Raw genomic sequence first — 40,722 nt, 5'->3', positions numbered from 1 at the left:
CACTACTACAACCATGATCGAATCAAGCAAAAACTAAAGGGATTGAGCCCGGTGCAATACCGAACTCAATCCCTCGTGCTAACCTAACTAAACTGTCCAACTACTGGGGGTCAGTTCAGAGGGTGGCTTTTTTAATTATTCAGCTTCGTGAACTCTTTAAATTAAGAGCGTACGTCTTTACCATTCAAGCTTAAGCGATTTATCGAGCGGGTTTGGCATAAGCTAATCAAGCGATTACGTTCTGCCATCACTTTATCTGTATAGCCACCATCATCTTCAATATTGGCCGCGCCAACATAGAACTTCAGACCATTACGCAAAGAACCTGCGGTGGCAATGAGGTACTTCAAGATATAAGCGCCAACACGAATATTGACCTCTGGCTTGACCGCTTCTTGCGTGCCACCAAACAAGGCATATTTCTCACGGTGCACTGAAGTCATTACCTGCATCAATCCTTCTGCGCCTGCATGACTCTTGATATTAGGATTGAAGTTGGACTCTACAGAGATCACCGCCAATAACAATACGGGATCAATGTTCACTTCCTTGGCAATCAAGATCGTATTAGAAACATATTCTTCAATCTTCGCGCGATCGAGGCTGTATTTCTTTTCAAAGAAATCTGCAACTGCACGCTGATTCTGAATCGAACCCATCAAATTGCTATCCAAGGCTTGAGGGTCGATCTTGGATGTTGGAATGCGATCAGCCAAATGAGAGATCGACTTCACTTGAATCTTCGCGACTGAGGGCGCTAACAAAGCAATGGTTTGTTGTTTGGCGCTTGGAAAGCCAGAGCCGCCAGGGATTGATTTTGGGTAAATGACACTCGCAATATTTGTTTCAGAGGCAACGGAAGCAGAGCTCTCATTAGCACTCTTATAATGATCGAGCATGCTAAAGCCATTGCTCCACACGATATGGCGCGCCTCATCTGGCACCAAGATACGGGCGAGATCGAAGGCACCCGCATTCGTCCCATTACCTGATAGCCAAAGACCTACTACCATGAAGACGCTCAGAGCCAATAGGCCGTTAACGACTCGATAGACTGGAGCCATCGCCTGGGCTAGCAGCGCCTTAGCACTCAAAAAGGCTGGTTGCCTATCGAGCATCTCAATCAAATTTTTGGATAAATATTTAATCATTCACCTTGTCGCGAGCAGCTCAAAACTTTATAAAGAATTTTGCTGCAACGCAATATTTAAAAAACATGGGTCATCCTAAAAAGGTTCTTATATCAAGTCAAGAATAAGTAAAGCTATTTCAATAACTTTTAGGTCTTGAATTACGGGAGTTCCCGTATATGCACCAAATAAATCATATTAAGTCTATTTAAATCAATGACTTATGGAAGTTAAGAAGCACTAATTTCATTTTATAAAAAATTACCTAAATCTAGACTTTTTTACTATTCGGAATGAAAAATTGCCTGCAAAAACCATACATCTAGTATTTCAGTCGCTCAAAATTTCTACCGGTAGTATCAGGCTGACTAATGCTGCAGGACATTATTTTTCAAGACTTTGAGTTCTTGAGCTCCCAACCTGAGTCCAGTAAGGATCAATTTCTGACTATCTCAAAAGCTAACTCAAGTCAGAATGTATTTAAATAGGATCGCCCAGCCCCTACACTTACAGATGATGAAATTCTCCCGCAAGCTCCTCGCGCCCCTAGTTTTGCTGTTTTTATTGCTGAGTCCTTTGAGGGCTTTTGCCCTTTTCGATGAATGCAAGAACCTCTTTCCAGCTCAACAGGTTCCAATTACCACCCAAATAGGACGAGATCTTTGCTTTGATAGCTTTGCAGTTTTCTACTCACCTCAGGATAAAAAGCCGATTTATACGGTAGAAAAACTTCATCGCGACCAACTGCTAGCCCCACACCCCCGCAGAAGCAACCAGTTTTATGAAGAGGCCAGGCTTCCTTTTGCAGAGCGGGCTTTGCTCTCAGACTACCGCGGCAGTGGTTACGATCGTGGTCACAATGCCCCCGCTGGAGATATGAGCAATGAAAGAGCAATGGCTCAGTCATTCTCATTGGCAAACATGATGCCGCAAGCCAGACAGAACAATCAAGGCATTTGGGCCAAAAATGTTGAGGAGCCAACTAGACTTTATGCCAAAAGAGCTACTGGAGATATTTATGTCTTTACCGGCTCCACTGGAAATCAAGGCAGCATAGGCAGAAGCCATGTCACCATTCCGAGTCATTTATTTAAGTTAGTTTATGACCCTGATAAAAATGAGGCTTGGGCTTACTGGATCGAGAACAGTAATGAAGCCCAAATGTCCCCGCCTATTTCTTATACTGAATTGGTGACCAAAATAGGAATTGATTTTCAATTACCCATCAAAGTAGGTGCTTCCCAGACCAAGCAAGTAATCGCGCCAACCGTCAAATCCCCAACTGCCAAGCCTCATCAGGATTTGATGGGAGGATGGTATCCAATCTTTTTCGATGAATATTCAGCTTATAAGGTCAACGCCCTGATTGCCCGTATTCAAGATGGGAAAGTAGCCAGCGTTCAGATTCAATATGATCGCAATGCTGAGTTAGCGAATAGCATTGCCAGACAAATCGACTTAAAAACATCATTAAGAACTCAGCTCACGCAAAGCAGTCCGCCAGACTCACCCAACGTGAGCTACGAACGTCATCGGGTAACTGCGATCGTTCACTCAAAGTAGTTTTGATTTGGCTTGCAAGCCATGTACGCGCTGAATAGGTGCTAGCAGTCCACGTAATCCGTTGTGATCCAATGTATGCATTAGCTCTAGCAACTCACCTAATTCCCCCTTAGGAAATCCCTCGCGCGCAAACCAAGCCAAATAGTTTCCTGGCAAGTCTGCTAGTGCACGCCCTGCATGCTTACCAAAGGGCATCTTCATGAGTACGAGTTTTTCTAGTGCTTGTGCATCCATTGAAAAGAAATCTTACAAGGGAAAGTAAATTCCCCCACAAATATCATCATTTATTTAAAGATAGGCTTTTCTTATTTGAGAATCATTCTCATTTGATGTTATATTGAGAACCATTCTCATTTACTTTTATCAACCCTCTCTCAGAAAACTATGAAACTGACCATTCAAAAACTGATTGCCTTTAGCCTCGTCCTCGCCGCTACTTTGCACCTCTCATTAGCCCATGCTGGTGAAGGAGCCTTTGGTTGGATCTATACCCTAGATCTTCAGCCTAAAGGTAAGTGGGAATTTGAGCAGCGCCTACAACTCAACCAAACGCAAGCCGCAGGCACTTACGATGCATGGACTGCTAGAACAGAACTTGAGTACGGCCTGACCAACGACTTACAAGTTGCTGGCTATATCAATTCGTACTACACGAATGCCAATCAAAACTACACCAATCCAGAAGCGTGCGGCGATGCGCCTACTTGTACCGGAGGTTATGGAGTCCCTTCTTCACATGACCCATCGACTGCATATAGAAAGAGTGGTATCGAAGGTGGCTCTTTAGAAGCTATTTACCGTATTACAAATCCAGTGACTTCGCCCGTTGGTGTTGGTCTTTATTTAGAACCCACCTGGGGAAGAAATAAAGATGAGATCGAAGCGAGGTTATTACTGCAATCGAACTTCATTGACGACCGCTTAATTTTGGCTAGTAACGTCGTTGTTGCCAACGAGCGTTTGAAGTTTATTGAAAATGGCAACGTTCCTGAGTCAATGTTAGATATCTTGGTTGGCGCTAGCTATCGATTTGCCCCAAAGTGGTCAGCTGGCGTTGAAGCACGCTTTCACAATGACTACTCAGAACTCAATTTACGTAATCAAGTGCAGCGCGCAACCTTTGTTGGCCCGAATTTGCACTACGCCGCAAAAGACTGGTGGGTTACAGGTGCATGGCGCTATCAATTGGCAGGCGGAACCTGCATGGGTGGCGGCGAGGCGGAATGCTCCAATGCCCGCGTGTGGGATAGCCACTCAGTCAATGAATACATTCTCAAAGTTGGCTTTCCACTGAACTAATAAAAAAATAAGATCATGAATTGGAAACTAAATCCATATGCTGTAGCTGGGCTATCCATACTAGTTGCACCAATCTTTGCGCAAGCAAAGATTTACGTCTCTAGCGAACAAGCCCAGCAAATACTTTTCTCCAATAAGGTACTCAGTAAATCACCCATCATCATTACTGATGATTTACAAGAAAAGATGCAAGCGGCTTCTAGCATCCGCCATCCCTTTCAAGGTGATCGCATATGGAGGTCATCCGATGGCGGATGGTTTGTGATTGATGAGGTCGTAGGTAAGCATGAAATGATTACCTACGCCGTCGCCTTAAATACAAAGGGGAGTGTTTTGGGCATTGAAGTCCTAGAGTATGTGGAATCTTATGGCTACGAAGTAGCTGAGGCACAGTGGCGCAAACAATTTGTTGGTAAAACTATCAACGACCCCATCAAACTGAATCAAGATATTCAAAATATTGGGGGCGCAACCCTTTCCTGCAAGCATCTCACCGATGGTGTGAAACGGATCACCGTACTCTATGACTTGACCCTCAAGAACATGCCAGTCAAATCTCAATAAGCACTCAATGATGTCATGAAGACTCGCTGCAAACCGCTTTTAGGAACCTTTGTCGAAATTACTATTGATCAAGATACCGATCAGGCTGCTGTAGATCATGCCTTTGCCGCCATCGAAAAGATTCAGGGCTTAATGGGCTTTCATCAGACCGATAGCGAACTCAATTACCTCAATCGTTATGCCCATCTCCGGGCGGTAGATATTCATCCCTGGACCTCACAAGTACTAAGCATTGCAAAACAGGTGCATCGTCACTCACGTGGTCTATTTAACTGCGGTATTGGGCATCGCTTGGTTGCTGCTGGTCTTTTACCCCGTCATATTGACATCACTAATCACAATCTTGGTGGCATTGAAGACATCTGTTTTTTGACGCCTGAGCTCATCACCTCCTCTCGTCCCGTATGTTTAGATCTTGGTGGTATTGCCAAAGGCTTTGCGGTTGATATGGCAGTCAAGATTCTGATCTCCGAAGGGATTCGCTCTGGCATCGTCAATGCAGGAGGTGACTTGAGAGTATTTGGAGATGCCCCTAAACCCGTTCAGATTCGCAATCCAAAAAATCTTTCAGAGCTGCTTCAAATCGGCTCTCTGCAAAACGCTGCGCTAGCTACTAGCAGTCTGTATTTTGCAAAAAGAGATGGGCATGAAAGTCATCTCATCAATCCCCTAGCAACAGAAGAATCTGATATTTATATTCATTCTTCAGACTCCTATTCCATCCTCGCAAAAGAATGCGTTTATGCCGATGCCCTCACTAAAGTGCTCGCTTTATCAAAACAAGCCAATCATCCTTGCTTTGCTAAATTCTCGGCACAAGCTATTCGGATTGCCATATGAGTCGTTTAGGAAAAATGCCAGAATGGCAGAAATGGTTTGTGATACTTGGGATCTTCAGTTGCTCTTTAAGCGGTGGCATTTACTTAATAGGTCACGAATTTCAGATTCAGCGATCCATTTTGGGATCACACAATATTTTAGTGATTCATGGGGTAGCGGCTATGCTGACAATCCTTGCGCTAGGGTCTGTTCTTCCTTTCCACCTCAAGGCCGGACTGAAGTCTAAAAGAAAATGGTGGAGCGGCTTAGGCCAACTGAGCTTCTTAAGCGCATTAATGATTACTGGCTTACTTCTGTATTACGGCCCGGAAGCCATTCGGGAAACGGTAGTCAGTACTCATTGGGGGCTTGGTCTTCTGTTTTTTGCCGTTTTCTTAATACACATTCCCATGGGCCTGAACAAGCAAGCGAGGAGTTAGCAACCCAAACACCTTACTTCTGGATTGATTCGCCCTATAAAATCCATAGCAATGGATAACTCATTGCTCATCAGCCCAGCCCTCGGAATTATTGTGGGAGTTCTCATGGGGCTGACTGGCGCGGGTGGCGGCATTCTCTCTGTCCCACTATTAGTATTTTCCCTTCATCTGAATATGGTGGATGCCAGCCCCATATCCCTCTCGGCAATTGCCCTTGCTGCCAGCGTAGGCGCTGTACTGGGGCTAAAAAATAATCTTCTACGCTATAAAGCCGCCATCTTCATGGCTATCTTTGGAGTGATATTGGCTCCTGCTGGATTTTGGTTAGCAAGCCGCATCCCAAATGGTCCGCTACTACTTATTTTTAGCAGCGCGCTCTTTTACTCCGCGTATAGCCAATATAGACAAGCTCGCAATACTGCTTTAGGTATCCCAGAACCTCCAAGGCAGCCACCCCCTTGTTTGCTGAATCCATTAGTTGGAAAGTTTTCTTGGAATGTTCCCTGCGCTAAGGCACTTGCTCTTACCGGCGGCTTGGCAGGTCTCTTATCGGGACTGCTTGGAGTGGGCGGTGGCTTCATCATCATTCCAGCCTTAAAACGCTATACCAATTTATCAGCTCAATCGATCATCGTTACTTCATTGGGCGTACAAGCTCTAATTTCTGGTGGTAGCGTCATCTTTTCTGCGGCAACGGGTAGCTTTAATTTCATTGTGGCTGCACCCTTTTCTATCGGCGCGCTCGGCGGCCTACTTATTGGTCTAGCAATCAGCAAAAAGCTCAGTGGGCCGAAGTTGCAGCAAGTCTTTGCAGTCATGGTTTTCGGTGTCGCAGTCAGCCTTACGCTGAAAGGTCTGCATTTCCTATGATTTGTATTGATGTGTGAGGTCGTGCAGTAATAAACCGTGAAGGCTTCTCGTTCGCTTCAGACTTCTAATCATCTTTGAGTTTTCCAGTAGGGCCAAAACAAATTGACCATCAAGCCCAAGATGACAATACCTGCTGCCAAAATTTTCCATAAGGGCAAAGGCTCACTCAAGAAAAATGCTGCAGAGCCCATACCAAAAATGGGCACTAATAAGGGTGCAGGTGCCACTGCTGCTGCAGGATGTTTGGAGAGTAGCCAGGCCCAAGCGCCATAGCCAAAGAGCGTGTTTCCCCAAGACTGCCACAGGACACCAAGCCAGGCACCTGTTGGCGTTGAAGTGAGTGAGACATACATCGAGTCCCAACCCCCTTCAAAAATCCAGGAGATCAGCAGCAATGGTGGAATTGCAAAAGCACTAGCCCACACTACATAAGAAAGCATGTTGATAGCACCGGCACGACGACTAGCAGTATTGGCTACACCCCAAGAAAAACCTGCAAATACCACTAAGGCTAAACCCAGAAAGGTGGTAGTGGCATCTGTATGGACCGCAATAATTCCTAAACCGGTCATAGCAATGACTACTGCAACCGCCTGATAGAGTTTTAACTGTTCTTTAGCAAACAGCATCGCAAAACCAATCGTGAAAAATACCTGTGTCTGGACGACCAAAGAAGCCAGGCCAGGTGAAATATTGCCATCAATCGCAAAATATAAAATCCCGAACTGCCCGACCCCTACTGCAAGACCATAAATACAGAGATTGATCCATGAGACCTTTGGTCTAGGCAAGAAGAATACTGCTGGCAAAAAGGCAAATACAAAACGCAAGGCGGCAAACAAAAATGGTGGAAAACTCTCTAAAGAAATTTTGATCACTACAAAGTTGGTTCCCCATACGGCCACAATGGCTAATGCCAGTAACAAATGGCTAACAGGCAATTGGTAATTAAGAGATGGCTTCAATGAATTACTCACGCGTCAGCAATTCTGCTACACGCTCTGCAATCATCATGGTTGGTGCAGCCGTATTACCCGAAGTAATGGTCGGCATGGCAGAAGCATCAACTACCCTCAAATGATGAATTCCCCTGACCCGCAATTGCGAGTCTAGAACGGCCATCGGATCATTAGGCCGCCCCATCTTGCAGGTACCCACTGGATGAAAAATCGTCGTACCAATATCTCCTGCTGCTTTCACTAACTCTTCGTCACTGTGATATTGAATACCTGGCTTATATTCTTCTGGCGTAAAAGGTTTGAGTGCAGGGCTTTCCACAATCTTCCGAGTTAAACGCAATGACTCTACTGCCACCTTACGATCTTCTTCAGTAGATAAGTAGTTCGGTTGAATTGCTGGAGGCACTTCAGGATCAACAGAGGTGATATGTACGCTACCTCGTGAAGTGGGACGCAAGTTACACACACTGGCAGTAAACGCATTGAAGGAATGCAAGTCTTCACCAAAACGTTCGAGCGACAAAGGTTGGACGTGATATTCCACGTTGGCACTCTTTTGAGCCGAAGAGCTATAGGCAAATGCCCCCAGCTGTGAAGGCGCCATCGACATCGGCCCCGAGCGCTTCAAGAGATACTCCAGTCCAATCATGATCTTGCCAAATAATGAATTTGCTTGGGTGTTGAGAGTTTTGATGTCATTTACTTTATAAATCATCCGCAATTGCAAATGATCCTGCAGGTTTTCACCAACCCCCGGTAAGTCTGCAATCACCGGGATACCCAACTGATTTAAATGCGCTGCAGCGCCAATACCGGAACGTTCTAAGATTTGCACGCTACCAATAGAGCCAGCACTCAGAATCACTTCGCCGCCTGGATTGATCAATGATTCATTGACCATACCGTTTCTGCGGTACTCAACCCCGTAACAACGTTTAGTTAATGGATCAATCTTGAGTTTGCTCACCATGGCTTCGGTGAACACCGTCAGATTACTGCGCTTGACAGCATCTTTTAAGAAAGCTTTTGATGTATTGAGCCTCCAACCCTTACGCTGGCTCACATCAAAGTAGCCTACACCAAAGTTATCGCCACGATTAAAGTCATCTGATGCTGGAATGCCAACTTCTATTGCCGCATCTTTAAATCGGTCCATGATGGGCCAACGCAAGCGTTGCTTCGATACGGTCCACTCGCCACCTTTACCATGCCATTGATTAGTATCACCGTGATAATCCTCAAATGCTTTATAGCGCTTGAGTGCATTCTCCCAAGACCAAGCTTCATCACCTGTGGCTTGCACCCAAGACTCATAGTCACCCGCTTGACCGCGCATGTAGATCATGCCGTTAATCGATGAACATCCACCAAGTACACGACCGCGGGGATATAACAAGGAGCGGCCATTAAGGCCTTTTTCGGCAACCGTCTTAAAACGCCAATCTGTTTTTGGATTATCAATGCAGTAAAGATAGCCCACCGGAATATGAATCCAAATGTAGTGATCGTTCTTACCAGCCTCTATTAATAAAACCTTCTTTTGCGGGTTCTCAGTCAAACGCTTAGCCAACATACAGCCGGCACTACCCGCCCCAATAATGATGTAGTCATAAGTGTTTGCTTGAGTCATAGTCTGCACATCAGATAAATAGGGCCTATTTCTTTTGAATGTATTCTGTTTTATGGTTCTACCACTCTATTATTTACCACACTCCAAAATTGAGCATCTGAGTAAAGTCAGTACAGTCTAAAATGGCAGAATGCACATTAATGAGAAAAATCGAACTCCCAAGCTTGCTGAGGAAGATGAAGGCCCTAGTAAGTCGGAGTTAAAGCGCCAAATGACTGAACGCCAGAAATTGGCCGAGGTATTGGCTGCTTTGAGTAGCGATGCCCTCAAAACTATCCCCTTGGATGAAGCCATCAAAACAGCGATTGCAGAAACTAACAAGATTAAGAGTTTTGAAGCGATTCGTCGCCATAAGCAGTATCTAGGCAAGCTCATGCGCTTTCTGGATGAAGAAGAACTTGAAGCGATTCAAAAACGTTTAGATGCCATTCAGGGTGTCAGTAAAGCAGAGACTGCAAAGCTTCATTTCTTAGAGGGCTATCGTGATCGGCTTATCGCCCATGATGAAACTTTTACCAAAATGATTGAGCAATATCCCGATATGGATATTCAGAATATGCGCACTCTCATTCGCAATGCGCGAAGAGAGAAAGAGCAAAATAAGCCGCCTAAGGCTTATCGAGAAATCTTTCGTGTCTTAAAAGAAATGGGGCTTTAGAATTTAATTCTCCGCGCAGGCACCTCTACCCATCGGTAGAGATAATTCGCAGCTTGCCAACTTGCTACTAAAGAGAAGCACATCAGAACTATCGCCATGACTCCATCATGTTGCCGGCTCATACCCCAACCGATGTAGAGCGTATTAGCCAACAAGATAAAAGCGAAGTGTATTAAGAAAGCGCAATACGATCTTCTGCTACTCCATAAAATGGCATTCACAAATTTATGTGGACGCAAATATTTTTGATCTCGCCATTGGTCAATGTAGGTCCAATCCCCCCAGAGGATCAAAACTAAAGCTACTACATAAGCCATAATATTTCGTAGCCAAAACTCTTGAAAACTGGCAACTATGATTGCCATACCAATAGCCCCCATCACTACTCTAGCAAAGCGATTGATTAATCGATCGGGATAATTTTTACAAAGCTGAGCCAAAACACCTAAACCATAAGAGCCAATAAAGTAGATGAAATAATTTTCGTAGCCAGCATTTCTATTGAAGTACAGCAGCGATAGAACACACAGTACAGCCAAAAACCACACTACTGAACGAAAGGTAGGAAACATTCCCAATATAATTGCCAGAATTGCGTAAAGCTGCCAATCAATTGCCACATACCAAACGCCAGCAGAAATAGAATCAAGCCCTAAGATACCCTGCAGAAAAAATAGATGCGCTAAAAACTGACTCAGCGTTTCTGATTCACCTACGAATTCATCTTGTACCCAAAAACGCGCTATCCATGCACAAGTAATGGTGATGATCAGCGCAACAACGTAGGGTGCGAACAAGCGTAGATAGCGATTAAAAATAACCCTCAAAACAGTTTGGAGATTTTTTAAGTTACTGGTGCGCGTCAGGGATTGGGCAGCCAAGTATCCGCCCATGACCAAAAAGATCTGTACTGCATAGCGTCCGTATTCAAACAACCAAGTCATTAGTCCTGGCAACACTGTACGTACATCCTCTGCGATCTGTCCGTAGCTCGACAAATGATGAAGGATGATTAAGAGGGCCGCAAAGACCTTGAGAAAATCAATTAATAAAAAATGGTTTTTGGTTTGCAATGAGGTCATCTACTCTGGAAGGCGACATATCAAGTATTCGCTTAAGTAGCTTTAAGTCAAATCTTTTGGTGTACTTGTGAAAATCTTATTTTAGTTGGGATAAGTACTGCGCGATAGCTCTAAGATCATCATCATTCATACCATACAAGGATGCGGCCATGATGGTATCGCGCCCAGTAGCTTGATTATTGCGGAATTGGCGCATGGTATGCAATAAGTAATCTTCACGCTGTCCCGCTAGCCTAGGCATTTGTTCGCGACCCACATAGTCTGGCAAGTGACATGTTCCGCAAAGAGCCTGTTTTGAAAGCAGCTGTCCTCTTTCATAGAGCGCGTCGTCACGCTGGCCTGGAGCAGGTTTTAGTGTTTGAGCAGAATAAAACTTCGCAAGAGTAATAATTTGAGGGTCACTCAAACCATCTAATTGACCCTTCATCACAGGAATATCCCGAATCCCCTCGCGAATCATGATGAGATTATTTTCTAGAAATACCTTAGGCTGCCCTGCTAGAGAAGGAGTGCCTGCCATGGTGGAATTTCCATCGGCACCGTGACAAGCTCCGCAAACTACCAGTTTGGCACTCATATTCTGGGCATAAGAAAGCGGCGCAACTATCGAGAGATAAACCCCCGAGAGAAACGCCGCTATTTTTACCAATCTCATTAAAGCCAATACTTTATAGGCCGATACTTATTTCTTGTAAGTAATTCTGTAGATTGCACCCAATTGTTCATCAGTCAAGAGCATAGAACCATCAGGCATCTGTAGGAAGAATGTAGGACGACCCCAGAAAGACTGATCAGCAGAATTCATAAAGCCGGTAATGAAAGGTGTGATCTTGGCATTCTTGCCGTTTGCATCTGCCTTGACAGTCACGACGTCATACCCTGATTTGACATTACGATTCCAAGAGCCCTTGCGTGCGATAAATGCCACATTTTTATATTCAGCTGGGAACATATTGCCGGTGTAGAAGGTAATACCCATCGCTGCAGCGTGAGCACCTAATAGTGCGACTGGCTTGGTTACGCCCTCACAAGCATTTGGCTTAATGACTTTATCGTCTGGCATATTGCCTTCATGGCAATAAGGGAAGCCAAAGTTTTCACCTTTACTGGTCAGGATATTCAAAGTGTCGTTCGGCTTGTCGTCTCCCATCCAATCACGCCCATGGTTTGTAAACCAGAGTTGTTTGGTAACGGGGTGCCAATCAAAGCCTTGCGTATTTCTGACACCAGTAGCTAAGACTTCCATACCAGAGCCATCAGGGTTATAGCGACGAATCTGCGCATACTCAGGTGTTGGCAGTTCGCAAATATTACAAGGTGCACCGAAAGGTACATACAATTTACCATCTGGACCAAAGGCTAAATACTTCCAGTTGTGGTGCTGCTCTGGTGGCAAATTGAACTTAGAGGTCATATCCACTGGTGCCACAGTAGGATTTTTGCTAATACCGTCGTAGCGCAAAACTTTATCAATCGCCATGACATAGAGTGAGCCATTTTTATACGCAACGCCAGAAGGTTGTACTAACTTATCAACCACAATTCGGCTACTACGTTCTTTACCGTTATTACTCACTTCATAAATGCGACCAATGCCACGGGTACCGATATAAATCTTACCGTTGTCACCCATTGCCATTTCTCGTGCACCCGGAATACCGCTTGCATAGACTTCAATCTTGAAACCAGGAGGTAATTTCAAAGTATTGAGAGGAATTTCATTTGCTGGGGTAGCAGTCATCTTGCCAGCCAAAGGAGCTAACTTGGAAGTTGACATATCTGCGCCCATACCTTGTTTCCATGCTGGTGCAGGAGCCGGCTTGGGAGCCTCGGCTACAGGAGTATTGCTAGTTGAGCAACCCTGCAAACCGATGACTGAGCTTGCCAATAAAGCTACGGCTAATGGGATGAGCTTATTCATCGCCGGCTTCTTAATAACTTGCATTTAAATCTCCCATTTTTTAGTAAGTATTTTGACTTCAGCGCCTATTTAAGCACTCTTTTACCCAAGGAGCTACACCCATTTCCTAGGGTAATGCCCTATATTGCCAGAGTTTAGAAGGTAATTCGTGCACCTACGCTAATCGCCTGAGGCATGCCAGCCTGGTAGGAAGAGGCCTGAGAGGCAATATTAAAGGTGACATATTGCCGGTTAAGCAAGTTCACTACTGAGGCAAATACTGAGGCCTGGGGGGTGACTTGGTAATTAGCCTTGAGACCCACAATTGCATAAGCCGGGACGGGTAAAGTACCTGTTGCCATCCAGGAGTTGCCAACATAACGCACGGTGGTTGTCAGGCTTGCCTGCGGTACAGGATAGTAAGTAATGGCTGCATTTGCCATATTCATCGGCACACCGCCCACCTGTGAATTAATCGCGTCAGTCGTGGCAGTCCACGTTAATACAGTTCGGGTGTAGGAGTAGCCACCATCTACAGCCCAATTCGGATTGAGATCGTGATGGTATTGCAACTCAAGACCGCGACTCAATAGATTTTGTTGATTGGTGTAGTAGCTGACATTGGTATAGCCTGAGCTTGTACTGGTAGCAGAGCATCCCGAAAGTCCAGCGGCACTACACAGACTGTTTGCATAAGCCCAATTTGCAGTAGTAATTTTGTAGCTGGCAATCGCATTCTGAATGTAATTATTAAAAGCAGTAAGCTGCGCATAACCACTTTTCCAGCGGTAATCTGTCCCCACTTCATAACCCGTCATTGTCTCGGGTATTAAATTCGGATTAGCCAGAGAATATCCACTGACAGAGTTTCCATAACTACGCAAAGTATTGTTCATGCTCGGCGCATGAAAAGCCTGATAGGCAGCACTACGCAAGTCCCAATTTTGGGTTGCTTTGTATAGCAGACCTAGAGTTGGGCTCAACTGCGTTTTGCTCTGATTTGGAATGCCTTGATAGGTAGGACTTGAACCATTGGCGCCAGCGTTATATGAAGTAGGTGTTTGACTATTCCATGCATCAACCCGCACACCCAAGGTGGTTTCTAGTGGAATTGCGCTAGCCCGAGATTTAACTTGACCAAGAAGTCCATAAAAGTTTTGCTGTCCCTGCGCGTAGCTAACCGAGCTTACCGCGCCAGTCGTACCAAGATTATTTGTTAAGTTCGATCCAGAAATATTTCTAGCATCAATACCAACAATATATTGATCAATGCCAGCAGCCTTCAAATCATGCGTGTATTGGGCTGATGCACCAAGAGTGGAATAGGGATCGGTGTAATTGGCATTGATATAAGGCTTATATGGTGAAGCGGTCAAATTATTGGCAGTTTGTTTATAGAAATTTGTATTTTGATAATAAACATTAACCTGCACTTTTTTATCTACATCTAGATTTGTAGTGGAACCGCCCGCCACATCAGCCGTCTGAATTAAATTGGGTGCGATGGCGTAGTTGTTACTTAAGTCCGCCATCGTGCTGTAACCCATTCTTAAGAATGCATTGGTATCAGCAGTGGGTTTGAAGTAATTTTGTAGGCGGACATTCGAATTCTTAACGGCATCCGTTCCCATGCCATTTTTAATATTACTCGGCGATCCTGGAGAAATCGTAGCGTAGTTCTGAAAGCCTTCGCTAGAAAAGTAATCTGCAGAAAAGCGCATCTGCATTACATCTGACATGACCAGATCTTTTGAGGCGGCCACGTTACCTGTTGCAAATGATCCTATGCTGGCAGAAACTTCTTGAGAACTATTTTTAGGTGTTTTGGTGTTGATATTGATCACACCACCCATGCCGTAGTTGCCATACAAACTAGAAACACCACCGCGCACAAACTCCACCGACTCAATCGAAGACATCGGCACCAAGTTCCACTGTACTGTTCCGTAGAAGGCGTCATTTGCTGGTAAGCCATCGATTAATACTAGGGTGCGGCCATAACCCAAACCACGGACGTTAATGCTTTGACCAGTGGGATCTTTTTGGTAGTAAGGCACATCATTTAAAAATACGCCTGGCACATTCTTGAGTACTTGATCAATAGTTTGATCAGGAGAAGATTCCAATACTTCTTTCGTTAGAATCGTCGTATTGAGTGACATTTCATCTAGGGGTGTTCCTGAACGAGTGGCATTCACCACCATGTCGTTGAGCTTTTGATCGTAATTTGGGGGTGGTGCAATTTGCGCCCAAGATTGACCAGATTGCAAAACTAATAAGAGAGCTAGAACATTCGCGCTAGATTGCAGTTGCTTACACATAACCATTATTAAGGGCTTACTACTGGCATTTTTCTTTTGATTTATTTTTTCTTTGGCTTACTCTTGCCCATCAAAGAAGCCAGCATCGGGTTTGCCTCTGCTAGCTCTTTTTTGGTTTTTGCTACTGCATCGGCAGCTCCAGGCTTGGGAGTTTTGGCAGCATTCTTCATACGCTGAGCAGTAGTCAAGGCTAAGCTCTTGTACAGGTCTGTTTTTTTCATTGCCATGACTTTGCTCTTTATATGGAATGATTCAGTGTTTATTGCTTCGTTAATGATTTGGCCGCAAAACCTAAGAACAATAATGTCCAGCCTTGTAGTAGCAATTCAATAGCGATTAATAGGCCAGGTAACCATAAGCTTGATGATGGGAAGCTATTCATGATGAGTACGCCCATCAAGATAGAAATGGCTGCAGATAAGGCAAGCCAGAACCACTCAGCAAAATGACGATGCTGAAACGCAGAAACTAAACGCAATAAACCAGTAATAAAAAAGATTGCGGCTAACCACAAGGTAATCGCTTCAAGGGCAGGAATTGGGAATGCCCATACATAAATTGCTGCGCCAATATACAAAATAGTAAAAATCAGCTGCACGCCAACACTTTTCCAGCCAGCAGATTTAAATGCATGAGCACCCTGAAGAATGCCGCCTGCAAATAAGAAGATACCCAGCACATTGACTGAAACCAGAGAGAAGAGGGTTTGACCGGCAATGCCAATCATGCCGAGAATGAGGAACAAAATGCCTAGACCAATGAGTACCCCCGGAACTTTTGCTGCTGCACCTAATGCATTGGCACGGAGTACTTTCATTTGTTCTACTGATAAGTCGGTCATGAGGAACCTTTTAGTGATCACTGCAAAATAAGAAATATATCTTTAGCATCTTCAAAACTTAAAGATGGTTGTCTACCGAATCAATGAACTCTCGCACCGCTTGATTAAATCGAGCAGGCTGCTCAATGTTCGATAAATGGGCTGCGTCTTCAATAATAACTATCTGCGATCCATCAATCAGGCGATTAAGCACAATACCTTGATCTACGGTACAAGCAGGGTCATGGCGACCAGATAGAACCAGGGTTGGCGCCTTGATCTTGAGCAACATCGTGCTTTGTGCCATATCGCGCACAGCACTACCGCAGCCGATATAACCTTCCACATTAGTAGCCAAAATCATCTGGCGTACTTTTTCAATATCGTGTGGAGCGCGCTCTACAAATGACGCTGTGAACCAGCGACCAATCGTGCCATCTACCAAGCTAGCAAGACCTTGTGAGCGGGCGGTTTGAAAACGGTCTTCCCACAAACTGCGGGGTGGCATTTCACTGGCGGTATTACAAAGTGAAAGTGAAAGAATGCGCTCTGGATAACGCGCGCCTAATTGCTGTCCAATCATCCCGCCAATCGATAGGCCCATGAAATGCACCTTCTCAATTTTCAGTGCATCCAATAAACCAATAGCATCATCAGCTAATTGCGCAATGCTGTATGGGCCAGGCGTAACTCCAGACTTGCCATGCCCTCTTTTGTCGTAACGCAGCACACGGTAACGGCCAGCAAAAGCAGGTACGTTCCAATTCCACATACTGCCGTTGGCCATCAAACTATTAGCCACTAACAGTACTCGGCCATCTTGGGGACCATCAAATCGATAGGCAATATCAACGCCATTAACGTTAACGGTTTTGGTATCTTGCAATTGGGTCATCTGTCTCCGCCTTTTTTGGATCTACCGGCCTCTATTTATCTATTTATGAGACCGTGTTAGATTATCCAATGAAATACCCTAGAAGGTATTTAGACGCCACTATAAAAACGACGCAATAAAAGTCATAGGAGACACGATGTTGACATCACTAATTCAGGGCAAGCGCACCCACATGCTCGGCAAGCTCACTCTGATGCTGAGCCTTTCCGTATCAGCAGCCATAGCCAATGCCCAAAGCTACCCCAATCGCACTGTCAAGATGATCGTGCCTTTGACTACCGGCTCTGGGGCTGACATTGCTGGACGACTGGTTGCTAAAAGCCTGACGGAAAGTTGGAAGCAACCCGTCATTATTGAAAACCGCCCTGGCGCCGGCGGATTGATCGGGACAGGAGTTGTTGTCAATGCCGATCCAGATGGTTACTCCCTACTCGTTCAATCAGCATCCTATGCAGCCAACCCAGCTATCTATAAAAAATTACCTTATGACCCACTCAAGAGTTTGATTGATGTGGCCATTCTTGGGCAAACCCCTTACGTCATGATCACTGCTGCAGATGGTCCTTATCAAACGATTCGAGATTTAGTGATCGCTGCAAAATCCAAACCTGGTGAGATTACCTTTGCCTCTGCAGGTGTTGGCAGCTCCACTCACTTGGCCGCTGAGTATTTCAATCAAATGATGGGCATTAAATTAATCCATGTTCCCTACAAAGGATCGCCAGAAGCGATCTCTGACACGATGTCAGGCCGCACTGCTTTTTATATGGCACCGCTTGATACGGCGATTGGGCAACTCAAAGGCGGCAAGTTACGCGCATTAGGAGTCACTAGCAAAACTCGTAATGCGGCAGTTCCTGAAATTGCCAGCATTACAGAACAGGGTTATCCGAATTTTGAAATTGGTCTTTGGTTTGGTGTTTGGGCACCTGCGGGCACTCCAGCTGTAGTAGTTAAAAAGATTAATACCGACATCAATCAATCGATGCAAGATCCTGAAGTGAAAACTGCTTATGAAACCAAAGGCATTAAAGCAACACCGATGAGCCCAACTGAATTTGGCAAATTTGTTCGTGAAGAAATGGCGAAGTATCAAAAGATTGCCAAAGATGCGAATATCGAACCGCAATAAAGTAACGCAGTAAAAAAGCGGTAAAGCAATTGACCAATCATCCTTCAGCGCCTCTGTGCCAAGCCCCCGACCCAGAAATACGATCGCCGAAGATTACGTTTCCGGCTGGAGCGGTTGATTGTCATGCCCACATCTGTGGCCCCGCAACTCAATTTCCCTATGCGCAAGAGCGCATCTATACGCCGCCAGATGCCACTCTAGAGAGCTACCAATCTTTACTTCAGATGCTTGGTATAGATCGAGCAGTGCTAGTGCAACCGAGCGTGTATGGCTCTGATAATCGCGCGATGTTAGCAGCGCTCAAGGCGCAACCCGAAAAGTTTCGTGGTGTGGCCGTTGTTTCAAACAACGTAAATGAAATTGGCGATCAAGAGTTAGAACAACTGCATGCAGCTGGTGTTCGGGGAGTTCGTTGCAATATTGTTGATGTGGCTGATAAGTCCACTGGTTTACCAATACAAAACCTAAAAGCTTTAGCAGAACGCATCAAGCCCTTTGGCTGGCATCTTGAGTTGCTCATGCATGTGAATGAATATCCAGACTTAGCTCAGGTTTTTGAAAACTTTCCGGTAGATTTAGTATTTGGTCACTTTGGATATAGCCACACAAAACATGGAATTCAGGATCCAGGATTTCAGGGCTTATTAGAGTTACTTAAAAACCAACAGGCTTGGGTCAAAATGACAGGCCCTTATCGCATTTGTGATGGCAATCTTCCTTATGCCGATATGCGCCCTTTTAATGATGCAGTGATGGACGCAAATCCTAAGCGACTGGTCTGGGGTAGCGATTGGCCCCATGTAATGGTGAAGAGGCAAATGCCTCACAATGCTGATCTGTGTGACCTATTTGGCGATTTGGTTACAGACCCAAACTTAAGAAAATCGATCCTGGTCGATAACCCCTGTATCCTGTATGACTTTCCGGCAATCAATTTGTAAATAAGCCAGCAAAACAGAGCAAATACAGTAGAAAGAAGTATTAAATGGATACCACTCTTACCGTCATCTTAGGCATTGTTGCGATGTTGTTACCCCTAGTGGTAGGTCGCCTAGTGTGGAAGCGCTTTGATCAATGGTTTGGTCGCAATGATGAAGCCTACATGGATAGCCTGGAATATTTCCTCAAGAAAATTGGCTTCACCGTACTTGTTGCCTTCATCCTCTTATGGCTTGGCATTAGCCTGGTCTTTAATGGCAATGGCGCTCCATTAGCCTGAGCAATATGAACGATCAACTGAAAGCCATTCTCTCCAAAGCAAAGTTGAACTTTGCGATCTTAGCTAGCATTTTGACCATTGCCGTTTTGGGAAAATTTACTAATCCAGAATTAACCAATTCTATTTTTGTGACTGCAGACCAATTAGTTTCAGAGCTCTACTTGGTATTTATTGCAATTACTTTGGGTGCATTTACACCCAATTTTAAACTGGTAGTATTTGGGTCAATTGGCGCCTTCATAGCAGCTGTGATCCTCATCCAGCTCAAGGCATTTAACTACCTCACCACTGAATACCTTTTTGCAGTTTTGATCGTCTCACTTGGATTTGCATCAATTGCAAATCTATATAGGCACTATCGAGAGCATGGCTTATAAAATACTTGCCCTTAAATCAACTGCTCATAAAAAATAATGTACTCAAAATATCAATCAATAGCCTATCGCAAAGACATCGATGGGCTTAGAGCATTAGCAGTATTATCAACCATTGCGTACCATGCATTTCCCAACTTTGCGAGCGGTGGCTTTATCGGTGTTGATATTTTTTTTGTAATTTCAGGCTTCTTAATTACCAAAATTATCATAGAGAATTTGGCGTCAAACAGCTTTAGCTTTGCCGAATTTTATTCTCGCCGCATAAGGCGAATATTTCCAGCCTTATTTTTAATATTGGTCACGTGTTATGCATTTGGCTGGTATGCGCTCTATGCTTCAGAGTACAAAAAACTAGGGCTGCATATTGCTGCTGGCGCAGGTTTTGTTCAAAACTTTGTTCTTTTAAATGAAATAGCTTATTTTGAAAAAAACGTAGATACAAAACCATTAATTCATTTATGGTCGCTATCTATCGAAGAGCAATTTTATTTGCTTTGGCCAGCAATTATATGGATTCTATATAAAACACGAATTAATTTATTTGGCGCAGTTTTGTGTCTCGTGCTCATTTCATTTTCTATAAACATTTATAGCATTCAGTCAGATCCAATCAACGCCTTCTATTCACCTCTCAGTCGTTTTTGGGAGTTATTGGTTGGAGCACTTTGTGCATGTTTTTCATTTAGGAATAGCCAGGATATAAGGCAATTAAGTCAGACTAACTTAAATTTATTTTCTTATATCGGCATGCTGCTGATTACCATCGCCATTTTTTTAATAAGCGCTAAAAATTCATTTCCGGGTTGGTGGGCATTATTGCCGACTATAGGGACAGCACTACTAATATCGGCGACCAGCGAGGCAAGTGTAAATAAAGTATTCCTCTCTAATAATGTAATGGTTTGGCTGGGCGTCATTAGCTACCCTTTGTATTTATGGCATTGGATTTTACTAAGCTTTGGACAAATTATCACGACAGGAAAATTGTCTGATCTTTACAAAATTACTCTAATAGCTACCGCCATTGGCCTGGCTTTTCTTACTAATAGATATTGGGAGTGTCTATTCCGTCATAAAGGCAAAAAAGTCGTTATTTTTTTGATTACAACTATGACGTTAATTGGCTATCAAGGATGGAGTGCTTATATTCGAGATGGCTTAGATTTTAGACATAGAAATATTTTAGATATTAATGGAGGAGTGCTGTCACATAACGATATTGAATGCGAAAAAAAATTATATAGCTACGAAACATTTTTTTGTAAATTATCTTATGTGGGGCAACAAAGTATAGAGACAGTATTAATTGGAGATAGCGTTGCTCACAATTCTTTTCCAGGGCTTGAGCGCTACTATTTAAGCAATAAAAAAAGTTTTGTCATGATGGGGTGGCCAGGTCAACTTCCGTTTCTTCAATTACCTTATCATGAAAATTATTCTATAGAGTCCTCGGAAAAAATGAATAGACTTATTGTTGGCTTATCTCATGATGAAAACATTAGAGAGGTAATTTTGGGAATGCATGATATTGATTTAAATAATCTACAAAAATTCCAATTAGAAAAGACTATTGAATATCTTATTTCAAACGGAAAGAAAGTAATACTCATTGGCCCGCCACCACCGTTATCATTTAATCCAATTGAGTGCATCGGCATGCCACCATTTAGACCGATTCATAACAAAGAGTGCATTCAAAATGTTAACGATATTCGGCCAGAATACTTGAATTCAAGGATAAAATTAAAAAAAATTGCTGAAAATTCCAACATCAAATTTTTCGATACATATCAACAGATATGTATCAATAATGCGTGTTCAGTAAAAATGGAGAACGGTCTGGTATATAGAACTAAAAGCTATTTAACTATATCCGGCTCTCAGAAAGTATTTCAAAAATTTAACCAATAGATATTTGTCTTTAGTTGCAAATATCAGAATGCGTTTAGCTCCGCTTATGAGTCCTAGGTGAATTCATTGGTGCTACATAAATCCACTAAGCCTTTGATGCTGACTTGAGTCACCTTTAATTTTGTTGAGGTTACCGTGTTTAGATTGTCTTTTTAACACTTAGATAATTTCCTGAACTATATAGCTATTAGTTATATAGAATAGATTTTTAAGTATTTGGAGCTATATTGATAATCAATGACAATCAATATCTATGTACAAATATGACCACATTGACCAAACTCTGGTAGCTCAAAGGGTTTCACAATTTAGAGACCAAGTAACTAGGCGTCTTAATGGCAGTCTTGCCGAAGAAGAATTCCGACCACTGAGACTGCAGAATGGCCTATACCACCAGCGTCATGCTTATATGCTGCGGGTTGCGATTCCGTACGGATTATTTAATTCCAAGCAACTACGAACCATGGCAATGGTTGCGGAAAAGTATGACCGTGGTTATGGACACTTCACTACCCGTCAAAATATTCAGTACAACTGGGTGACTTTAGAAGATGCACCGGATATTTTGGCTGAGCTGGCAAAAGTTGAAATGCATGCGATTCAAACATCTGGTAACTGCATTCGGAATATTACAAGTGATGCTTTTGCCGGTGTTGCGGGTGATGAATATGTCGATCCCCGCCCCGTATGTGAATTACTACGTCAATGGTCCACTTTACATCCTGAGTTTGCGTATTTGCCGCGTAAGTTCAAGTTTGCAATAAATGGCGCTAAAGAAGATCGTACGATTCTTCTTTGCCATGATGTTGGCATTGAACTTAAGAAAAATACAAATGGCGAACTGATTTCTGACATCTATGCTGGTGGCGGCATGGGCCGTACACCCGTTTTGGGCTCGCTCATAAAGACAGGGTTGCCATGGCAGTTATTGCCAAGTTACCTCACAGCCATATTGCGCGTCTATAATCGCTTCGGTCGAAGAGACAATCTTTACAAAGCTCGTATCAAGATCTTAGTTAAAGCCTTGAGTCCCGAAGAGTTTGCTCGCCAGGTTGAAGGTGAATGGCTACATATCAAAAATGGTGATGATAACTTTACTCAGGTCGAGTGGGATCGTGTTGCCAAACACTTTCTCAAACCCACATATAAGAGCTTACCAAAACTTTCTGATGAACAGATACTCAATACTATAAACGATGAAGAAAAAGTAATTTTTGGAAGATGGTTAGCGCGAAATGTTAAATCGCATCAAATTCCTGGTTATGCCAGTGTAATTTTGTCACTCAAACCACATGGTTCAGTGGCGCCTGGGGATGCTACTACCGCACAGATGTTAGCTATTGCGAATTTAGCCGATCAATATAGCTTTGGTGAATTGCGTGCAACGCATGAGCAAAACTTGGTCTTGGCTGATGTGGAGCAATCTAAGCTCTATGAGCTCTGGCAGGAAGCCAAGAAACAAAAAGTAGCATTACCAAATATTGGATTACTCACGGATATCATCGCCTGCCCTGGTGGTGACTTCTGTTCTTTGGCAAATGCCAAATCACTCCTAATTGCTAAAGCCATTCAGGAGCGCTTTGATGATTTAGATTACTTATTTGATCTAGGTGATATCAGCCTAAACATCTCTGGATGCATTAACTCTTGCGGTCATCATCACGTAGGCAATATTGGTGTTTTGGGTGTCGATAAGGATGGTGAAGAATGGTATCAAATCACCCTAGGTGGCGAGCAAGGAAACGAGGCTACTATTGGCAAAGTCATTGGACCTTCTTTTTACGCTGATGAAATCCCAGACGTCATGACTAATATTATCGAAACCTATGTTGAGCAACGTAATGACAGTGAATCTTTTATTGAAACCTATCATCGTCTTGGTGTAGCACCCTTCAAAGAAGCTGCATACAAAAATGTCAAGAAAAAAGAAAAGGTTGAAGCCTTAGGGGGTGCATTATGAGTAACGACCTACAGACCATTCCAGCGCATGAGCAGATTCTGCATTTCCCAAAAGGTGGCAAACCAAGCCTTGCAAATAATGAGTGGCTCATCTGGAGTGGCAGTCAGGATGAGGACGGCTTACCTGATCTAGAGCACGGCAAAAAAAATGTCTTAGCGCCATTTAGTTGGTGGATAACCCATCAAACCGAATCTGATATTCAAGCTAAGGCCAAAAATGCTCGAATTGGAGTTTGGTTTGCTGCTGATGAAGATATCCTAAAACATGCTGATCTCATTGAGCAAGGTAAAACACTGTGGCCAGTAATTGCGGCTCACTTTCCTATCTTCAGAGATGGTAGAAGTTTTAGCACTGCCGCACTTCTGCGCAGTCACTTCCAGTGGACTGGCGAGATTCGTGCGATAGGTGACGTGTTGATTGATCAACTCCTGCAGGGCGCTCGTGTTGGGTTTGATAGTTTTTCATTGCGTCCTGACCAAAAGACGGATGTAGCTTTAAAGCAGTTTGATTTGTTCTCGGTGACCACTCAGAATAGCTGGCGTAATAAGCGTTCTTTACTAGAAGCTTGACTTGAGTATGAAGCAAAAACCCACACCCCCCGGTAAAGTGTATTTAGTTGGCGCTGGACCTGGCGCTGCTGATCTTATTACCGTACGCGGCGCAAAGCTGCTTAAGAAAGCAGAAATTGTATTTCATGATGCTTTGGTAGAGCCTGCAATGCTCGACCTTTGCCCTCAGGCTCTTAAAGTGCCCGTAGGCAAACGTTGTGGCAAGTTGTCATCTGCTCAATATTTCATTAATAAGCGTTTAGTTGACGCCACCAAGCAATACAAAATGGTTGTTCGTCTTAAAGGTGGTGACCCCATGCTATTTGGTCGTGCAGATGAAGAAATTCGATCCTTAAAACAAGTTGGAATTGAGGTTGAAGTAGTGCCTGGTATTACTGCGGCTCTAGCTGGTGCAGCAAGCCTTCAACAGTCTTTAACATTGCGCGGTGTTTCACGTAGCGTCGCTTTTATCACTTTAGCACAGGCAAATGAGGGTAATGACAGAAGATCTCGCAATCAACCTATCTTAAATCCCACGGCAGATACCCTTGTCTATTACATGGGACGCAAAGATGCCGCTAAGATTGCACAGCAATTAATTAAGCAAAGTCTGAATGGTGGCGACACTCCCGTGCATGTCTTAGAGGCAGTAAGTACACCCCGCGAACGTCTTTGGAGTAGCACTCTAGGCGAACTAGCCGAGGGTAAAGCGAATGATTGGTTTGATAGTAGCTCACCATCATTGATTATGGTGGGCGAAGCTTTAAGAGCTAAAGAGTTACAGTCTAAGTTTAAAGACTCAAGGCACCTTAGCACTAAAATCGATAATGGCCTGCAACACAGCCAAATCCTCACCAACAGCATGCGTTGCGCTTAAGATTATCTTGGGAAATTTCTCCCGACAAGCTTCTAGCAGTTTTGGAAAATCATTACGCAAATGGCTGCCTTGACCAAAAAAGATTGGAACCACTGTAATTTGAGTCACTCCCTGAATGGTCAATGAAGTAACTGCATCACACAAAGAAGGCTTCATGATCTCCAAGAAAGCCACCTCAACCAAAGTTCTTGCATGCTGATCACGCCATAAAGTGGCTAGACGATCGAAGGGCTCACGCCAACGAGGATCTCTTGCACCATGACCAAAAAGAATGATTGCCTTCATAAATACCTTTAAACTCGAATACAAACTGTGGTGATTGATTTATTTCTATAAGCTTAACCCTAATTTCACCTAAGTGTAACTACAGGACCCATTCATGGAAATTCTTCAATCACTATCTAGCCAAACTTGGTTTATTACCTTAATGGCTTTCATGCTCATTGGCGGAGTGCTTTCAGCCGTCCACCATGCAGAAGTGGTAGCTCATAAAACTGGTGAGCCCTATGGCGCTTTAGTACTTGCTATTAGCGTCACTATCATTGAGGTGTCTTTGATTATCTCAATGATGCTTTCCGGCCATGAGGGATCAGAATTTATTGCCAGAGATGCTGTTTTTGCGACAGTCATGATTGTGATCAACGGTGTGATTGGCTTATGTATTTTCATAGGTGGCTTACACCATCATGAAATGTCCTTTCGAAACGAAGGAACCAACTCGGCATTAGCTGTGTTAACAGCATTAGCAACCTTTATTCTAGTAATGCCAATGGTTACTGTGAGTACGCCTGGTCCTGACTTCACGAAGAGTCAGCTTGCTTTTGCTGGCGTTGCCTCATTTGCACTTTATGCAGCTTTTCTGTTCTTCCAAACAATTAGTCATCGAGATTACTATTTACCCAAAACCGAAGAGGGGAAAAGGGATATCAATTTTCATGCGCCAAAGCCCAGCAATCTAAAGACAGCAGCGAGTGTAATCCTATTGATTCTGTCACTTATGGTGGTGGTAGGCTTAGCTGAATTATTAAGCCCAGCTATTGAGGCTGGAGTAAAAGCTGCTGGTGCGCCAAAAACGATTGTAGGCGTTGCTATTGCTATGCTCGTTCTCATGCCTGAGTGCTATGCAGCAGTAAGGGCGGCAAAAGCCAATCGCCTACAAAGTAGCTTGAACTTAGCATTAGGATCAGCCTTAGCAAGTATTGGGTTATCGATACCAGCGATAGCAGCAATTGCAATCTTCTTTGATTTATCCCTCAGCCTAGGAATTAGCAGTCTGAATATGACGTTGATGTATTTGAGCCTCTTTATTGGGGCATTAACACTAGCGATTGGAAGAACCACCGTGTTGCAAGGGTTGGTTCATTTAATCATTTTCTTTGAATATTTATTTTTAAGTCTTGTTCCATAAGCTCAAAAACCTTCACTGCACATTACTACTTACTTTTTAGACCTTCAAAATAATTTAATGCGTTAGCGATACCTTCGTCAAAATTTATGGCGTAATTAAATCCTAATGATGCTTGAAAAGTCCTATCACCGCCTCTTGCAAAAACTCCGGACGGCATATCAGATATACCTGTGACAATGGGTGAATATCCAATAATTTTTGCAGCTTTCTGAGCAAATTGAATAAAGCTTGTATAGATTCCTGTAGATAAGTTAACCGCGCTTCCATCTGAGATTTGATCCATAGTTGCAACTGCACCTCGCACACAGTCATCAATATGAATAAAATCTCTCATCTGGCGTCCATCTCCCCATACTCGCAAATTATCCGCACCCTTCTCGGTCAAAGCGCGCTTACATATACTGGGAAAAGGATAAGAGTCATCTTGGTCCTCACCGTATCCAGAAAATGGTCGATAACATACTGATGCAATTCCATGCTTCTCATATGCAAGTCTCGCCAGATACTCACAAGTCAATTTAGCCCAGCCATAAGACATGTCAGGCATGCCAATATCAGCGTCAAAAGAAATCATATCCTCTTTAAGAAGAACATAATCTCCATCACGTTGATACTTAATAGGATATGCCGCACTGGAACTAAAGCATAAAGTTTTCTTTGGCTTGGTGAGCTTGGCCCATTGCCAATATTCAGCATCAATCGATAAATCATCCGCAACGGCAATCGGATTATTTTCAATCATTGCTCTGCCACCCACCATAGCGGCTAAATGGACTACATAATCAAAATCAGTATCTTTGCACCGTTTGAAAAAAGTACGGCAATCCTCTTTTATGAAATTGAAGTTGTCATACTCCCTAGGGTCAAATAATGGCCATCCATCTTTAGGATCAATACCGCCTGTATCTGGTGCAATGCAATCTACTGCATATACTTGATCGCCAGCATCTAAAAAATGTCTGACAAAGTGACGTCCAACAAAACCTGCTCCGCCAGTAATTAGTATCTTATTCATTTTTCAAAATGTCTTTGGTATAAATCAAACGCCCAAATACTTTTTCCAGGTAAGAAAGCAAGAATGCTTTTTGGATCAGAACTCAACTGCTCAACTAGACTTAAATTATTCTCGTAGCCAAGATATTCCTGTTTCATATCCCGTACTAAATCATGGATATTTCGATCTTGATAAACGGAGGCTTTCCCAAAAACAACATTAAACCCTTTAGCCTGAATATAAAAAGCCGCCCAAATATCATCCATACGACCAATATGCGGAAACAAAAAATAATCTTTTAGCACTCCACCAGAAATAAAGGTATTTTGAGAGTTAAAAGGCGCAATCTTATTTGCCGCCAACGGAAAATATTTATCGTCAAAAGAACACTCTGGAGCATGCTCCATTCTGCAAATTGCATCAATGTCAGGATCGCCATTCCAAAAGTCCGCCTGAACATCGCAATGCACGATACGCCTAGATTTTGAAGAATAATCTCGTTTACTTAATAACTGGAGAGGAAAGCCGCGATGCCATAATTGCGGATAATTGGTGGACCCGATTGGGTCAAATGCTGGCAATGCAGTCTCGTAATAATTAACCTCTATATCTTTCCCAACCATAATATTTTTTCCCCAGTCCGCAAGCGGGATATTGTCATCATCAATAACCGCCACTACATCTGCATGCATATCGTGGGCGATAACAAGACCAAAGTTTCGCCTCTGAATGCAATTCCAGCCTATCGCATCAGATAGTTGCTTATCGTATTTTTCTTGCATTTCAGGGCTCCAATAAGTACCCCGCTTTAATTTATAGTCTTTAGGAGTTTTTAAATCACCAATAACGACAAGCTCCCAGTCTGGCATGGCATCAAATTTTTCAATCGCAATGGTTGGGGCATTAATAGTTGTCGTGACAATTACTTTTTTCATTTTCTACCTTCGATTAAAAATCAATCTATTTTAAGAATTTTATTCTTTGACATAAATCGTACTTTAAGTCCAATTTTAAAATATTCAAAATTACGAAGAAAAGTATTCTGAGATTCACCTTCAGTGCGCGCCCTCCAAAAACCTGGGATTTCTATTGCCTCAATACCTATTCTCAATGGCTTAATAATCGTTTCAAATAAAAAAGGGTGTCGTAATTCCTGCCAATTTACGGATTTTAAAATGGGAGTTGGAAAAATCCTATACGCGTAAGTCATATCAGTTAACTTGGTCCAGTAAAGTAATGAGAACATTTTCTGGAAAATCCAGTTTGCTAGCAACTTAATATTGGAATAGTCTTGAAATCCACCCCCCTTAATCCAACGAGTAACAGTAACAATCTTTTGAGGAAATTCTCTAGATTTTGCTATTAATAGCGGCACAAGATTCGGGTCTGTCTCTAAATCACTTGCCATCATAATGGCATGACTACTTTCCACTAATTCAAATGCCTCGCGCATCGCCCCTCCAATAAAAGGCATTTTTTGACGATGAAGAATGATTAGACTTCCGTGACGGGCAATTAGAGCATCAATGGTACTTAAAGCCTCCTGAGTAGTTTTTTCAGCTACTACAATGATAAAATTTCTCACATCTTCTTTGGAATGCCTAAGAATTTGATCAACCGTTTCAACCAAGGAGTAGGTTTCATTCATTACAGGCAAAATTACCGATACACTTTTAAAGCTGATGGTAGTCATTTGAAACGCCTAATTATTGTAATTGTTTGAAGAATAGATTATCTCATAAAGAAAAAACATTATTTTGCACATGAGCTGAAATCCTAATTTATATTAATTTACGAATAAGAATCATATGGACATCAACCTTAAATTATTAATTTTTATACCCACATATAATGAAATTAATAATGTAGAAAATATTCTGAATGAAATACTGGCAATGAATCTAAATGCTGATATTTTATTTTTAGATGACAATTCTCCTGATGGCACCGGCTCACTGCTCGATTCGCTAGCAGATAAACAGCCTTGTTTATCCGTCATTCACAGAACCGGCAAATTAGGCATTGGCAGCGCTCATAGAGACGGCATTCTTTGGGCGTACAAAAATGGTTACCGCCAAATTATTACACTCGATTGTGATGCTACTCATCCCCCTAAATACATACCGGACTTTATTGAACGCGCCAAAAGTTGTGACATTGTCGTGGGGTCAAGACATATTAATAAATTAAGTCTTCACGACTGGAGTCTTAAGAGAAAGTTTTTGACAAAGCTCGGGCATTGGCTTACCTTTTATTGCCTTGGTATTCCCTATGATGCAACTGGAGCGTACAGAATTTATAACCTTCATAAACTACCAAGCTCATTTCTAAACAAAGTTCGATCCCAGGGGTACTCATTTTTCTTTGAAACCCTTTTTGTACTTCATTTAAACCACTACAAAGTTGGTGAGGTAGCAATTCATTTACCATCACGCATTAACGATAAATCAAAAATGCAGTACCAGGATATCTATGATAGCTTGCGGTTACTTGTTGTTCTATTTTTTGAAAAGTTATTTCATCAAAAAAAATTTATTATTGAAAGTGAAAAATGAAACGCTGGGAAATTTCCAAGTCCATCAATACTTTTTTTTTAGAAAAATCTATATTTTCTAGAATTTTATTCTTCTGCCTTTTTTTTATTGCTCTTTATGGCGCAGTAATTGTCTTTAATTTAGATACACTTCACTCTGTTCTTGATAATCACTGGCAGACAGCAGATATTGAAGGTTTAAAAAAAGATCCCATAAGCGCATTACTTCACCTTCATTCGCAACCTCCACTTTTTAATTTTTTCTTTTGGTTCTTCTCAACAATTCCAGGGGGTGCATACGACAACTTTGTTATCTTTAATTGTTTATGCCAGTCTCTCATTGCGCTCATTGTTTTTGAAATTTCCAGTCAAATTTTAAAAACAAGAGTAGGTGGTCTAGTCATCGCAGCCCTTTATCTTTTCTCACCACCAGTATTACTTAACTCTGCATATGCATTTTATCCAGCCCTTACCTCCATGGGCTTTGCAATTCTCTTATATGGTTTTTATGTAATTAATAAGCAACCCAGATATGCATCCATATTGATTGGATTTTCAGTTTGCTACCTTTATATGATCCGTAGCAGTTTTAGCTTGCTAGCAGCAATTATTCTTCTTTGCGTCTATATCTATCTGAGTAGAAAAGTTCTTGCAAAAACATTTATTGTATCGACAGTCGCCTGCATTTTATTGATACTGCTATCCCTGCCAATCAAAAACTATATTCTTTATGGATTTTTTGGGTCAAGCAGCTGGACACCGCTAAATTTCATTATGACTTTTAGCGTAAAAACTCCGCTCGGTCCATTTGCTACGCCAGAGGAAATCAGAAAAGCGTATCCTAATTTGGAGTGCAAAAAGTCATATGGGTTGCTCGATACTGAAAATAAAAAAGTAAATGGTGAGCCAAACTATAACTCTTGCTACTACATTGCATACCTTAATGAGCTTTCACCTGGCATTATAAAAAACTTTAATCTACTTATTTATTTGCGTAATATCAAACATAATGTTGGGGCTTACTTCGACACACCCGACGGATATTATTTTCTAAAAAATAGGGACAAAATTGAGTCTTATACTTTTGCCTATAACTTAAGCTTTTTAACACTCTTCTTTAAGTTTCATCAAATTCGAGTTGCTTGTATCTTATTAATTTTCTATTTAATTTATAAAGTCAAAAAAGAGCGGGAGCAATTTCCCGCCATTATGCTAACTGTTTTGGCATTGCATTTTTTTGCACACATATTAACCGATGGTGGAGAAAGTAGACGTCACGTATTTGATATTGAGTTTACTTTCTACCTCATATTTGCGATGGTAATTGCAAGCTGGCGTCAAAAAAGGGCTACGCGCATTTCAGATCAATCCAAATCTTATCCGAATGCAATTGAGCAAAGATTATGAAGATTTTTTCAGAGCGAAAACCCATTATCCAGTCAAATATTTTGCTAGCCGGTCCAGTGAGAAACGTTGCTAGCATCATTGAAGATGAAGCATTACTACTAAGGCGTAGTCTCTCTGACTTTAATGAGGTCTTCACCCTGATTGTAGAAAGTGATTCAACTGATGATACGATTTCAGTTCTTGAGAAAATAAAAAGCTCGGAGCAAAATTTTGACTTCGTCAGTTTTGGCAATTTGAGTAAGACTTATCGCAAGCGCACAGAGCGTATTGCTAAAGCTAGGAATGAAGTGATTAATCAGGTCAAAAATAATCCGCGTTACAAGCATATAGATTTTATTGCAATGGCTGACATGGATGGAATGAACCCTTTACTGTCTGCCAATAAAATCAAGCAATGCTGGACTGTAACTGAAGATTGGGATGTTGTAACAGCCAATCAAGTCGAGGCTTATTATGATGTTTGGACACTAAGACATCCCGACTGGAGTCCTGGTGATTGTTGGGCACAAAAAGATCGACTTCAAGATCTTATTGGCGAGCCAGCGGCTATTAACCTTGCGATTACAGCCAAGCAAAGTCCACTTCACCCTTCTTTAGGAATGATTCAAGTAGATTCAGCATTTGGAGGTTTTGGCATCTATAAGCGCTCTGCTTTTTTAGCAGGGCAATATGCTGGACTTGATAAAAATGGCAATGAGGTTTCCGACCATGTGCCATTTCACCATCAATTACGAGAAAAAAACTATCGTATTTATATTAATTGTGCATTACTTAATTGCTCCAAATATCCTGAATCACAAGAACCTGCACCACCCCCACCCCTTAAATCCAGCTTAAGGCTGATCCAAAAATTAGGTCGCTCTATATTAGGAAAAAGGCGCTTTAATAACTACCTTGAAAAACTACTCTCAAACTAATGCACTATTAATATGATTAATATTCAATTAATAAAAAAACATTTTCAGCCCTGTATCTACTTACCTCTTGGGCTATTTTTTTTATTATTGTTTCGTAGTGTTTACTTTTATTCTGCTTCTGACTCAGTTCTTATAGGCGCGATCCCTGACGACGCCTTTTATTATCTGCAACTAGCTAAGAATAGAGCGTCGTTGGGTTTTTGGAGTTTTGATGGGCTTGCTGCTGCTACAGGATTTCATCTCTTATTCGGATACTTCCTTTACGCAATTTACAAAATTCTTGGAATCGTTGATTGGCGTTATTTGTTTTTTTTGATCTCGATTCTAGCTAGCGTAACGATCAGCTCTTCAGCTTATTTATGCTGCTCTATGAGCCATCGACTATTTGGCCCCAAATTAGCTTTTGTTGCTATAGCGCCATTTTTCTGTTTTGACGTCATATACCAATCTACTAACCTTATGGAATCGTGGCTAGTGATCTTTTTTAGCTCACTGACAATTTTTACAATATTCAATACCGTTAAACCCATTTCCCGTAAAGAATATGCCAGTCTTTTTTTAATAGGTCTCTTAGGATCTTTATCACGTTCTGATTTTGGGATGCTTCCTGGTGCCACATTTATCGCCCTAACATTAGGATTGCTCGCAATCAAAGAGCGAATTTGGTGGCTTAGATCTCTTGCAATCTCATGTGGTGCTGTCATCGGCATCTTCTTAATTACTGTCCATAATTTCTGGATTTCAGGTAATTTTTTTCAAGCTAGCGCCAAAGTAAAGCTGTACTGGTCCTCGATTGTTGATCACCGCATCCGAGCTCCAATCGATCTTATTGCCCAAATGGTGATGCCAATTGGTGGGGGCTCATTTAGAGTAGTAGCCCCATTGATTATTCTGGCTTTGTTTTTATTTTTAATTCACAAACATATTCGTTTAAAGCAATGGGCTGGGACCGAGTCTTTTTATATCTCCCTATCAACAATGTTGACGATTTGTGGCTATATTGCCGTGTATCGCCACAATAGCCTTGGTTTGCAAAATTGGTATATAGGAAACTTTGTAGCGCCTTACTCACTTTTGCTTACCACTCTATTTTTTTGGGCATTTAAAAATTCAAAATCTATTGTCTTCTACATTTGTTTTATTTTCTATTTTGGCATTGGCATGACTCACCTACTAAGGGCGCCCTGGCCAAATCAAGTCCTACCCCTAAATCTGAGTCGCGTAATCAATACTATGAATCTTGAAGGGCCTTATGCTGCATGGAATGCTGGAATTTTGGGTTTTTTCATTTCTAAGCAGGTAGTTAATATCGATGGATTAACGAATGATGAAGTCCTGCCATTTATCAAAGATAATCAGTTAACTGAATATTGGGCGCAGCGTAATATTCATTATATTTTGGACGATGAAGAAATGATCAAAAGCCCTTTTCAAAAAATCAAGGGTGGCTATAACAATTTGGCTGTTGATCAGTGCCTAACGATAGTTGAGCCTCAAAACCCCCAAGGCCTAGAGTTAGGGACCATTAGAATTTATCGCGTTAATCATGCTTGCCTAAGTCTGACTAAGTAAGCCGTAAGCACTAACTAAGGCAAAAGCCTATAAAATCTCGCCATAAGTGCTGATTGATATATTACTGAGTAGTTCAATGCCCTTTCTCAGCACAAAATGATCTTTAGCCTACTACCTCTAATTGAGGCAATGGAAAGACGAGCTTCATCCCTGAAAATTGAGGATTGTTTACAAAAAAAGATCGAAAGTGCCATGGCAACACTAGCAAATAGTGCGGCTTTTTATCCAACAATTCTTTTTCAGAAATAATATTGATCCAAGTTCCTGGGGTGTAGCATCCGTACTTTTCTTCATTAACCTCACCCACGCACATCAAATCTTTTTCATTCAGTCCACAATACTGCAACAACACATTACCTTTTGTTGATGCCCCAAGAGCCGCAACTGTTTTACCTGCTTTCTTTGCATTTTCCAAAAACTGCAATAAGGCTTGCTTAGCCAAGACTGTGCGCTTAGCAAAAGCGATAAATGGATCAAGTGAATCGTAACCCTGCTCACGCTCTTTATCTAAAATAGCTTGAATAGGCGGTAACACTTGATTAGCATTTGCGGTGCTATTTTTGCGAACAGTAATTGAAAAGCTGCCGCCATTAATATCATTAAACTCTACATCGATAATCTGAAATCCGACCTTTTGAGCCATAAACTGAATTTGCTTTAGGCAATAAAACTCTAAATGCTCATGACAAACCGTATCAAATGAGTTTGTATCAATCATAGTCGGCAGGTAACTTTGCTCAAAAACCCAAATTCCATCATCTTCTAAAACCTCATGAATATTTCTCATGAAATCGACTGGATCTTCTAAGTCATAAAACATGGAAAAAGAGGTAATCACCTTGGCCTTTTTACCAGGAAAACGTTCTTTAATAAGTTTGGCTGAGAAAAAATTGGTAATCAGCTGTACATGCTTTGGGTAGTAAGCGGCAAATTTGATTCCGGTCGGATCTACCCCCACCAAATTGAGCTCGTTTTGGGGATAAGCTGCAAGCGTCGTACCATCGTTACTGCCAATATCTATCACCAAATCACCAGAATCTAGATTAGTCATGGATAAAATGCGGTCAACTTTAGATCGCAAATGAGCCACCATACTTTTATTTAAGCCAGAGCGATAGCCATAATTTAGACCATACATTTCACTCAGATCATAAGAGTGTGCCAATTGCACTAGCCCGCAAACATGATCACCGCCGATGCATTTAACTAAGGTTAAAGGGCCCGTTGTAGCAGCCTTAGGATCGATCACCTTGGGAAAAACGCCAGTCAGCATTTGATCGCCTAATTCTAAAATTGTTTCGAGGTGAGTATTGCCACAGATGCGACACGCTAAAACTGGCTTAACGGTATTAACCATATTTATATCCTATATTGACTATTCTCAAGCCTGGTTGGGCCTGGGCCTAGCGATCCACTTTCAAGGCAGATGCTAAATGTTGAGTTTGTAATAGCGCCAAATCACTTTGCACCATCTCTTGTACCATCTGCTCAAAACCCACTTGCGCACTCCAACCCAAAGCTTGTAATTTTTGGCAATTGCCCTCTAAATTGACCGAATCAATTGGCCTAAAAAATTCAGGGGAACTGGTGACGTAATCCTCATAATTCATTCCTAAGCACTCGAAAGCAACTTGGCATAAATGGCGTACCGAGCGGCTGACACCACTGGCAACGATGTAATCAGAAGCCCGTGGCGCGCCAAGCATCATCCACATTGCACGCACCGTATCGCCGGCGAACATCCAGTCACGCTGCACATCTAGATTGCCCAAAATCAACTTTTTTGCCATGCCTAATTGAATTTGAGCGGCTGTGTGCGTAATTTTGCGTGTCACAAAATTGAGTCCACGACGCGGACTCTCGTGATTAAACAAGATCGCTGAGCAAGCAAAAAGACCATAACGTTCACGATAGATATCAATCATTTGATGGCCATACAACTTAGCGGCAGCATAAGGGCTACATGGATAAAAGGGGGTAGCTTCTGTTTGCGGCTTGTCTAAGACTTTGCCAAACATCTCCGATGTTGAGGCCTGAGCAAAACGAATCGTGGGGTCTAGCTCTTTAATGGCATTGAGAATCTTGGCCACCCCAAGACCATTAATGAGACCAATACCCACAGGGTCTTCAAACATCTTCTCACCCGAGGTGTATGCCGCAAAGTTATAGATTTCTTGAGGATTAACATTTTCAATAATGCGGCGCAGCTGCAACTCATTGTCCACATCCCAGGCAAATAACTCGATCTCGCCCTCTAAGTGGGCAGGCAATGAGCAGCGAGCATGATTGGTATCGCGCGTTGTGCCAATCACCCGATATCCCTTACCCAGCAAAAGCTCCGCCATATATAGGCCATCTTGCCCGGAAATGCCGGTAATAATCGCTGTCTTCATGGGTATAAGAGGCTCAAAAGGATCTGTAAAGCAGGGTTTAAAGGGGTGAGGCGGCGGTTAATCGAAGCCCTATTTTACTATTGATATTGCCCCACTTAGTTAAGGATGAGTCATGCTTTAGGCATCTTGAGGCCATAGGGGCCTTGGCGTCATAGCTAACCGATTAGCGGACTATGGGGCTATAGGGTAATAATTGCTGCTCGTACTGTTCTATCGCCACGTAAATTGATGCGCCAGTTACAACGTGAGCCTAGCGATAACCCAAGAGATCGTTTTGAGTCCTTTCTTGACCCTCAGTAAACCATTTGGTGCAAATACCTGAGCCACTATATTTTGGCTTTTTTCTGGCCTCAATTTGCATTTGATACATAGCATCAAAACAATCCCTGCGGCTCTCGTAGTAAAAGGAATCGCTATAGGTTGGTTTGCTGTTGTAACAGCAAAAGAAATCTAAAGTCTAGTGACCACTGTTAGATACGGGCACTTTTTTTCATTTTCAATCGTTGTGGAGCAGACACTGACAAACGCCACAAATAAAATCAATAATAATGGCTTCATATTTGCTTCAATGACCTTAGCTATCAAATATGTTGACCAAACTCAGATCTACTATTGATTGGATTTGGCTTTTACTTTGGCTTTAGATGTGACTCAGGATACAGCCCTTAATCAAGGCCAAAAAAGTTAATTCAACCTGTCAAGCTTAAAGCTATCGCCTTGCTGTGAAAGCAAGAACCGCTCAGGCTTTAACAAGCTAATGCTTGTATCAGCAACACCTTGACTAATTGCTTCGATCGTCTTTTCAATATTACTTTTATCAACCCTATGCGCAAAATCACCTGGTTTATATTGCCACCAAGCGAGATTTTCTAACTGCTCAATGATTTGATCGGAATAGCGCATTTTCTTAACCACTGCAGGAGAGCCAGCAACTACTGCATACGCAGGCACATCTTTTCTGACAAAGCTATTGGCCCCAATAATGGCGCCATTGCCAATGCGAACCCCAGCTTGTATTAAGACATTTTCCCCAATCCAAACATCATTGCCAATGCGAATGGCGCTATCTTTCTCATGAGCCTCTTTGGGTGGATTATTTTGATGATTTTTAAAGCGCTCTTCGGTAATCTTGATATACGTTGGATCTAATGCAAACATTCATCGATTCATATCGGTCCAAATGGGATGCGTGGAAAATTGTGAATCGTGATCTCCAACGCCTCTGACATATCCAGCAATAGAGCAAAACCGGCCAATATGGACGTTAAAAAACATGGCAAAGCGATTCATATAGGAATAGGCGCCAATGCTGCAAGGGCCATATAAGGCCGAGTTTTCCCAAAGATGAATGGGGCTCTCATACGTGAGCTCACCCACGCGAACGGTACTCGTTTCTGAGCTGATGCCAAAGCTATGACGAGCTAAATCAGGGTAGATGTTTCTCTGAATGTCCATGGTTTATTTTAGAGGAGATCTCACCAGGGATTGAACATTCCCTTGCCTATATAACCCTTTTTGTAAAGGTGGCTGCCCAAAAGCCTCAAATGACGCCCTAGATATGACTTCATCATCACAACACCAATGCAGACCGTAAATTACCTATAATATTTAAAACGGACAAAATCAAAACAACGACCACACAAAGACCAAAACTATTCATCATGACTACCCCCTACTCAAACAATACACCAGTCAATCCTGACCCCGAACTCACCTTAGGAGACGTGGTGACCTTTGTGATCAAAGCCAAATGGTTTGCACTAGCCGGGATTGCAATTGGCATCATCGTGGCAATCGCTTATCTGACCATCACTCCGAGCATTTATGAAAGTAGAATCGTGATTCAGATTCAACCATCATCTAGTAATGTTGCAATCAATCAAATAACTGTTAGCTCAGATGAATTATTAGAGCGCCTAATGTTCTCTCAGACGGCCGACCAAATCATTAACATCATGCAACCAACTCCAAATATGGATGCACAAAGCAATGTGCGCAATGCTTTAAAGCTTGCTTCAATAAGTAAAGGTGGCGTATTTCTGAATCTGACTGTCAAATCGAGCTCTGCTGCTGGGGCACAAGAATTGGCTGGGCAGCTGGGCAACGGCACTATTGCCATCATCAAAAAGCTCAATGTACCAAAAATTGCTTACCTAGAAAAATTACTCAATAGCAACAAAGCATTACTTGCATCAAACAATGCTAAATTTGACATGGTTGGATTGCAGACCTCAACACTAGGGCTTGAAGCGCTCTTAAGCTCCCCAGAGAGTCTACAGCCCAATATCGTTGATGGCCCATCGCCACCCGATACTCCGACCTCTCCAAAATCCAAACCCATCTTATTACTAGGAGTATTGCTCGGCATGATTTTGGGATTGTTATTGTTTCATTTCAAACAGATTTACATCAAAAAGTAGCTCTTATAAGAACACTCACTTAAAGTTAAATTGACTTGATGTATTGGCTAGGCATCAGTGATACCTACCACATAATGCGCTGATAAAAAATAACAAGCTTTTGATTTATTTAGAAAAACTGCCATTTCGTTTTGCAAAATGGCAGTTTTAATTTCTAAAGCATTAACCCTCCTCTACCGCATCATCAGCACCATCCTGGCTTGAGCTACTCAAAACTGCGTTACTTGAAAGGGCCTGTACAGTTTTAGCTTCATACTGATCAATCACAGCCAGGCCATGAATCCCCTTAAAAATGCGGTTTTGAAAACTGGTCATATAGCGCGTGTATTTATCCAAATCCATTGCCTCAATCACTTGCCCTGCTCGAATACCAGCAATAATGGTTTCATAACGCTCATCATCTTGCGCCCAAGTTAAGTGATGGGGGTACTTTTCCTCAATCTCTTTTTGGACGGCAGCGTAATTAAGCAAAGGGGTAGCTTGTCGATAACGCTGACCAAGTACAGTCGAAAAGATGGCTCCCGTACGTTGCCCCTCCATTACGTATGCGTACAAATTTGGAAATTGCTGGGCAATCTGTGCGGTGAGTTGATCGCTAAAAGAGTTGCGCAAACTGATGACTTCTAGATAAGCATCTAGCACATTAATGGCAAATGATTTTTGAGAAGAATCCTCCTTGAAATACCAACTAGGTAAAGTCAATGCCGCTATTGCACTCATGCCCGCTTGCTTAGCAAATTCCTGTGCGATTTCAAGTGACTGCATTTTGCCTTCGATCTTTTGTCGCAATGCAAGCATCAGACGCTCGCACCCCAAGTTAGCCTCCTCAACTGTTCGCAGCAGAATCTGGCGAGTGGGGTCATCAGCGCCCCATTGCTGGCACAGTAGCTCAAATTGCGCCTGCCTTTGTTCAGGGTTTTCAGATGGCAAATAGCCTTTGGTAAAAATTGAGGCTTTTTGCGCATTTTTACTAGATATACTTTTCCCAATTACTGTCTTGGGCCCAGTTTGTGGATTTACTGCTTTCTTACTGATATTGGCCATGATGGCTCCTATGATTTAGGTTAGTGAACACCTCACTGCGAGTTGTTCTAGCGCCATCCTGGAGCCCTCTTAAGGATTTATACCCCCGTTATTTATTTAGCTTGTTTATCTCGCTTATTTATTTCACTTGGCCTCGGACTACCTTAAAGCCAGAGGCCTCTAATTGCTTTTTTCGATAAGAGCGAAATTCCTCTAAATTGGTGTGAATACGAGCCACACCTTCGCTAAGCAATATGGATTCTGCAAAGATAACAAATGGAGAATCTGGGTAATCTTTGTTGTTGATTTTTGGATAAGCCTCGAAGCCACGTACCCATGCGTAGTGGATCTGGGAGAGCAAATACATGCGCACCTCTTTTTTATCCTTTGGGCCACGCTTTTGAGCTTGGCTTCGCAATTGAAATCTTCCAGGTAGGGGCGCGAGATTTTTTCGTAATCGGTTGCGATAAATCCGAAAGTGACAGACTGCTTGAACCAGGATATCTTCAACCGTTTTTCTTTGGCCAAACGGGAATTTAGCTTTTGCAATCTTTGCGTGCAACTGTCTTGGCAACAGGGTCATACCGTTAATTACCTAGAAGTTTTCCATCTCACACCAGCACCCTCCTCCGGCGTGCCAATGAATTCAATTCCGGCGTTTTCAAAAGCAGTCTTGATAGCACCCAGAGTTTTAACGTGACTTGAAGGAACACCCTCCTCGGACTCAAGACGTATCAAAGTTGAAAAACCTATTTCAGCCTTTTCAGCCAACTGTCTTGCTGTCCAACCGGTAAGGCCACGTGCAGCCTTAATTTGACCACTTGTAATCAAAAGAAAAGTATCCTAAAATGAGCACTTAGTTACCTTTTAATGAAACTAAGTTATCGTATTGGAGATAAAAAATGCTTATTAATCAAGATTTTAGCCCAGATCGCACTAAATATATAGGTGGTGACCTGTCCTGGGATTTTCAGACCAAAAGCTTTTAGAGATAATGACTCCTTCAACCTAAGGAGCAGGTATGAAGAGAGTACGGTTTTCAGACGAACAGATTGTTCGGATATTGCAAGAGGCAGATCGT

General features: G+C 42.4%; 45 protein-coding genes. 22 read left to right on the top strand and 23 right to left on the bottom strand.

The features are described 5' to 3' along the window. A partial coding sequence (locus ICN35_RS11005) for an IS3 family transposase (protein ID WP_216125979.1) occupies nt 1–87 on the top strand: 87 nt, incomplete at its 5' end. Between the two features lie 74 nt (nt 88–161). Here ICN35_RS11005 and ICN35_RS11000 read toward each other — a convergent pair. After that, nucleotides 162–1,151: a transglycosylase SLT domain-containing protein gene (locus ICN35_RS11000; protein ID WP_216127587.1), complete on the bottom strand. Its 990-nt coding sequence runs from the start codon at nt 1,149–1,151 to the stop codon at nt 162–164. Nucleotides 1,152–1,646: 495 nt separating this feature from the next. Here ICN35_RS11000 and ICN35_RS10995 point away from each other — a divergent pair, with 495 nt between their 5' ends. After that, nucleotides 1,647–2,693 carry a DNA/RNA non-specific endonuclease gene (locus tag ICN35_RS10995; RefSeq protein ID WP_216127584.1) on the top strand — a complete coding sequence of 349 codons (1,047 nt, stop codon included), beginning with the start codon at nt 1,647–1,649 and terminating at the stop codon, nt 2,691–2,693. Here ICN35_RS10995 and ICN35_RS10990 read toward each other — a convergent pair. Continuing rightward, nucleotides 2,685–2,927: a DUF3820 family protein gene (locus tag ICN35_RS10990; RefSeq protein WP_215296376.1), complete on the bottom strand. Its 243-nt coding sequence runs from the start codon at nt 2,925–2,927 to the stop codon at nt 2,685–2,687. The two genes, ICN35_RS10995 and ICN35_RS10990, sit on opposite strands and share 9 nt — an antisense overlap. 150 nt (nt 2,928–3,077) lie before the next feature. Here ICN35_RS10990 and ICN35_RS10985 point away from each other — a divergent pair, with 150 nt between their 5' ends. The 5 genes from ICN35_RS10985 to ICN35_RS10965 are packed head-to-tail and all read left to right on the top strand — an operon-like array spanning nt 3,078 to nt 6,685. Then, the gene (locus ICN35_RS10985; protein ID WP_215296375.1) at nt 3,078–3,992 is read left to right on the top strand and encodes a DUF6662 family protein; all 915 of its coding nucleotides are present in this window, start codon (nt 3,078–3,080) and stop codon (nt 3,990–3,992) included. A gap of 15 nt (nt 3,993–4,007) precedes the next feature. Next, nucleotides 4,008–4,556, top strand: coding sequence for an FMN-binding protein (locus ICN35_RS10980; RefSeq protein ID WP_216127583.1), 549 nt, complete (start codon nt 4,008–4,010; stop codon nt 4,554–4,556). 15 nt (nt 4,557–4,571) lie between these two features. Continuing rightward, nucleotides 4,572–5,396: an FAD:protein FMN transferase gene (locus ICN35_RS10975; RefSeq protein ID WP_216127582.1), complete on the top strand. Its 825-nt coding sequence runs from the start codon at nt 4,572–4,574 to the stop codon at nt 5,394–5,396. Then, a complete protein-coding gene (locus ICN35_RS10970; RefSeq protein ID WP_215319701.1) occupies nt 5,393–5,815 on the top strand; it encodes a hypothetical protein in 423 nt (140 codons plus the stop codon). The genes ICN35_RS10975 and ICN35_RS10970 overlap by 4 nt, the downstream gene beginning before the upstream one ends. A 51-nt stretch (nt 5,816–5,866) precedes the next feature. After that, nucleotides 5,867–6,685, top strand: coding sequence for a sulfite exporter TauE/SafE family protein (locus ICN35_RS10965; RefSeq protein WP_216127581.1), 819 nt, complete (start codon nt 5,867–5,869; stop codon nt 6,683–6,685). A 68-nt stretch (nt 6,686–6,753) separates the two neighbouring features. Here ICN35_RS10965 and ICN35_RS10960 read toward each other — a convergent pair whose 3' ends face one another. Together ICN35_RS10960 and ICN35_RS10955 are read right to left on the bottom strand one after the other, a co-directional pair. Further along, a complete protein-coding gene (locus tag ICN35_RS10960) occupies nt 6,754–7,626 on the bottom strand; it encodes an EamA family transporter (protein WP_216127592.1) in 873 nt (290 codons plus the stop codon). Between the two features lie 28 nt (nt 7,627–7,654). After that, on the bottom strand, nt 7,655–9,274 hold the full coding sequence (locus tag ICN35_RS10955) for a GMC family oxidoreductase (RefSeq protein ID WP_216127580.1): 1,620 nt from the start codon (nt 9,272–9,274) through the stop codon (nt 7,655–7,657). A 130-nt stretch (nt 9,275–9,404) separates the two neighbouring features. Here ICN35_RS10955 and yjgA point away from each other — a divergent pair, with 130 nt between their 5' ends. Next, complete coding sequence (gene yjgA, locus ICN35_RS10950) at nt 9,405–9,932, top strand: ribosome biogenesis factor YjgA (RefSeq protein ID WP_216127579.1); 528 nt, start codon at nt 9,405–9,407, stop codon at nt 9,930–9,932. On the opposite strand, the gene ICN35_RS10945 is transcribed toward yjgA, so the two are convergent. From ICN35_RS10945 to pcaD, 7 genes are all read right to left on the bottom strand, one after another. Further along, nucleotides 9,929–11,014, bottom strand: coding sequence for an acyltransferase (locus ICN35_RS10945; protein WP_255535812.1), 1,086 nt, complete (start codon nt 11,012–11,014; stop codon nt 9,929–9,931). The two genes, yjgA and ICN35_RS10945, sit on opposite strands and share 4 nt — an antisense overlap. 76 nt (nt 11,015–11,090) lie before the next feature. Continuing rightward, nucleotides 11,091–11,591, bottom strand: a complete 501-nt coding sequence (locus ICN35_RS10940) for a cytochrome c (protein ID WP_255535811.1) — start codon at nt 11,589–11,591, stop codon at nt 11,091–11,093. Between the two features lie 105 nt (nt 11,592–11,696). After that, nucleotides 11,697–12,935: a sorbosone dehydrogenase family protein gene (locus ICN35_RS10935; protein ID WP_216127575.1), complete on the bottom strand. Its 1,239-nt coding sequence runs from the start codon at nt 12,933–12,935 to the stop codon at nt 11,697–11,699. A 134-nt stretch (nt 12,936–13,069) separates the two neighbouring features. Beyond that, the gene (locus ICN35_RS10930; protein ID WP_216127572.1) at nt 13,070–15,235 is read right to left on the bottom strand and encodes a TonB-dependent receptor; all 2,166 of its coding nucleotides are present in this window, start codon (nt 15,233–15,235) and stop codon (nt 13,070–13,072) included. Nucleotides 15,236–15,276: 41 nt separating this feature from the next. Beyond that, entirely contained in the window at nt 15,277–15,462 is a 186-nt protein-coding gene (locus ICN35_RS10925; protein ID WP_215296363.1) for a hypothetical protein, read from the bottom strand. Between the two features lie 32 nt (nt 15,463–15,494). Beyond that, nucleotides 15,495–16,076 carry an HdeD family acid-resistance protein gene (locus ICN35_RS10920; protein ID WP_215319692.1) on the bottom strand — a complete coding sequence of 194 codons (582 nt, stop codon included), beginning with the start codon at nt 16,074–16,076 and terminating at the stop codon, nt 15,495–15,497. 58 nt (nt 16,077–16,134) lie between these two features. Then, on the bottom strand, nt 16,135–16,950 hold the full coding sequence (gene pcaD, locus ICN35_RS10915; RefSeq protein WP_216127569.1) for a 3-oxoadipate enol-lactonase: 816 nt from the start codon (nt 16,948–16,950) through the stop codon (nt 16,135–16,137). Between the two features lie 136 nt (nt 16,951–17,086). On the opposite strand from pcaD, the gene ICN35_RS10910 reads away from it, so the two are divergent. The 8 genes from ICN35_RS10910 to cobA all read left to right on the top strand — a co-directional run bounded on the left by ICN35_RS10910 (nt 17,087) and on the right by cobA (nt 24,974). Continuing rightward, entirely contained in the window at nt 17,087–18,082 is a 996-nt protein-coding gene (locus ICN35_RS10910; protein WP_215319690.1) for a tripartite tricarboxylate transporter substrate binding protein, read from the top strand. A 29-nt stretch (nt 18,083–18,111) separates the two neighbouring features. Next, complete coding sequence (locus ICN35_RS10905) at nt 18,112–19,023, top strand: amidohydrolase (protein WP_215319689.1); 912 nt, start codon at nt 18,112–18,114, stop codon at nt 19,021–19,023. Between the two features lie 44 nt (nt 19,024–19,067). Continuing rightward, nucleotides 19,068–19,301, top strand: coding sequence for a hypothetical protein (locus ICN35_RS10900; protein WP_215296358.1), 234 nt, complete (start codon nt 19,068–19,070; stop codon nt 19,299–19,301). Nucleotides 19,302–19,306: 5 nt separating this feature from the next. Beyond that, nucleotides 19,307–19,678, top strand: a complete 372-nt coding sequence (locus tag ICN35_RS10895) for a hypothetical protein (protein ID WP_216127567.1) — start codon at nt 19,307–19,309, stop codon at nt 19,676–19,678. 36 nt (nt 19,679–19,714) lie between these two features. Next, complete coding sequence (locus tag ICN35_RS10890) at nt 19,715–21,589, top strand: acyltransferase family protein (protein ID WP_216127565.1); 1,875 nt, start codon at nt 19,715–19,717, stop codon at nt 21,587–21,589. 253 nt (nt 21,590–21,842) lie between these two features. Continuing rightward, nucleotides 21,843–23,549, top strand: coding sequence for a nitrite/sulfite reductase (locus tag ICN35_RS10885; RefSeq protein WP_216127564.1), 1,707 nt, complete (start codon nt 21,843–21,845; stop codon nt 23,547–23,549). Next, nucleotides 23,546–24,118 (top strand): DUF934 domain-containing protein, encoded by a 573-nt coding sequence (locus tag ICN35_RS10880; protein WP_216127563.1) that lies wholly within the window; start codon nt 23,546–23,548, stop codon nt 24,116–24,118. Before ICN35_RS10885 ends, ICN35_RS10880 begins: the two co-directional genes overlap by 4 nt. A 7-nt stretch (nt 24,119–24,125) precedes the next feature. After that, nucleotides 24,126–24,974 carry a uroporphyrinogen-III C-methyltransferase gene (cobA, locus tag ICN35_RS10875; RefSeq protein ID WP_216127562.1) on the top strand — a complete coding sequence of 283 codons (849 nt, stop codon included), beginning with the start codon at nt 24,126–24,128 and terminating at the stop codon, nt 24,972–24,974. On the opposite strand, the gene ICN35_RS10870 is transcribed toward cobA, so the two are convergent. Next, a complete protein-coding gene (locus ICN35_RS10870; protein ID WP_216127561.1) occupies nt 24,897–25,259 on the bottom strand; it encodes a sirohydrochlorin chelatase in 363 nt (120 codons plus the stop codon). The genes cobA and ICN35_RS10870 overlap by 78 nt on opposite strands. Nucleotides 25,260–25,353: 94 nt before the next feature. Between ICN35_RS10870 and ICN35_RS10865 the strand changes: the two genes are divergently transcribed. Then, a complete protein-coding gene (locus tag ICN35_RS10865) occupies nt 25,354–26,382 on the top strand; it encodes a calcium:proton antiporter (protein ID WP_216127560.1) in 1,029 nt (342 codons plus the stop codon). Nucleotides 26,383–26,407: 25 nt separating this feature from the next. On the opposite strand, the gene ICN35_RS10860 is transcribed toward ICN35_RS10865, so the two are convergent. From ICN35_RS10860 to ICN35_RS10850, 3 genes are read right to left on the bottom strand one after another with little or no spacing between them, the layout of a single operon-like run. After that, nucleotides 26,408–27,397, bottom strand: coding sequence for an NAD(P)-dependent oxidoreductase (locus ICN35_RS10860; RefSeq protein WP_216127559.1), 990 nt, complete (start codon nt 27,395–27,397; stop codon nt 26,408–26,410). Then, a complete protein-coding gene (locus ICN35_RS10855; protein WP_216127558.1) occupies nt 27,394–28,311 on the bottom strand; it encodes a hypothetical protein in 918 nt (305 codons plus the stop codon). Before ICN35_RS10855 ends, ICN35_RS10860 begins: the two co-directional genes overlap by 4 nt. A gap of 20 nt (nt 28,312–28,331) precedes the next feature. Further along, nucleotides 28,332–29,069, bottom strand: coding sequence for a glycosyltransferase family 2 protein (locus tag ICN35_RS10850; RefSeq protein ID WP_216127555.1), 738 nt, complete (start codon nt 29,067–29,069; stop codon nt 28,332–28,334). 115 nt (nt 29,070–29,184) lie between these two features. Between ICN35_RS10850 and ICN35_RS10845 the strand changes: the two genes are divergently transcribed. The 4 genes from ICN35_RS10845 to ICN35_RS10830 are packed head-to-tail and all read left to right on the top strand — an operon-like array spanning nt 29,185 to nt 33,805. Further along, entirely contained in the window at nt 29,185–29,931 is a 747-nt protein-coding gene (locus ICN35_RS10845) for a glycosyltransferase (protein ID WP_216127552.1), read from the top strand. Continuing rightward, nucleotides 29,928–31,316: a glycosyltransferase family 39 protein gene (locus ICN35_RS10840; protein ID WP_216127549.1), complete on the top strand. Its 1,389-nt coding sequence runs from the start codon at nt 29,928–29,930 to the stop codon at nt 31,314–31,316. The genes ICN35_RS10845 and ICN35_RS10840 overlap by 4 nt, the downstream gene beginning before the upstream one ends. Next, nucleotides 31,313–32,233 carry a hypothetical protein gene (locus tag ICN35_RS10835; protein ID WP_216127546.1) on the top strand — a complete coding sequence of 307 codons (921 nt, stop codon included), beginning with the start codon at nt 31,313–31,315 and terminating at the stop codon, nt 32,231–32,233. The genes ICN35_RS10840 and ICN35_RS10835 overlap by 4 nt, the downstream gene beginning before the upstream one ends. Before the next feature lie 12 nt (nt 32,234–32,245). Further along, on the top strand, nt 32,246–33,805 hold the full coding sequence (locus ICN35_RS10830) for a hypothetical protein (RefSeq protein ID WP_216127543.1): 1,560 nt from the start codon (nt 32,246–32,248) through the stop codon (nt 33,803–33,805). A 103-nt stretch (nt 33,806–33,908) separates the two neighbouring features. Here ICN35_RS10830 and ICN35_RS10825 read toward each other — a convergent pair whose 3' ends face one another. From ICN35_RS10825 to ICN35_RS10810, 4 genes are all read right to left on the bottom strand, one after another. Next, nucleotides 33,909–35,162: a class I SAM-dependent methyltransferase gene (locus tag ICN35_RS10825; RefSeq protein WP_216127540.1), complete on the bottom strand. Its 1,254-nt coding sequence runs from the start codon at nt 35,160–35,162 to the stop codon at nt 33,909–33,911. 46 nt (nt 35,163–35,208) lie between these two features. Then, entirely contained in the window at nt 35,209–36,198 is a 990-nt protein-coding gene (locus ICN35_RS10820) for a GDP-mannose 4,6-dehydratase (protein WP_216127538.1), read from the bottom strand. A gap of 684 nt (nt 36,199–36,882) precedes the next feature. After that, nucleotides 36,883–37,356 (bottom strand): CatB-related O-acetyltransferase, encoded by a 474-nt coding sequence (locus tag ICN35_RS10815; RefSeq protein ID WP_216127536.1) that lies wholly within the window; start codon nt 37,354–37,356, stop codon nt 36,883–36,885. Beyond that, nucleotides 37,357–37,653: a hypothetical protein gene (locus ICN35_RS10810; protein WP_216127533.1), complete on the bottom strand. Its 297-nt coding sequence runs from the start codon at nt 37,651–37,653 to the stop codon at nt 37,357–37,359. Between the two features lie 206 nt (nt 37,654–37,859). Here ICN35_RS10810 and ICN35_RS10805 point away from each other — a divergent pair, with 206 nt between their 5' ends. Beyond that, nucleotides 37,860–38,618, top strand: a complete 759-nt coding sequence (locus tag ICN35_RS10805; RefSeq protein WP_216127531.1) for a Wzz/FepE/Etk N-terminal domain-containing protein — start codon at nt 37,860–37,862, stop codon at nt 38,616–38,618. A 162-nt stretch (nt 38,619–38,780) separates the two neighbouring features. On the opposite strand, the gene ICN35_RS10800 is transcribed toward ICN35_RS10805, so the two are convergent. The 4 genes from ICN35_RS10800 to ICN35_RS10785 form a co-directional block, all read right to left on the bottom strand. Continuing rightward, entirely contained in the window at nt 38,781–39,662 is an 882-nt protein-coding gene (locus tag ICN35_RS10800) for a hypothetical protein (RefSeq protein ID WP_216127529.1), read from the bottom strand. Between the two features lie 118 nt (nt 39,663–39,780). Then, entirely contained in the window at nt 39,781–40,224 is a 444-nt protein-coding gene (locus ICN35_RS10795; protein ID WP_216127528.1) for a hypothetical protein, read from the bottom strand. 8 nt (nt 40,225–40,232) lie between these two features. After that, nucleotides 40,233–40,472 carry a helix-turn-helix domain-containing protein gene (locus ICN35_RS10790; protein ID WP_216127527.1) on the bottom strand — a complete coding sequence of 80 codons (240 nt, stop codon included), beginning with the start codon at nt 40,470–40,472 and terminating at the stop codon, nt 40,233–40,235. A gap of 50 nt (nt 40,473–40,522) precedes the next feature. Beyond that, nucleotides 40,523–40,722 (bottom strand): hypothetical protein (locus tag ICN35_RS10785; RefSeq protein ID WP_216127526.1); only part of this gene is annotated, 200 nt, incomplete at its 5' end.

The sequence above is a fragment of the Polynucleobacter sp. es-GGE-1 genome, assembly GCF_018882005.1.
GTDB lineage: Bacteria > Pseudomonadota > Gammaproteobacteria > Burkholderiales > Burkholderiaceae > Polynucleobacter.
Note: the sequence above shows the minus strand (reverse complement) of the source record. Positions and strands in the feature narration are given on the sequence as shown.

Coding starts and splice junctions, on each gene's coding strand:
- ICN35_RS10870 (WP_216127561.1), bottom strand. CDS start 25,259: ATGAAGGCAATCATTCTTTTTGGTCATGGTGCAAGAGATCCTCGTTGG.
- ICN35_RS10805 (WP_216127531.1), top strand. CDS start 37,860: ATGACTACCCCCTACTCAAACAATACACCAGTCAATCCTGACCCCGAA.
- ICN35_RS10940 (WP_255535811.1), bottom strand. CDS start 11,591: ATGAGTGCCAAACTGGTAGTTTGCGGAGCTTGTCACGGTGCCGATGGA.
- ICN35_RS10820 (WP_216127538.1), bottom strand. CDS start 36,198: ATGAAGACAGCGATTATTACCGGCATTTCCGGGCAAGATGGCCTATAT.
- ICN35_RS10825 (WP_216127540.1), bottom strand. CDS start 35,162: ATGGTTAATACCGTTAAGCCAGTTTTAGCGTGTCGCATCTGTGGCAAT.
- ICN35_RS10985 (WP_215296375.1), top strand. CDS start 3,078: ATGAAACTGACCATTCAAAAACTGATTGCCTTTAGCCTCGTCCTCGCC.
- yjgA (WP_216127579.1), top strand. CDS start 9,405: ATGCACATTAATGAGAAAAATCGAACTCCCAAGCTTGCTGAGGAAGAT.
- ICN35_RS10855 (WP_216127558.1), bottom strand. CDS start 28,311: ATGAAAAAAGTAATTGTCACGACAACTATTAATGCCCCAACCATTGCG.
- ICN35_RS10810 (WP_216127533.1), bottom strand. CDS start 37,653: ATGGACATTCAGAGAAACATCTACCCTGATTTAGCTCGTCATAGCTTT.
- ICN35_RS10885 (WP_216127564.1), top strand. CDS start 21,843: ATGTACAAATATGACCACATTGACCAAACTCTGGTAGCTCAAAGGGTT.
- ICN35_RS10890 (WP_216127565.1), top strand. CDS start 19,715: ATGTACTCAAAATATCAATCAATAGCCTATCGCAAAGACATCGATGGG.
- ICN35_RS10795 (WP_216127528.1), bottom strand. CDS start 40,224: ATGACCCTGTTGCCAAGACAGTTGCACGCAAAGATTGCAAAAGCTAAA.
- ICN35_RS10815 (WP_216127536.1), bottom strand. CDS start 37,356: ATGTTTGCATTAGATCCAACGTATATCAAGATTACCGAAGAGCGCTTT.
- ICN35_RS10845 (WP_216127552.1), top strand. CDS start 29,185: ATGGACATCAACCTTAAATTATTAATTTTTATACCCACATATAATGAA.
- ICN35_RS10980 (WP_216127583.1), top strand. CDS start 4,008: ATGAATTGGAAACTAAATCCATATGCTGTAGCTGGGCTATCCATACTA.
- ICN35_RS10955 (WP_216127580.1), bottom strand. CDS start 9,274: ATGACTCAAGCAAACACTTATGACTACATCATTATTGGGGCGGGTAGT.
- ICN35_RS10800 (WP_216127529.1), bottom strand. CDS start 39,662: ATGGCCAATATCAGTAAGAAAGCAGTAAATCCACAAACTGGGCCCAAG.
- ICN35_RS10900 (WP_215296358.1), top strand. CDS start 19,068: ATGGATACCACTCTTACCGTCATCTTAGGCATTGTTGCGATGTTGTTA.
- ICN35_RS10850 (WP_216127555.1), bottom strand. CDS start 29,069: ATGACTACCATCAGCTTTAAAAGTGTATCGGTAATTTTGCCTGTAATG.
- pcaD (WP_216127569.1), bottom strand. CDS start 16,950: ATGACCCAATTGCAAGATACCAAAACCGTTAACGTTAATGGCGTTGAT.
- cobA (WP_216127562.1), top strand. CDS start 24,126: ATGAAGCAAAAACCCACACCCCCCGGTAAAGTGTATTTAGTTGGCGCT.
- ICN35_RS10935 (WP_216127575.1), bottom strand. CDS start 12,935: ATGAATAAGCTCATCCCATTAGCCGTAGCTTTATTGGCAAGCTCAGTC.
- ICN35_RS10930 (WP_216127572.1), bottom strand. CDS start 15,235: ATGTGTAAGCAACTGCAATCTAGCGCGAATGTTCTAGCTCTCTTATTA.
- ICN35_RS10880 (WP_216127563.1), top strand. CDS start 23,546: ATGAGTAACGACCTACAGACCATTCCAGCGCATGAGCAGATTCTGCAT.
- ICN35_RS10970 (WP_215319701.1), top strand. CDS start 5,393: ATGAGTCGTTTAGGAAAAATGCCAGAATGGCAGAAATGGTTTGTGATA.
- ICN35_RS10835 (WP_216127546.1), top strand. CDS start 31,313: ATGAAGATTTTTTCAGAGCGAAAACCCATTATCCAGTCAAATATTTTG.
- ICN35_RS10830 (WP_216127543.1), top strand. CDS start 32,246: ATGATTAATATTCAATTAATAAAAAAACATTTTCAGCCCTGTATCTAC.
- ICN35_RS10990 (WP_215296376.1), bottom strand. CDS start 2,927: ATGGATGCACAAGCACTAGAAAAACTCGTACTCATGAAGATGCCCTTT.
- ICN35_RS10840 (WP_216127549.1), top strand. CDS start 29,928: ATGAAACGCTGGGAAATTTCCAAGTCCATCAATACTTTTTTTTTAGAA.
- ICN35_RS10945 (WP_255535812.1), bottom strand. CDS start 11,014: ATGACCTCATTGCAAACCAAAAACCATTTTTTATTAATTGATTTTCTC.
- ICN35_RS10995 (WP_216127584.1), top strand. CDS start 1,647: ATGAAATTCTCCCGCAAGCTCCTCGCGCCCCTAGTTTTGCTGTTTTTA.
- ICN35_RS10865 (WP_216127560.1), top strand. CDS start 25,354: ATGGAAATTCTTCAATCACTATCTAGCCAAACTTGGTTTATTACCTTA.
- ICN35_RS10925 (WP_215296363.1), bottom strand. CDS start 15,462: ATGGCAATGAAAAAAACAGACCTGTACAAGAGCTTAGCCTTGACTACT.
- ICN35_RS10920 (WP_215319692.1), bottom strand. CDS start 16,076: ATGACCGACTTATCAGTAGAACAAATGAAAGTACTCCGTGCCAATGCA.
- ICN35_RS11000 (WP_216127587.1), bottom strand. CDS start 1,151: ATGATTAAATATTTATCCAAAAATTTGATTGAGATGCTCGATAGGCAA.
- ICN35_RS10965 (WP_216127581.1), top strand. CDS start 5,867: ATGGATAACTCATTGCTCATCAGCCCAGCCCTCGGAATTATTGTGGGA.
- ICN35_RS10975 (WP_216127582.1), top strand. CDS start 4,572: ATGAAGACTCGCTGCAAACCGCTTTTAGGAACCTTTGTCGAAATTACT.
- ICN35_RS10895 (WP_216127567.1), top strand. CDS start 19,307: ATGAACGATCAACTGAAAGCCATTCTCTCCAAAGCAAAGTTGAACTTT.
- ICN35_RS10860 (WP_216127559.1), bottom strand. CDS start 27,397: ATGAATAAGATACTAATTACTGGCGGAGCAGGTTTTGTTGGACGTCAC.
- ICN35_RS10910 (WP_215319690.1), top strand. CDS start 17,087: ATGTTGACATCACTAATTCAGGGCAAGCGCACCCACATGCTCGGCAAG.